Below are 56707 nucleotides of genomic sequence, written 5' to 3' on the forward strand. Positions count from 1 at the left end.
CGCGTTCGCGGATGCCAAATAAGCCGATTCCGGTGGCATCAGAAAATGGCAACGTCTTGGCTACGCCATTGTCCGTGACTGTCAAAATTGCATACTCTAAACTGACGATCAGACTAATGCTGACATTGGAAGCAGTAGCATGTTTGGCGATATTAGTCAGACATTCCTGAGTAATCCGAAATAAGGTCATGGCCGGAACTTCCGCCAACGATGAGCAATCGCCGCTTATGTCTAATTGAAAGCGAGTCTTGTCGCCACTACGCGCATTCCAGCCGGCAACCAGAGTATTGAGGCTGACAGCTAATCCTAATTCCTCAAATTCGGCCGGACGCAAACGCCCCAGCAAGCCGTGTACGTTCTCCAGCATGTGGGTAGTAATTCGACTAATGTGATCGGTTTCGGCGACCAGCGCCGGGCAGTGTTGTAATGCAGTTTGTTTGATTGAAGCAGCAACAGCATTGATGGCCGCCAGGCATTGGCCGAATTCATCATGCAGTTCCCTTACCAAATAGCGACGCTCGTCTTCCTGTATGTTGATTAACTTCAACACTAGCTTTTGGCGTTCGTTCAGCAATTGTTGCTGACTGTTCGCCAGTTGGTTGATAGCCGCAGCAATACGCTGCCATTCATTTAACTCAAACGCAGGTAAGCGGCAATCAATACGCCCGGATTCCATCTCTTTGACGCCTGCAACGATGGTTTTTGCCGGTTTTAAGACACGGCTGATGCTCCAATACACTAGCAGGCAGACAGCAAAGACTGTAACGCTGGATAAGGTCATCAAGCTCACCATCTTATCCCAAGCTTCGGCAATTTCGAGTTCTGCACTAGGCGTAATCGTCAGGGAACCGTAGACCCTACCATTTAGCGCAATCGGTCGTACCGTCGGCAAACCGGGATTAAAAATCTGCCTATAGCGTGTTTCAAAGAGAGTTGGCCATTTCGCCTGGCTTAGCTTACTTCCGTTACAAAGACTACGTGGCAATGAGCTATCGGCAGGGGTATAACTCACGCAGATACCAGGCTGATTACCGTACTGTTTCCAGTGCTCAAAATCCGGAAAAGCATTGTTTTGACCCAGGCCGGCATTGATCAACAACAACTGCGACTCCAATTGCTTGCCTAATGACTCGGCCAGTAGCCCGGTGGTTTGTTTGGAAACGCAATGACTTTGATACAACACAAAAGCTGCGATTACCAGCAAGCATGCTAAAGCCACCAATGCGATTCGGGTTAGCAATTGTCGTTGTAAATTCATGGCATGACTGCGTGGGAGAGTCTAGTGTTTCTGCATTCTACGAGCCTATATGAATACTGCAAAACGATCTCAGGATACACGGGCAAATTGCCCGATCTTGGTGGGCAAATATCGGCTTACGGTCAGTACAGCATTACATAAGCTATAGGCACCTGAACGACAACCGATCAGGGTAGCACTGTTTTTGTTATTCCCTTCAAGACGAGGATGACCCATGAGCGACTTTCTTTTCAACGATAGCCATATCGACTGGCAAACCCTGGCCAATTTCGAACATTTACAGTATTCGATTCTGGATATTGACACACAGCGTCACATCATAGATGTGTTGTTTAAATTTGCCGCTAACCAGCAAATTGTCTTACACAGGCACAAAGCCTTAAATAAAACCTTTGTCATCCAGGGCGAGCATCGCTTGTATCACGAGGATGGTAGTATCAAGGAAATTAGACCTGTTGGGCAATACACGTCTAGTCCAGCCAGCGATGTACCTCACCGGGAAGGCGGCGGTGAGGTTGATGTTATTGTGCTGTTCAGCATACGCGGTGGCGATGGGGTTTTGTATGAGATTCTCGACAATACACAGAATGTAATCGGCGAACTGACTTGGCAAGATTTTATCGATCTTTATGCCACCCAAACGCAAACTCAACAGGTATAGCAATGAAACAGCAGATCATTTCATTCATCGCTCTGACTCTCTTGTTAATCAGTCATCCTGGTGTAGCCAAACCGCGCATTGCAATATTAAATTTCGAACTTAATGACATTACTTCGCTGCCCAACACAATACAGGAACAACAACGAACGGCAAGTATTCAGCCCTTGTTAGAGCAAGCACTTTTGCTGACTGATAGATTTGATATCATCGAGATCAGTACCAATGCTGAAACTACCGCCAACGCCGGTTTCGGCTACTTATTTAGTCATCATGATTTAGCCGCAAAACTAGGTGAGCAGTTCGGCGCAGACTGGGTAATCGTGGGTCAACATAGCAAACCCAGCTTTCTTTATTCCTATTTGATAGCCGATTTGGTAGAAGTTAAATCTCAAAGACTGGTCTCGCGATTTAATATCGAGTTAAAGGGTAATCATGCAAAAGTCACTCAGCATAGTGTTGCTGCCCTTGCTGATAAGATTTCTAATAGACTTATTGGGCAATAGGTTATATCGATAGATCGATAATGCCATCGCTGTCTGCTATGTAACCTAATCTAAACCTACCTCACAACTAATATTTTCAGCTATTTGAATATCGCAAAGTGGCCTATCACGTTGAATCTCGAACAGATCAAAGCCAATACAAATTTCAAACTTTTTTTGCCCAATTAACGAAATCGCAATAATTATCGCGATTTCGAAAACGACCTCCCGAAAATTATCTTCACAATAATGACCATCCCAACCGGAGGTCATTATGGAACCCGTTGCCATCCCCCAATCGATCGACGATCCGATCCACATTTTATTGTGGAGCGCGGACGAGATCGTACCCTTCATGGTCAGCATGCTGACCGGCATATTGATCGATCAGTTCATTCCTGGCTTAGCGCTCGGGTTGATTGCAGTCAAGTTTTACCGGCGTTTCCGCGATAATCGGCCTGACGGCTATACCTTGCATGCGTTGTATTGGCTGGGCCTGTTGCCCAGTCGCGCGCAGACCATCCCCAATCCTTACATCCGCCGGTTCCTGCCATGAGATGGTCGGATTTTCTGCAGACCTGGGACGGGCACGAGACCGAGAACCGCTTTAGCCGAGTCGTCATCATAGGTTTGCTGGTCGTTTGCGTTATCACCTCGCTGGCTGCCTGGCGCACCGAACGCAGCATCATCCTGGTACCGCCGAGCTTGACGCAGGAAGTCGAGGTCACCCGCAGTCAGGCATCCAGCGAGTTCAAAGAGTCCTGGGGCTTGTTCCTGGCCGAATTGCTTGGCAACACCACGCCGGCCAATGCCGACTTTCTGAAAACCGCGGTCGAGCCGCTATTGGCGCCGGATATTTACCGCAGTGTCCTCGATGCCATGAGCGATCAAATCAAGGCCATCAAGATGGACCGGGTCGCGATCAGCTTCACCCCGCGTCACGTCGATTACGAAGCCGAGACCAACAAAGTCTTCGTCAGCGGCGAACTGAAAAGCCAGGGCCCCAGTTCCAAACCGGACGTTAAACCCCGTACCTACGAATTCATCATCGCCATCAAAAATTATCGGCCCCGGCTGGAATACATCGACGTGTATCCAGATTCCCCCAGAACCCTGGCCCGTTTGAAAGCCACCCAAGGCCAACCCCAAGAGGCTAAGCCATGAAACGATTGATGCACCCCTGGTTATTACTTTCGCTCGCCAACGGTGCTTGGGCCGCCGATGAGTTACCGGTGACGGTATTACCGCCGGTCACCACCGTGGCCGAAGAGTCATCCTCATCGCCATCACAGCCGGTTGCCTCGACGCAGCCGGATTTAGGCATCGAATTACCCCCGGTCGATGCCAGTGTATTGAAAGCCGCCAAACAACAAGCGGCGGCATCAAATTCGGAATCTGCCACGTCCATCGGCCCCCAACACATCGCGGTCAAACCCGGCATCAACGAACTGATGCCGATTGCGGTCGGTCACTTGAATCGTCTGGTCACGCCATTCGAACATCCGGTGGTCACGACTACCAGTCAGGCCACCACCAGTACCAAAGGCAAAATCGTTTACGTCGCCACTGCGGATGAAACGCCGGTGACCTTATACATCACGCCCGGCGACAACCAAGACATTGCGCTATCGCTCACCCTGATTCCCAAACGCATTCCGGCGAGGGAAATTCATCTCGATTTGGATAAGGACAGTTACCAATTGCTAAACCAATGGCAGCGCTCGGATGCCGGTAATCGAAATTCTGGCCAACAGGAACAAGCCTACATCAGCCAGCTGAAAACCTTGTTTCGGGATTTGGGTTTGCAAAAGACTCCAGCCGGTTATTCACTCCGCGAACCGAAGCCCCAGGAACAGATTCGCTGCCTGCAAGAGCGCGTAAAGATTAATACCGGTCAAGTCCTGGAGGGTCAGGATCGGCTGATTCTGGTGGGTCTTGCCAAAAATACCGGCGGCGACATGCTCGAGTTCGACGAACGCAGTTGCGCGACCACCCAACAGGACGTGCTGGCTATTTCAGTCTGGCCCAACGTGGTGTTGAAACCCCAGGAAGCCACCGAATTGTATGTCGTGGTCCGACAAGCGCCTGAGGCGTCAGTCAGTTTGCGTCCTTCATTACTGGGCGGAGGCCAACCCTAATGGCCAGCGTCGATAACTGGTGGACACGCTTGAGCCCGGCTGCCAAACGTAATTTAGCTGTCGGCAGCATCGGTACCGTGGCATTGGCCGTCATCATCGCGCTAGCCACTGTCACCCCGGACGTCAGTAAACCGTTGAGCAAGCAGGCCACCATCCAACATATATTGACCGATAGTGATCCACGTTCGCTGGGTATCGACGGCATTTCCGCACAATTGCGCGATCTGCTGCAAAAGAACGACGAACAAGCCCGCCGACTGGCAGCGATCGAAGATCAACAAAAGCGCGAACGGCTATCCGACGAAATTCGTTTCAAACAATGGACCACCGCGGAGCGCGAAGCCTATGAAGCCAAATTGCAAGCCGTCACCGGTGAAGTCGAGTCTCTGAAGAACAAAGCGGTCACACCCGCAGTCACCGGTAACTCAGGCGATGCCAGTCAAAACGCACTGGAGCCATCGAAACAAAGAAGACTGCCAACTCTCCGTCCAAACAGTGCGCCCTTCGACAACGGACAAGACGACCTCAACCGCGTCTTCGAGCAAGCGGCTGTGCCCGGACCGACACCCGGCAATCCCGGCACTTCAGGAGGACGAGCCAACAGTCAGACGCCGGCGGCGATGCAGATTCGCGTCATCCAGGAAGGCGCTGAGCAGTCTAATGGCAAAGACAAAGACAAAGACGCCGCGCCGACCAACACTCACGGCCAGTCGCAGCCAAGCCACGCTAACAGCGACGTTTTCATCCCGGCTGGCAGCATTTTAACCGGCGTATTGCTGAATGGTCTGGATGCGCCCACCGGCCGCAAAGCCAAGAAAGAACCGATGCCAGTACTGTTCCGGATCAAGAAGGAAGCTATTTTGCCCAACCGTTTCCACGCCGATGTCCGCGAGTGCTTTTTGTTGGCAGCCGGCTTTGGCGATTTGAGCGCTGAGCGCGCCTATTTTCGCGGCGAGACCTTTTCCTGCGTGCGCCAGGACGGTGGCGTGATCGAAGTGCCGATGAATGCCTACGCCACCGGCGAAGACGGCAAAAACGGGGTGCGTGGTCGCGTGGTCTCCAAACAAGGTGCGTTACTCGCCCAATCCATGATGGCAGGTTTCCTGCGCGGCTTTTCCGATGCCTTCGGTCGTAACCAGATTCCGGTGCTGATGACCGGCGGCATCGGTGCACTATCCGGTACCACACCGTTTCAAAGCGCCTTTTCCTCTCAGTCGATGGAAGGCGGTGCTTTGCGAGGCGCAGGTTTTGCCATGGAACGGCTGTCGCATTTTTACATGGACATGGCCGAAGAGATTTACCCGGTCATCGAAGTCGATGCCACCCGCCAGGTCAACTTCATCGTGCAAAAAGGCACGGCATTAAAGCTGAAGTCACCGAGCTGATTCATTAACTAAAACCCAAAGGTCGTTATGACGCTACGCCACATTTTTTTATTTCTAGTCTCACTATTCGGTACATCGATTGCCATGGCCGCCAATCCGCAAAAGCCTGCGGTCTCGGATATTGCCGCCGGTTTGCTCTCGATCAAAATCGACGGCATGCAGGACTTACCGATCTCAGGCCTGAAGATGGTTAAGTCCGGCGAGCAGACGGTGTTTATGTCCAGTAACGGTCGCTTTGCCTTTTACGGCGGCAAATTGATGGACATCTGGACCCAACAGGAAATCAAGGAATTGGCGGATATCGACAACATCGCCAACCGCATTGACCTGTCGCGGATGAAGCTCAAGGCTGACGACTTAGGCCCGGTCACGTTTGGCAAGGGAAAAGACCCTGTGTTGGTGTTCATCGACCCCCGGTGCCCGTATTGCGGCAAGGTGATGAAAGACCTGCAAGCCTTGCAGAATCAGTACACCTTCAACTTGGTGATGATTCCAATACTAGGCCCCGAGTCGCAAAACATCGTGGTGCAACTGGCCTGTCAATGGGGATCCAGCGAACCCAAAGCTAAAGAATCCGTCCGCGACCGCTTGTTGAAGCAGGATTACACGGGCTTGCCCAATGAAGCGACTCAGTCATGCAACAAAGAGCCACTGCAAAAAGCCATCGTCACTGCCAAGTTATTCGATTTGAAGGGCGTGCCGTTTCTGATCGCGCCTGACGGCCGCACCCACAGTGGCGCGCCGGAATCGTTAGCCGATTGGTTAGCGGACAAACCGAAACCGTCACCCAGTCTGGCAACGACGCCAGCTACAAAAGCCCAAAACGCAAACGCACCGGAGAATAAGCCATGAAACGTATTCATCAGTTTTCTAGGTATGGCCTCAGTATCCTGCTGATCACCACCATCACCATCGGCTGCGCCACCACCGAATACGGCTGCAAAGGCATGCCGGACGATCCCAGCTGTCTGTCGACGACACAGGCTTACCAAGTCACTAATACGGCGATAACGGAAGCACCTGCGGACAATAGCCCCAGTTCGGAGTCACCATCAACACCGGCACTCGTACCGCCGTTACAGCAACCCGTACCCAAGATCGAAGATCCCACGCCGATTCGGACGCCATCCCAGGTGATGCGCATCTGGATCGCGCCTTGGGAAGATACTGAGGGCGATTTGATGGTGTCCAACTACGTCTACACCGAACTGGAACCCAGGCGTTGGATGATCGGCAAGGCGGCACCCACCGCCAGTGCGTCGTTGATTCCCTTGCAAGTCGAGCAACGTCCACCGGAGAAACGATCCAGCGTCGATATCGCTGAAGACGAAAGTCCAGTGAATCGATTAGGTAAGCCTTTGCCTTGATGTGGCAACCCATTTAACCGCAGGTCCCACACCCCCTGCGAGACTGAGCGGGCAACCGCTTAAAACCTGCCGGACTAACCGTCCGAGATTCGACGGGCAACCGTCTTTTAACTTGAATGAGGATATTTTTGATGAAAACGTCATACCGAAGCGGGGTACTGGTAGCCCTGGCATCGTTATTGTTTATGTTGATGGCCAATGATGCCATGGCCGGTACCGCTGGTACCGAGTTCAGCACCGTCTGGAGCTTGCTGACCGGCTGGGTGGAAGGCTTGCTCGGCCGCATTATCGCTATCGTGTTCGTCATCGTCGGCCTGGTCGCCGGTGTCGTGCGCGGCAGCATCATGGGCTTTGTGCTGGGGATTGCCAGTGGTGTCGGCTTGTTTGCGGCACCAACCATTATCACCAACATCGTCACCGCCACAATTTAGGCCTCACCACGATGACCGGTTCAACGATTGATACCGAGACTGCGGCGGGCAACCGCCGCCTTGCTTCATTGGCACACGATAAGCGGACCGTTAGGGTTCAAGACGCCAACGGCCAGCCAATCAACCCCTGCCATCCGGCCAGAGCTAGGCAGTTGAAACGCAACCACCGCGTATCGCTGGTGTGCCGGCATCCCTTTACGATTCGTCTCGATCCGGAATGTCCAGTCGAAGTGCTGCTGCTGTTTTCCGAAGAGGATTTCCTGTTATGACCACCGCCCAACGCCCCCGTGCCGACCAACTGTTCCCGGTACTGGCTTATGAGTACGACCATCATCTGTTCTTGATGGCCGATAGCAGCCTTGGCTTTGGCTTTTTGTGCCGGCCGATGACCGGCGCCGATGCCAGCGTCTCCGCGCGGGCCAATGTCTTGCTGAACCAGGACTGGCCCCCCGACACGCTATTACAGGTTTCACTGTGGACCTCGCCGGATATCGAAGAGTCACTGGCCGTGATGCAAACCCGGCGATTGAAACAGCAAAAACCGACCTATAAAACCATGACCCAGGCTAGTATCGAGTTCTTGCGGCAAGGCACCACCAAGGCACCAGAAGCGATTTCAGGGGCACGCCTCCGGCGCAGCCATATTCTGGTCACGGTCAAATTGCCGATGGCCTATCCCAGACCCAGCGAACAAGACATCCGTCGAGCCAGTGAATTGCAAATGGCCACCCAGCAGTCACTGTCGACCATCGGCATGTATCCGGAACTATTGGGTGCCGATCAGTATGTGCGCATTCTGAACACGATTCTCAACTGGCAGCCCGATGCCGGCTGGAAAGATCGGGTGGTCCCCGAATGCGATCCGACCCAACTGATCCGCGATCAATTGCTGGATTACGACAACGCGCTCGAACTCGATGAAAAAGGTCTATGGCTGGGACATAAGCGCGTCAAGACCTTGTCCGCCAAACGCACCCCCGACCATTTTTACTTCGGCAGCGCCAAAAGCTATCTGGGCGACATTTTGTCCGGCACTCGCGGCATTCGCCAGAATGCTTTGCTCAGTCTGACCCTGCATTACCCAGATGCCGAATCAACCCGCACCCGTCAGGAAGGCGTGCGGCAATTCATCACCAATCAGGTCAATACGCCCATTGCCCGATTTTTGCCGGTGTTGGTGCAGCGTAAACACCATTTCGACGTGTTGTTCGATGCCTACCGGGACGGCGACCGGCCGATTAGAGCGTATTTCGGGGTGCTGTTGTTTTGCGACGAACAAGAAGAAGCGGCGGCGGTATCCAATGCCCGCGTCTATTTTCGAGAGCTGGGTTTTCAACTCCTGGAAGACAAGTATTTCTGCCTGCCGTTTTTCCTGAACTGTTTGCCGTTTGGCCCCGAGCGTTCGGCGATTGCTAATTTGAAACGTTATCGCACCTTGGCCACCCGGCACGCCATTCCACTGCTACCGTTATTCGGCGATTGGGCGGGCACTGGCACGCCGACATTGAACTTTGTTTCGCGTAACGGCGAACACATGGCGGTATCGCTGTTTGATACCACCGGCAACTACAACCTGTGTATTGCTGCTGAATCGGGCAAAGGCAAATCCTTTCTGACCAACGAGATTATCGTCAGCTACCTGACCGAAGGCGCGCAAATCTGGGCGATCGATGTGGGCCGCTCCTATGAAAACCTTTGCGAAGTGCTGGAAGGCGATTTCGTTAAATTCACCCACGGTTCCAACATCTGCATGAACCCGTTTGAGATCGTGCAAAACTTCGAGGAAGAAGCCGATATGTTAGCGGGATTGGTCAGCCAGATGGCGGCGCCCACTGAAAAACTGACCGATTTCCAAACCGCGGGTCTTAAGCGCATATTGAAGCAACTTTGGACTGAAAAATCGCAGGCTATGTCCGTGGACGACATTGCCAGACAACTCTGCGCAGAAACTGATCAACGCTTAAAAGATGTCGGCGAACAGTTGTTTCCCTTTACTACCCGCGGCGAATACGGTCGTTACTTCAATGGCAAGAACAACGCCAAGTTCACCCACGACTTTACCGTACTGGAACTGGAGGAACTCAAGGGCCGCAAACATCTGCAACAAGTCGTGTTGTTACAGCTGATCTACCAAATCCAGCAGGAAATGTATCTCGGTGAACGCAACCGACCGAAAATCGTCATCATCGACGAAGCATGGGATCTACTCACCGAAGGCGATGTCGCCAAGTTCATGGAACACGGCTACCGGCGCTTTCGAAAATACGGTGGCGCGGCGGTAACCATCACCCAGTCGGTGAACGATTTATACCGTAATGCTGCCGGCCGCGCCATTGTCGAGAACTCGGCCAATATGTATTTGCTCGGTCAGAAAGCTGAAGTTATTGAAGGTATGAAGCAGGATCGGCGTCTGCCACTATCGGATGGCGGCTATGAATTGCTCAAAACCGTGCATACCTTGCCCGGTGCGTATTCAGAAATCTTTTTCATTACCGAGATGGGTTCCGGTATTGGCCGACTGATTGTCGATCCTTACAAACGCATTCTGTTCTCCACCAAACCCGAAGACGTCAACGCCTTGAAGCAATTGCGTCGGCAAGGCTTGAGTTTGGGTGATGCCATTCAACAACTCATCGACAACCGCAGCAGCAAACCCAGGGAAAATAGTTATGGATCCTAAATCGCAATGGCTCAGCACCGTTTTCATAGCAGTTTGTCTGGGCGGCATCGGCGGCTGGCTGGCTGCACAACAGCAACTGCAACAACCACTGGCTCGCCTAAATCTGGTCACGCCGGTGTTCGTGCTTGATCGCGCCAAGCTGATTCAAAGCATTCCACCCAACGCCAACCAGGAACACATGGCCAAGATCGTCGATGACTGGCAGGCTCAGGCCAAGAAACTCAGTGATGCGGGGTATCTGGTCATTGATTCTACATCGGTGGTGGCTGCTCCGGAGGATGTCTATGTTCGACAAGCCGGACGCTAACGGTATGAAGAAGCCTCGGTTTCATTCGTCATCGTCACCCCGTGCCAATCGCCAACGATTAGGCCAGTTTCTACTCAAGGCGATACCAATTTTGTTGCTGGTGTTGGCCGTGGAGCGTTATATCGGTCAACGATTTTTAATCGGTGGCGATGATCAGGTCGACCGTTGTCTGCCGGACAAATGGATTTACCTAATCGACACCCACAACAAAGACATCTGGCGCGGTGATTTGATTGCCTTTCGCGCCGAGCGGATGGCGCCCTTTTTCAATGATGGGCAGATCATCGTCAAAATCGCCGCCGGTGTTACTGGCGACACCATACACGTCGATCCGCAGCACACCACGGTCAACGGTGAACGGGTTATCGATGGATTGCCACTCACGGAGAAACTGAACAAAGCCCCCTCCTCTTTCAAACGCCATGAAACCATTCCACCGGCCGCCTATTGGGTCACGGGGCAAACCGACAAAAGCTTCGATTCACGTTACTGGGGCTATGTCTACGATCATCAAGTGATTGGACGGGCCTATGCGTTGTTTTGATCGGACTCAACGTCCTTGGCATCTATCGGCAGTCTGTTTGTTTGGCTGGTTCAGTGCGCATACGGTTCAGGCAGAGGAAGCTTGGCTGCAACGCTCTCAAGCCATAATGCAAGCCTTGGAAGGCCAGTCTCGTCCCGACTGGTTGAACGGTCAATCTGAACAGTTGGACATGAAACGCCAGGCGCAACAAGTGTTGGAAGCCTCACAGGTGATCCAAACAGAGGCGCTATCGACACGATCGACAGCGGTAGCAAGCGGTCTGCCGACAACGCCTTCGGACAAACCACTAACACTATTGTTTGTGTCCTTCTCGCTGGGTGAGTCCGTACTGAAAGGCATCTTTGAAGAGGCCGCAGGCCGGAATGATGTATTGCTGGTGTTTCGAGGTCCCAAGCCCGGCCAAAAGCTACCGGCATTGATGGCCGACCTCAAACGAATACTGAAGGGCATCGAGCCGCTGCCCAACATCGTGATCGATCCCACCCGTTTTCAGCGTTGGTCAGTGACGTCAGTGCCGGACATCGTCGTCGAACAAGAAGGTAAAGCCCGGTTACAGATGCGAGGTGTCAGTAGCCTGTCCTGGCTGGACGAGCAACTCAAAGCCGGCAAACAGGGTGATTTGGGAGTTATGGGCGATCTTGGCGAAATTACCGAAATCGACTTGCTCGAAGAACTCAAACGCAGGATGGCGGCCATCGACTGGAAACAAAAGCAACAACAGGCCATCGCTCGGTTCTGGGAACAGCAAAAATTTGAAGTGCTACCAGTCGCGCAGGAAGATCGTGACCGGACAGTGGATCTGACTATCACTGCCCCGCGCGATCTGGCAGCGCCCAACGGACAGCTGGTCATCCGAGCCGGACAAACCGTCAATCCGTTGGACAAAATGCCGTTTGGCCTATGCCTGAAGGTGTTCGATGCCACGGTGCCGGCACAAGTTGAGCTAATTCAGCATCAGTCCTGCCAGGACAAACAGGCCCGCGTGATGTATCTAGCCACGTCGTTGCCGCGTCAGTCCGGGTGGGACAGCTTGCAGGGTTTGGAAACCACGCTGCAGGCACCGGTGTATTTACTGACGCCGGATGTGCGCAGTCGTTTTCAATTACAGCAAGTACCGGCTATCGTCGAACAATCGGGTAACCGTCTACTGGTTCGTGAACGCAAGCTGCCTGTTTCAACAGCGGGAGCTAAATCATGAAACGATTACAGCGGACGGCTATCATGGCCTTGGGTTTTTTATGGCTGTTGATCTCGAGTGTAACAGCGGCTGAAACCACCACCAATAGCGTCGACCCGTTGTGCTCGGACGCCGAATTGTGGTCCGGCAAGCTGATCACTGATATTTGCTGGAGCTGTCTGTTTCCGATTCGAGCAGCCGGGGCATCGCTGGGCGGTGGCAATGTGCCCAGTATTGCTACCGACGAGAAGTTTTGTTTTTGTACCGATAGCATGAACATTCCGGAACTCGGCATGACCATGGGCTTATGGAATCCGGCCCGGTTGATTGAGATCGTTCGCAATCCCTGGTGCTCGCCAGCACTGGGCGGGCATAAGTTCAGTGCTTCAAATGTGCGCTTGATTGCCACCACCGGCAAAGCCGACTTTGATGCCAGCGAGATGTCGTTTTTCAATTACCACTACTTCGCATTTCCGCTGACCATTTTGCTGGATCTGTTCTGGGATGGTCGCTGCAACAGTGACGGCTACCGGGATTTTGATTTGCTATATGTCTCGGAACTGGACCCGACCTGGAATAACGATTTGTTGGCGTTTTTTACCAGTCCGGAAACGGCGCTGTTCGCCAATCCGGTGGCCATTTCCGCCTGTGTTGCCGATGCCGTGGCGGCAGCCACCGGCAATCCTTTGGATGCGTTGTTCTGGTGTGCCGGTGCTTGGGGGCATATGTATCCCTTATCAGGGATTTCGCCGACGAGTTACGGCACCGATCCGCGCATCACCAGCTTGTTGGCCACGCGGGCGACGGCAGCTTTACATCGACGCGGGTTGGCCTGGAAAACGGCAGGTAACGATGCCTTGTGCGGCGGCTATATCTATCCCTTCATTCCCAAATCGCAATACCGGCTATCGATGTTTTATCCGGTCGCGGAAACCGACTCCAATCACGCCATTGGCGAAACTACTTTCAAATGGGGTGCGGGTCGCACTTATCCAGGACCGGGTGAAGATCATCTCTACCTCCTTTGGAGGTGGGTCGACTGTTGTTCCGGATATTAGTGTTTATGAAACAGATACTTAAGCATCAGTCACTATTCAATAAAATCCTGTCTGCCTTGTTGTGCGTAACCATGGCCTGGACACCGTATGGTGTCTCCTGGGCGGATGCGGTTCAGGCAGCTGGACGCGATGGCCAGCAACTGGGCGAGCAAGTCCTCGGCGGTTTTTCATTTCCGCTCGATACTGGCAATGGTTCACTGATCTTGAATCCGGGGACGGCTCAGGAGAGCGCCATGTCAATCGGTACGCTGTTTCCGGATACCCATAGCACCACGACTACGACCCAAGACTTTGCCGATCTTTATGGCAACAACCCCGGAACGATCACAGCCGGGTTGGACGCACAGACTGCATTGAACGGCGAAACCAGCTTCACCGGTGAAGCCTATCGCACCTTGATCGATAACGCTCACCAGTCGCACCCGGACTTACATGCCGATCCGCTCTGGCAAGCCGGCGATCAGGTGTTTGCCGATTTTACCCCATGGGCACAGTCGTTCTCGGACTGCACAACCACCACGACCCAAACCGACACCCTGCAATCGGTACGCGTGCCGGATTATCAGCTGTGTCTGCGGCAACCGACGGTACCGCAAACTTGTACGGCAACCCACGAGGTCAGGGTCGAGCCGTTATTGACGTTTGTGTCGGGCACTGGCGGTTTGTCGAGTTGCGGCCCTGGTTGTCTGGATGTGTACATTGGTCGGGTGGGCGACAATTATTGGTCCGCCGGTTGCGGGGTATTTACCTGGCAGGTGACCTACAACGTACTGCATCCCGAAGCCATTACCAGTGCGCGTCTGGAGCATGTGGTGTACGACGATCAAACCCGCTTGTTTTTCGGTGGCAATTTGATTTACACCGGTGCCAGCGGCTGGGGGGCTTGCGAGTTGGGGCAAAGTTGGGTGGAGTATCCCAATCGGGATGTGAGTCATGCCTTTACCAGTAGCGGACACAAAGTCTTCCAGCAAACCACCATCGTCGGGGGTATGGGCGAGGGTTATGCCCGAATTCGCTTGCGTTACGACCTGTCGAAACTGATCACCCAGGACGCATGGAGCTGGAACGGACCGAATTGCCAGAATCTGGCCAATGCGGTTAGCGATGGCATTTGCCGAGCTGGCAGCCAGTTGAGTTGCACGAACGATCCGGCCAATGCGTCGGGTTGTTACGTCGATCCTACGTCGCAAGTCATGGTCTGCGGCTCGGATTTGGCGCAAGCCCCGGTGGCCAGTTCGTCAGGGATTCGCAATACTTGCATGGCTATTCAGGCCTCAGGGCATTGCGATTTGAATCAGTACGGCCAATGTTGGACCGATACCGCCGGCACGCATTGCTTGCAGCCGCCGGCGAACGGCATACCCAATAAGACCTGTGAATCATTGGAAACCCAGGGCTGTGCCTTTATCAAAAGCCAATGTACCAGTGTACTGGCTTCAGGCACCTGCTGGGACAGCGTCGATACCTACGATTGCGGGCAAACGGTGGGCATTCCTGGCATTCAAAGCAACACCCAACAGCAATGCGCCGGACCGATCCTCTGTATGGGCGAAGAGTGCATCAGCGTGAATCGCACCCAAAGCCAGGATTTTAGCAAGGCGGTGGCTTTACTCAATAGCGCCCAGCAAATGGCGATGGACTTACAGTGTGACTATGCCAATGCCGATTTGCAGCAAAAGGATCCGACTACCTGTCAGGTATTTCAGGGTAAACCGGCCAGTTGCAAAATGGTCGGCGGCGCACTCAGTCTGGTGGATTGTTGCGAAACGCCCTCGGGTGCGATGGGGCTGGGACGTTACATTGATTTGCTGATCGCCACCAGTCAAATGGACAGCGCGGTGATGGCCATGGATAGCGCTTCGGCGATTCGAGGCGCATGGGAAACCATGCGCACCCCGTTTACTCTAGCCGGAGATGCCTGGAACAGTTTTCAGGCGGATTTTGCCTCGACGGTGAATGACTTGGTCGGCACCGACATGCTCAGTACCAGCGATATTGCTTCGCAAGGTTTACTGGATACACTGAAGGGCGAATTAATGAAGTCGGTAGCGGAATGGATAGGCCAGACCTTTGGCGAAGCCGCCGGTAATGCCTTGTTTAGCGCTGGCGGCCAGGCAGCCTTTGATGCTGCGGGCAATCTGACACCGGCGGCGCAATCGGGTGGTGTGCAATTAGGCGGCGGCGCGGCAGTTGCAGGGCAACTGCTCAGTACCTTGATGGCCGCTTATACGGCCGTGATGATCATCATCATGGTTATCCAAATGGTCTATTCCTGCGAGGAACCGGAATACGAACTCGCCGCCAAGAAACAACTGAAAGTCTGCAAGGATCTGGGTACCTATTGTGAAAGCAAGGTATTGGGTGTCTGCATGGTCCGCAAGGAAAGTTACTGCTGCTACAACTCGCCATTGGCCAAAATCCTCAACGAACAAATCAAACCGCAGTTGGGCATGGATTTTGGTACGCCGGAAAGTCCGAGTTGCACCGGTATCAGAGTTGCGGATCTGGACAGGGTGGATTGGACTCAGGTCAATCTGGATGAATGGTTGGCAATTCTGGCACAGACCGGGCATTTGCCGTCCGCCGCCAATGCGGCATCCATGCTGAATCTCGATCAACTCACCGGAACGGGCAGCAGACTCAATCCGCAAAAATACGGCGCGGCCTCCAGTGGTCGACAGGATACCTTAACTCGTACCCAAGGCCGGATGATCGATCTGGACGTCCCTACGGTCAAACGGCAGTCTGAACTGGAAGGCTGGGGAATGGGGCCGCAATGATGCGGCCCAAACCTTATTGAACCGCGTCTTTCAAGCCCTTGCCAGCTTTGAACGATGGCAATTTTGCTGCAGCAATGGTAATCGCTTCGCCTGTTTGCGGGTTGCGGCCGGCGCGCTCTGCACGTTCTTTCACTTCAAAGGTACCGAAGCCGACCAAAGCCACGGAATCACCAGCTTTCAGTGCAGTTTGGATGGATTGGGTAATACTATCCAATGCGCGGGTGGCATCGGCTTTGGTCAGGTTGGCGTGGCTGGCGATGGCGTCGATGAGGTCGGATTTGTTCATAGTAGGTGTAGGTTGAAGATAAAAAATTGATTTTTATAAGATATGTTACAACTTTAGCAACTGGGTAATCGGCTGCAGAAAGTAAGTTAACAATATTTGAATTTTGCTTAACTTCATATTCTAAGCGAAGGGTTATATTATTGACCTATTTCTAACAACAACAAATCAATTATCTTGGCAAATCAGATTTACCTAGACTACGCTGCAACCACCCCCATGGCGCTCGAGGCCGTTGAAGCCCTTTGTGACAGCCTCACATTACATGGAAACTTCGCAAATCCTGCATCGTTGCAACACAGCTTTGGTGAACGTGCTAGTGAGCTGGTTGAAAACGCCAGATCTAAAATCGCTGGCTATTTGAAGTGCAAGCCAAGTGATCTACTATTCACATCCGGTGCAACAGAGTCCAATAACCTAGCTATTAAAGGTATCGCACTCGGTTATCAGAGCAATGGAAAACATATCATTACCTCGGCAAGTGAACACAAGGCTGTATTAGACACATGCAAGTATCTTGAGTCGATCGGTTTTAGTGTTACCTACCTGCGGCCTGATATAGAAGGCAAAATCAGTCTTGATCAAGTCCTCTCAGCGATATCGACAGAGACCATTCTGGTTTCGCTCATGCATGTCAACAACGAAACAGGTTACATTCAGAATATTGACCAAATCGCAAAAGCGCTTGAGCAGCAAGATGTCTTTTTTCATGTCGATGCAGCACAGAGTGCCGGTAAGCTGCCAATTGATCTCGCCGAATCGCCAATCGACTTACTTTCGCTTTCTGGGCACAAATTTTACGGCCCAAAGGGTGTTGGTTGCCTGTATGTTAGAAATCGAAAAGGAACTCATCTCGCCCCACTGTTCCATGGAGGCGGTCAAGAACATGGACTACGACCTGGCACTCTGCCAACGCACCAAATCGCCGGCATAGCAACAGCATTTGAACTGGCCAACAATGTCCGTGATGCTGATTATGAACACACAACAGCGTTACAACAGGCGTTTACCGAACAACTAGGCAAACTAGACGGCGTATATTTCAACGGAAACCAAGCGTGCAAGTTGCCTAATATCATTAATGTCAGCTTTGAAAGCGTTAGCGCCGATTCGTTAATCATTGCGCTCAGAGACGAAGTGGCTATCGCATCCGGATCAGCCTGCAACAGCGGTGCAGTCGAAGCATCGCACGTTTTAAGATCGATGGGCATTGAAGGGGATAGGCTATATGGTGCAGTGCGAATCAGTTTTGGACGCTACACTTCCATCGAAGAAATCACATGGGCCGGACAACGCATTGGTGAGGAAGTCACGCGTTTAAGAAAACTGGCATTGGAATAAACGGTAATAAGGCGTAACCGCATGTTCGGTAAAAAAGTTCTAACCAATGTTTATTGGCACTATAGTCTCACGGAATCACAAGCTGCCGAGGTTCAAGAGACCATCAAGACCGCTGAAGCCTTAGCCGATTTAAAACCGAGCCATGATTACAATGTCATCAAATACGATGGCAAATCAAGTATGCTGTCTTTATTATGGTACCCGAATTTCTTCGAAGAGCCATTTCCTGCTTTAGAGACGAGTTTTCGAATCGATCTTACCCAGCAAAAAGTCGAAAAACGTAGTTATCAAACTTCGTTAAATCCGCCTATATTACATCGCAAGGAATTATTACTTGGCCGCGATACACCAAACATCGAACAATTCAAGCAATTAACCGAGACCGCCGAGCAGCTAGGCTTATTCGAAAATCCCATAAAAATCGGCTTCAAACAAGCCTGGGATGCATTAATACGCGACAAGGGCTTTCAAATCATCGATTACCAATTTGTCCCGATTGGCAACGATGAATCGACTGACAGCCTTACGTTTGAATCATATGAAAGCAAAAGTATCGCCCGGCATCTCACGGCTCTTTCTCGCAGTAATTTATCTGCGCCGATGCAATGCCTAGCACGTCACGGATTTTTAGACGGATCATTAACTGTGTTCGATTACGGTTGCGGCAAAGGCGACGACATACGCAATCTATCAGATAATGCTATTAAGGTATCCGGCTGGGACCCGCATTACGCTCCAGAGCAGCCAAAGCTACTCGCTGATATTGTTAATCTAGGATTTGTGATCAATGTCATCGAAAACTATCAGGAAAGACTGGATGCATTGATAGGGGCATATAACCTGGCTAAACATGTCTTAGTGGTTTCAGCCATGCTATTCAACCAGAATGCATTTAGAGGCCAGGCTTTTAACGATGGCGTCATTACACAGCGCAATACCTTCCAAAAATACTTTACCCAAAGCGAGCTTAAAGAATTTTTAACGGATACCTTGGAAACGGATGCTATCCCTGTCGCCCCCGGCATCTTCTTTGTATTTAAAAATCAAGATGCAGAACAGCGCTTTTTGCTTGGTCGGCAGCGTAGCCAGCGCAACGTTTTACGCCTATCGCATAGACCTATTTCGCCGTCTGAGCCAAAACTGTCTCGAAATGAGAAGAAGTATCTGGCGTACAAACACCTTATCGACCCGTTATGGCAGAAAACTCTGGAACTCGGCCGGCTACCCGACAAATCGGAAATCGATTCTCTGATTGAACTCACAGAAGCCTTTGGCAGTATCAGCAAAGCCATTCGCTTCACACTAGACAACAATGAAGAAGCGCTGTTTGAACAGGCTCGGCAAAGCAAAATCGAGGATTTAATTACCTATTTTGCGTTACAGACCTTTTCAAAACGTAAACCCTACAAACATTTAGAGGCGGGGCTGCAAAGAGACATTAAAACCTTTTTCGGCGATTATCAAAATGCCATTGAAACAGCCAGATCAATTTTATTCAAAATTAGTAATGCCGAGCTCATTGCAGAAGCCTGTCAACACGCGACAGAGCAAGGTCTAGGATTTCTGGATGAAGGCGAGGCTCTCCATCTGCACACCAGCATGGTTCAGGAACTGCCTGCTTTGCTGCGGATATACATTGGTTGCGCCACGATATTGTATGGTGATATCGAACAAACGGATTTAATCAAAATCCATATTCAGTCTGGTAAATTAAGCTTGATGCGCTATGACGACTTTGAAAATCAACCCATTCCACGCTTGATAGAACGGGTCAAAATCAATCTCCGTGAACAAACATTCGATCTATACGAATACGGCGAGGAATTTGAACCGACTAATCTCTATCTAAAATCAAGGTTCATCAACGAGGAATACCCGCGCTACGCTGAACAACTCAATTTTGATGAACAGTTGCAAGCGTTAAACCTATTTGATTTGAGCGGTTATGGACCAAAACCAGAGCAGTTCCGGCAAACCTTAGCAGGCGCTCGCAGGGAAGTTGATGGCTTTGAACTGGTTCGTAGTCGTTCAATACCTGATCTCGATGAGCTGTGTGGAAGCAATCTGACTTATCGGCAACTCATCGAATGCGGGGAAACTCAACAAGCTACGGGTATATCCAATCTCCCCAAACAAGCCGATAGCTATAATGCGCTATACGATCTGGCAATCAATATAATCGACCCCGTGATCGATTATTTTGGCATGGTCAGGCTGACCTACGGTTTTTGTTCGCATGAATTGGGTAAGCACATCAACAAACGAGTGGCGCCTAAACTTGATCAACATGCCGCGCACGAACTGAACAGCAAGAAAAACCATATTTGTCCGAGACTTGGCGCTGCGGTTGATTTCATTGTCGACGATGAAAACATGCGAGATGTCGCAGACTGGATTAGCGAAAATACGCCATATGATCGGCTGTACTTTTATGGCGAAAATCGCCCTATCCATGTCAGCTTCGGCCCCGAACAAAAAAGAGAATATGTGGATTTAGTCATAGCTGACTCAGGGCGGCAGGTTCCGCGAAAACGGCAGGTTGCAAAAAATGTGTAACCTCTCTGTTTTCAGACGATTTATTCATCTTCGGCAGACATTGATACTAGATCCATACCTTTTGCAGAGATTGCTTCTTGCCAGTCCATTAAATCACTATCACTCATTTCTTCCCAACGAACATCTAACGCAAACATATTAATGAAGGCCTCTTCCATTTCTTCTACGTCCGTGAAAAGCAACATATCTTCTTCGTTTTCACTTGTACCAAGAGAAAAGATACTCCTTGCCTTCACGTAACCTGCATCAGGTGGTGATAGCTTCTTTATAGGCCAATCTCCGCCACAAAACAAAAACATTCCTGGAACGGGATAAACGACTCCATCTTTTGTAGCGATTGTACATTCCATTCCCATGTCTAATGTCCCTGTCAAATCAATCACAACAGGTCTAATTGACTTTAATACTTTGAGCAGATGCGATCTGTTTAAATCAAGTTTTTTGTTCATGACTAAGCATCTTCATCCTTCGTTAAGTCGAAAAAACAGCAATACAGCAAGTTGAAAAATGCTAAGTGAGCATCCAGAAACTATTTCCTGATTTCACTTGGTAATCTAGGCAAAATTTCGGCAAGTAAATAATGGACACCTACTAAGTCAGTCGATCAGAAAGTATTTGAATCAATTGTCTTTGCATTGTCAAAGGCCACTTTTCTATTCTGCCTAGTATTTCATCCATACTAATTTGATCGATATGAGTAGTTAATTGCGCTTCAATTGATTGAAGCGACTGCTTTTCTTCTTTAGTTAATTCAACAGGGGGATTATTTAAAGCCTTTAGTAGCTGCTCTGTGTCGTACTTCGTAAGATTATCGATTTTTTCCAATGATTGAAATTGTTTTCGCCAAGCCTCAAACTTTGACAATCTAAGTGTTTCTGCTAGATCAGCGCAACGTTTCCTCACTGCTACCAAATAATTATCAACTTTACTTTGGTCTTCATTAGATAAATATCCGGGAGCCTCTATAAGTTCTTTTTCTAAATTGGCACATTGAACAAGATCTAACAAATTTAGTTCCTCTACCAACTGCATTCTTGACGACAACCAGTCTGACGAGCGTTTTCTAGCCCTATTAATTCGTTCAGTTACTAAAGAGTTATAGACTGCCTGTAAATCCCATGCTGGTTCGATTTCATTGGCATCTAACAAACTGCTTAACTCTTCGAGCTGCCGTTGTCCCTGTTGATTTAACAGTTCTCCTAATCTTTCCGGGTTTAGAGCGTTACTCTCTCCCCACGCAGCCAGGTTGTTCAGAATCCGTTCTAACACTGTAACCATATCGGAGATTTCGTTTTCATCTGAAGTGCCGACAAAAATATCTCTCAACCGATTTGCTTTAACTAAAGTTCTGCGTAAACCGTTGGGGACATCGTCAATGATTTGCAACAACAAGGTTACGCCGTGGAAACGCACAGCATCCGCCGCGACATGAAATCCTTGCTGGAAACGTATCCGCAGTTGGAATGTAACGACAACAGTCATGGCAACGGCGAAGCGAAATCAGGCTTGGCCCATGGCTATCGCTGGGTAGGCAAGGATGAGCACACGCAGGGCGGCATTACCTTGCCGGAAGCCTTGTCTCTGGTGATGGTTGAGCGCTATCTGAGCCAATCGTTGCCGGTGTTACTGAATCGTCCGTTGCAAGACATTTTCCTTAAAGCGCAGCAAACCCTGGAACTGCATAAGAAAAGCCAGATTACCCACTGGCCGGAAAAAATTTGCGTGATTCAACCAGCACAACCCTTCATTTCACCTGACATTGATCCTGATGTTTTAGTGGCCGTGCATGAAGCCTTATTAAATGAAAAACAACTTCGCGTGACATACCGAGCAACACAGAAAGTCGATGCGGAACCTAAAATATACCGATTACACCCTTTAGGATTGATTCAACGCGGCCCCATCACCTACTTGGCAGCCATGGCCAATGACTATGTTGATGTGTACTTATATGCGTTACATCGCATGCAGGCTTTAGAACTTTTAGCGGAGGATTGTCGACAGCAGCCAGCGTTTGATTTAAACCTATTCGCGGCAAGTCAGGGCCATTTTGGTTCAGCATCGCCCATTCATTTCGAAGCGAAGATCTGTGACCATTTGGCCTTAATACTGCAAGAGTCGCCGCTCAGTGACAGCCAAACCGTTTCCGAGGCTGACGGATCAGGATTCAGGCGGTTAGCTGCCGATGTTCTGGATACTTGGCAATTACGTTGGTGGATTATGGGGGAAGCTGATCGGGTTGAGGTGCTGTTACCGATCGAACTTCGGCAGGATATTCAAGGCATGCTGACCAGAGCGCATGCTCAGTATTTGTAAAATTCATGCGACATATTACGGCGAATGGCTAAACTGTTATAGGCTAAGTCAATGTCACGCATTTAGACTGGTATCGCTTGTTTACTGCCCGGTTTAAAATCCAGGCTGAGCAAATTCAGAAAAGTTAAATTGTCAGGTTGTTTTTATTTCATATTAGGGAACTTGCGAGACACTACCCTCCATGACGCATCAAAAATCCAATCGAATTGCGGTATTCGTTGACGCCGAAAATGTCACAAACTGGATTAAGCACGACGGCGTCAGATTGCTGATGGAAGAACTAAATCAGCTTGGCCAGATTATTATCCGCCGTGCGTATGGTGTTTGGAGTAAGCCCAATTTGGCGATGCACCAAGCCGCTATCAATCAAGCGGGGTTTGAACTCATCCATTGTTACCATCCGGTGACCGGCAAGAATACGGCGGATATTCAAATGACGGTAGATGTCATCGAATGCGCTTGGCAATTACCGAACATTTCCTGTTTTGTGCTGGTTACCGGCGACTCAGACTTTACGCCAGTGTTTCGCCGACTGCGGGAGATGGACAAGGATGTCATTGGCGTTGGCCAGCATTCGACATTGAGCGAATGCGTGAAGACCTCGTGCACTCGGTTCATTTATACCGACGATGTTATTAAAACATTGGCCAGTAATGACGTTCTGCCACAAGCGCCCCTGGCGCCACAGCCATTACCGAATTCCCAAGCAACGCTTACGCTGGCAAAGGCTGATGAATTAGTCATTGCCCACTTGAAGGCATCGCCCACACCGATCAATGCCTCGCAAATCAAGACCTTCCTCAAGCAGCATGCAGCCGACTTCGACGAAAAGCATTACGGCTTTAAAACGTTTACCGATTATCTAAACGCCAACGACGCCATTGCAGTCAGCAAAAGCGGAACAGTTAATTTCGCCAGTCTGGCAAAGCCGATCCAACCGACCGAAAAAACCGAAGTCGTTGCAAGCGCGGAGGGTTATAAAGCCCTGTTAAAAAAATACAATACGCTGCCAGACAATGCCGATAGGCTAAAATCAATTTACAAACACGCCGTGGCCTTAAAGGATGTTTATCCTGATCCGGCACAGTTTAGAACGGCCTTATTCGATCTGTGCCATAAGGCTGACCCGAACATTAGCAAAACGACCGTGAACAAAGCATTTGCGTATTTTATGGTCATGGGACTGGTTCATACCGAAAAGGCTAAAGGTGGTGTCGATGCCGTTCGCGTGAAAAAAATGACACTCAAGGATTTTTTATTGAAATCCGACAAACTGGTTATCGCAAAGCTACTGGAACTGGGTAAAACCCAGGCCTTGGATTTGAAAGCCAAGGAAATTAAAAAGCTGACCCTATCAACAATCAGTAAAGACAGTATCAAAAAATTGATTGGTGAATGATGCCTCAGGTTACCTCGGGTCTATTCCATGTACTTCCAGGTTTCTTCTGATCATTTGGGTCACGGCCTGCATGCGATTGGCCTCCTCGTCATCGGCAGCCTGACTACGAAAATCAGCAAATCCAGTTCGCTTTAGAAATTGCGCCAAATCCCAAGCCTCCTGTTCGGATAACGGCACCCTCAAGCATATTTCATTGGCATTAGCAGTCATTGATCGCCGACCTTTTCCGAACTCGGAGATAATTCATTGTCATCAACCATTGAATCCTCGTCTTCGGAGATTCGTTCCGGCTCAGCCAACAGTCCTGACTCTTGTCGAGCCAATCTTACCTCTTCACCATGGCCTTGTTCGTACGCTGCTTGATGCGCATGCCTTTCCATTGTCACAATTTTATTGGCTAGTCGCTGCAACCGTTGCTGCCACTGGTAACGGGCATCAATGCAGTGTTTGTTGGAGATGACCTGGCATAGCCACAAGGTGTCCATCACAATCATCAATTGATCCAGCAATCGAATTAACTCGACGAATTGCGCAATCTGCGGCGAGGCGATTTTCGCCACAAATTCCCTGGGGTGCGTGTATGTCGGTGTTTCGGTGATGCCGTTGTCGGCCTTGAGTTTTTCTAACCGTAGTTTTTCCTGCTGCAGTTGCTCCGCGCATTCGGCAATCATCTGACCGACGATACTTTCGATTTCATCAACGGTTTCTTCCCGACCGATAATGCGCAGGATCACGTCGATCGCATACAACGAAACCATCAACCGGTTGTAGCTGTTACGGATGACGCGAATTGCTTGTTCGCTGTTGATGTTAAATGTGCGCTCGAATATCGGCCGACTGATATGAGGTCGCTTGCTTTTTTCTCGTACCTGTATTTCTGCCATGCCAGTACCTATTTGCATGATTTCATCAGGGGCAGATGATACGGCGTCTTTATTTCTGTCCTGTTCGCGAAATCGCGCTAATTATTGCGATTTCACGAACGACCTTTCGAAAAAATCTGCTCCAATAGCAACACCTTTCATGATGTGATTTTTCACATCTGAATCCGGCTTTGGTCGGCGTTCCGTTTTTAAGCGGCGACGGTGGTTATCCATCGGCGTGTCAGGTGCGTCAAGCCTGATGTGATGGTTGTGTTTTAGATTTTCATCCTGTCTGGGAGTGCGTATTCCTAGCCGGGAATATGCCTGCCGGATGTGACCCATCGCCGCGCAGGTGGGTTTTATTTTCACTTGTCGGGCGCGGCCGATAGGAGGACATCATCATGGCCAATCGTGGTGTAAACAAAGTCATCTTGCTGGGACGTCTCGGCGCCGATCCGGATATTCGCTATTTACCGAATAACGGCGGCAAAGTCGTGGCGGTGCGTTTGGCAACCAGTGAGGTTTGGAAAGATGCAAAAAACGCCAAACAGGAACGAACTGAATGGCACCGGGTCGTGTTTTTTAAAAAACTGGCCGATACCGCCGGCGATCTTTTGAAGAAAGGCAGCAAGATCTATGTGGAAGGCGCTCTTCGCACCCAGCAATGGGATAAGAACGGCGAAAAGCGTTATCGCACGGAAGTGGTTGTGCATGAGTTGCAACTACTCGATCGCCCAACTGTGCCTGCATCGGCAAACGGTTCCTTATCGAACCCGGTATCAGACGATGCCGATTGGGATGACGAGTATGCCGATATGCCGCTCAACTAAACCCAGCTATTCATGAGCTGCCGCAAGCGCGGGTAAATTTTAACGGACTGCCGACCCGTTTTTGCGGTGACGGCTTTTCAACCCAAAGGGGACGACTATCCCCGTTGGGGCGATGGCGTTCCCTTTTTTATTGAAGGAGACCCACCATGAGCCAAAACAACCGCAACACCTTACCCAAAACCCGTGACTTGCCGATGCCAGCTGTTGTCCAGCAAAGCTACGGCCTCTCGGAGCAATCCTGGAAAGTGTTGACCGAAGTTACATTTCCGACCGCCAAAACCCCGGAAGCCATTTTGATGGCGCTGGATTATTGCAAGGCCCGCAAGCTCGACATCTTCAAAAAGCCGGTGCATATCGTTCCGATGTGGAGTGCCGCTTTAGGCCGCAATGTCGAAACCGTCTGGCCGTCCATCATGGAAATCCAGACTACCGCGTCCAGAACCGGTGTTTGGGCCGGCATGGATAGACCTGTCTGGGGTCCGGATATCACCAAAACCTTTACCGGCCGCTACAAGGACGACAACGAGCAATGGCAGGAATCCAGTGTCACCGTGACTTTCCCCGAATGGGTGGCGGTTACTGTGTACCGGATCGTCGGCGGCAAACGCTGCGCCTTTACCGAGGAAGTTTACTGGCTGGAGGCTTATAGCACGGCCGGCGGTAAAAACTCGCAAGTGCCGACCGCCATGTGGATCAAACGCCCCAAGGGGCAATTGGCCAAATGCGGTAAAGCGGCGTCCTTGCGCGCAGCCTTTCCTGAGGAATGCGGTTATGCCGCCGAGGAAATGGATGGCAAAACGCTCGATGATGTTGTCGACGGTTCGGTGATCGATGGCGAGGCGACGCATTGGGAAACCGATGTTGGCCAAGCGGGTGATTGGTTTTCCGGGTCATCCGAACAAACGCCGCACGTGATCGACGTATCGCAAATCCATCCCAAGGTGCAAAAAGCCGTCGCTGAGCTGGTAAGGCGTACAGCAGCAGCCGGTGCCTGGAAAGCGGCCTACGACTATGCCCACCAGAAGTTTAAAGGCATCGATCTGACCTTTGCCTTGGCCGAGTTGGATAAGGTATCGAAGGTTGATCCCAAGGCAACACCAGCCCTGGAACAAACCGAAAACACTGGCATGTCACCCTTGTCCGCGAAAGACATGGCCATGAATCAGGCCCGTCAAACCCTGGGACACGCGGCGTAGAAACGCTGCAATCCTAAATTCTTTAACCACCCACGAGGGCGTCATGATTCGCCCACTGGGTAGGACATGACGCTCTTTGTTTTTATCAGGAGAGGTCATGAATACAAACGATCAATCATTGAACCGCGTGCCCTGTCATACCGACTGGCAACGTTACGATTCACCCACGGTGTTACGCCGTCACGGCCGAGGTTTTCTGGAACGCCTTTGGCGACCCCAGAGCAACGAACCCAATCCGCAACCTTTGAGCCAGCCAGAACTAACGACACTGGCCGAGAGTTTTGGCGGTGTCTGTCTACCGGCGCAAGACGAAATGCTGTTGCTATTCGGTGATGGCCATTGGGCCCGGCGTTGCCAGACCCAGTTGCACAAGCTCGGTATCGAGACGGTGCGCTTTGGTTGCCAGGTGCAGTTGACCGGATTCTCGCGATGAAGGTCATTGACGTTTCGCAACGTTCCGACGCCTGGCGCCAATGGCGATTACAAGGCGTCAGTGCCAGCGAAGCCGCCATCGTCATGAATCGTTCGCCTTACAAAACCCCTTGGCGGCTCTGGGCAGAAAAGCTCGGCCTGGTGCTGGAAGCCAGCCTGGACAACAACCCGTTGATCCGCGCCGGCATCCAGCAAGAGCCCGAGGCTTTGCAACGCTTCGAGGATAAACACGAGCTGATGTTGTTGCCGCTGTGCGGCGAGTCGGAACAGTATCCCTTGATGCGGGCATCGTTCGACGGCTTGTCCGACGCGAATGAGCCCGTGGAAATCAAATGTCCGCACGAGACCACGTTTTTGGATGTGCTGTTGAATCGGGAAGCGTCCGAGGCCTATCAACTCTATTGGTGCCAAGTCCAGCAACAACTGCTGGTATCCGAAGCACAGCGCGGTTTTTTGTTTTTCTACCACCAAGGCCAGGACATCGAGTTTGAAATTCAGCGCGATGAGTCTTTTCTCACCCAGCTGGTCGATAAAGCGATGGATTTCTGGTCGGCGGTCAAATCGAAAAAGGAGCCGAGTAAGGATCCCGAACGTGATTTGTATTTACCCAAAGGTGATGCTGAGCCGCAATGGCAACAGCAGGCGGCGAGTTATCGCAATCGTGCCGTGAAAATCGCGGATTTGAAAGCGGAGCTAGCCACCTTGGAGGCTAGTCAGGCGGCCATTGAAAACACGTTGGTGTTGCTAATGGGTGATTACGTGGCCGCAGAGCATTCCGGATTGCGGATCAGCCGGTTTCAAAGCCAGGGTGCTATCGATTACAAGGCGGCACTGCACGCCTTGCAACCGGATGTTCAGGCTGCGGCACTGGAACGCTATCGTAAACCGTCTGCCACGCGCGTTCGCGTGACCTGCCGGGATGACGACGGTAAACATGCCGAAGTGCCGTTCGATGCTCAAGCCTTGAAGGACCTGGCAGGTGTGGACTTTTGGTTTTGAGGGGGCGCTTCAAGACATCCTGTAACCCTGGTGGTTACGGGATGTTCATTGGTTGACGACCGGCTAAGAGTGTTGACGTCGGACACCTGATGAAATCCTTCAGTTTAGGCCTGTCGGTTTTAGGCTGGGCTTTTAAAAAAGTCCAACCCAAAACCCGCATCGTTCAGGTATTCCCTTCGTGGAATCCCGAATCCGGTTTCGACCGGCGTTCCGTTATTAAGCGGCATGAGCGTTTGCCTCGTGTGCCAGGTGCGTCAAGCCTGGTGTGTTTAGTTTGTCCCGTTGGGGTTCATCACCCTCACGGGACTCGGTGACCCCTAATAATCATTGAAGGAGGTCATCATGAATCACGACTTTTGGAAAACCTTGCACGGCTGGTTGAACGTTGCGCATAGCGACGACATTCATGCCAAAAAGCGGTTGCTGCTGGAACTGCACGGTCAAATCTCGGACCCCGGTTTGAGAAGCGACATTCAGCGCATCCTGCGTTTGATGGATCGGGAGCTGTTGGCCCGCGCCGAATGGGCGATGTACTGCGTCATGCAGTTACGTTAATTTTCTATCTACCCTGGTTTGCCAGGGTTTAATCACCCGTTGGGGCTCATCACCCCTCGGGGCGGTGCGCCCCTTGTTTTTCTGAGGCTAGCCCTCGAGGAGCTCACCATGTACCAACACTATTCCATTGCCGACACGTTCGGCATTCAGGCCCCTGCTTCCATGAAAGTGGAAGGCTTTGCCCCCGGACAAAATACCTATGTACCGGCGCAAAAACCCTATGTGTTTCGCAAGGATCACTTACGCGATGTGTTGGCGTTTTTAGGCGCACACAATGGCGACGGCCTATACCTGACCGGCCCCACCGGTTCCGGTAAAACCTCGTTGTTGGAGCAAGTCGCGGCGCGTCTACATTGGGGCGTGCATTCGGTCACCGGTCACGGTCGGCTGGAACTCAACGATCTGTTGGGTCAGTACATGCTGGTCGACGGCGGCGCGATGAAGTGGATCGATGGTCCGTTGACCCTGGCAGTCCGCCTGGGTCATGTGTTGTTGATTAACGAAATCGATGCCATCGATCCTGCCGAGCTGATCGGCCTGAATGAAATTGTTGAAGGCAAACCGTTGACGATTCCGCAGACCGGCGATGTGATTACGCCGCACCCTAAATTCCGTTTGGTGGCCACCGGCAATAGTGCCGGATCGGGTGATCAGTCGGGCTTGTACCAAGGGGTGTTGCGGCAGAACCTATCGTTTTTAGATAGATTTCGACTGATGGAAGTCGGCTACCCCGAACCCGAAGACGAAATGAAACTGTTGGCCGATGTAGTGCCGAGTATGCCGGAAACGGTGCGCGAAAGCATGATCAAAGTCGCCAATCAGATTCGTAAAGTCTTTATCGGCGGTGCCGATGGCAGTGGCATGTTGTCAGTCACGTTATCGACGCGCGGCTTAGTGCGTTGGGCGTCACTGGTGGCCACCTTCAAAAGTGCGCCTAATGCCTTGGCGTATTCCTTGGACCGGGCCTTGACCTTCCGAGCCGAACCCGCCGAACGCGAAGCGATTCATCGCATCGCCAAAGATGTGTTTGGCGATGACTGGCAGATCTAGTCATGGCTGCCTGGAATCTCTATCGTCATCGTAATACTGACGGCAGCTCCAAGGACTGGGCGGTCAAGAGTAATTCGGATGGTTCGATCACCACCCGTTGGGGCAAAACGGCATCCAAATTACCGGGTGTCAGGCACCGACGCGGGATTAGGCAATTCGACATCGAAACTCAAAAACAGGCCAAGGGCTATGTGTTTGTGGCCGTGGTGGACATTGACGGTGACGGCAATGTGGTGTTTCCGGGTAAGACTTCGGCAACTCAATCACAAGTGCCAGAGCCTGATTCAAATCCAGAGCCCATGCTAACGCCGCCAGTTGAGTCGCTGTATTGGACCATTGATTGCCATGCCAAGCAGGCGGTTCGAGTGGACTTGGGTATCGAGGTCAGGCGACTGATCGGGATTATTCAATCCGTATCGGATCAGCACTCTAAGCCTGAAAAAGACTGGGATGGCTGGCAACAGTGGATTGATGCAACCCTCAATGCCGAAATCTTTGATCTGAGCGGCCAGATTAAATCAGCGCATGGCATTCTGCCTTGGTTGTTTTTACTGGCATTGAAAGCAAAAGGCTTTAAAGGCGTGGACATTGATATTGCCACCGAAACCGCCCGAGATCTCTCGGTTCGATCTGAAAGCTGAACAGGACGTGCTGGCATTTTTCGGCACTGATCTGGACAGCATTCGGGACACCGCAGAAGTCTTAGGTTTGCTCAAACCCCGATTAAATCTGGCAGCGGCCATGTCCGACACGGACGACTGCTGGTTTTAACCGGTTTGTTATTTTCATTTAACCCTACAGGGGCACATCGACCCCAGCGGGGATGGGTGTGCCTCTCATTTTAGGAGGTTCCCATGTCTCATGAAACGCAAATCATCTTAGACCGCGTGGTCTTGGTAAAAGTGGATGCCAATATTTATGGCGCTCGCAAGAAACTGAAAAAAGAAGACCTGGTGCTGGCCGATGGTAGCAAATTGCCGCCAGAGGATTTAGCCAGTTTAGGGTCTAAACGTTTGCTCGATCCCGATAAGCTGACGGTGTTCAACCGTCTGAAGAAGGAAGCCGAACGCATTTGTCTGCGCGTCGGTACCCGCTTTCTGGGTGGCTTTGCCGTGCCGGTTGAATCGGCCGCCAGTATTACCGCGGAACTTGAGCGTATCGGGCTGGATTTTGCTGCGGCTAAAACCGAGTTTATTGCCGGTTACGATGCGGCGGTGACGGACTGGGTGGTTCGCCATCCGGAATTTGCCGACATTATCGAGCAAGCGGTGGATTCGGTGGAGTTTGTCTCGACGCGGTTGTCGTTTGACTTTCTGGTGGTCAGTGTCGGGTTACCCGAAAGCTTGCCGCCGGCGGATGTCGCGCGTCTGGACAGCAAAATCGGTTCGCTCAGTGAGCAGATGTTTTACGAAATTTCTGTGGAAGCCAACCATCTCATCGAGCAGTCGTTGCTGGGCAAAGAACAAGTCACCCGCAGCGCGTTACGGCCGATTCGTCGTATGCGGGACAAGCTAGATGGGCTGGGTTTTCTGGACTATCGGGTGGCACCCGTCGTCAGCACCATTGACGATCTTCTGGCGAGAATCCCCACCAAAGGCGCTATTGAAGGCAGTATTTTGCAGGAGATTTTAGCCACCGCGATGCTGTTGTCTGATCCGGATAAAACCCGTCGGCACGGCGAAGGATTGTTGGTTAATCAAACACCTGTTGTTGAAGAGATGGACGCTGATGAAATTATCGATTATGCGGAGCCTGAGCCACCAACACCTATCATCTCTGAAACCGATTCAGACAGTCCCGATTTTACCGATCTGTTTGATGGCATCTTTGACGATGAACTTGAAGCGGAATCGGCTGCGGATATCTGGGCGATTGAGGTCTTGCTGGATAAAAGTCAGACCGATCTAAAAACCGGTAACGATAACGATGAATCCAACCAATCGGAGCATTCAGCAGAACCTGAAACGGTGACTGCAGGAAGCAATGACGAGGCGGATGATTCTGACCAGGATTATTGGTTCTGATCTGACGCCATTTAACACTTCACCCATTGGGGCAAATTCATGTCCCGCTGGGGCCGTGGTTTGCCCTGACTTTTGGAGCACACCATGAAAAATAAAACCTTACACCATGCATTCCCCATTGTTGCAGCGGCCATTGGCAATCGCTTTGGTATTAAAGTCAGTGTCGGCGGTAATCAAGCTTATACCGATGGAAAATCGATTCAATTGCCAGCTTACGAGGGTGACGATCCGAATTATCAGGATATTGCCTGGGGCCTGTTGGCCCACGAAGCCGCGCATATTCGTTATTCGGACTTCAGTTTGCGTTATGGCAATTCAGTCTTACGGAGACGGTTATGCAATGCGATTGAAGATGTCCGCATCGAGTACGAACTGGCGAAAGACTTTCCGGGTACTCGACTGACGATAGGCACGGTGATCGAAAAAATGATTGCCAAAGGCGACTTTGTGGCCGCCATTGAAAGCGATCATCCGGCCAACATTTTATATGGATTCGTGTTGAAAAGTTTGCGTGCACGGGTACTGGGTCAAACTGCCCTACAACCTTTGGTCGAGCAAACCGAACTGGCACTAAGAGCGAAGTTTCCGAAAGGTGGCGTAACGCGGTTGAAAGGCTTGTTGTCGGAAGTCCCTGAGGGCTTGCAATCGGAGAGTGATTGCTTGCAGTTGACTGATCGCATCCTGACCATGATTGAGCAGGAATTCGAGCAACAACGGCAGCAGAACCAAGCACAGCCATCGGCAGATGAGGAAAACACGCCTGATCCGTATCATACGGCTCAGGATGCTGAATCAACCGATTCGGACGATTCGAATGGCTCTGATTCCCGGGATGAAATGGAGCCTGATAAACAGTTACCCAACGACACTGACGGCGAATCCTCGGCAGAACCAGAAGGTAATATTACGTTGGATCCAGAAAATTCTGACGATGAATCGGCAACGCCATCCAACAGTTCGACAACCGATCCGCAAGGCGAAGATGAAGAAAACGCGGAGATTGCTGACCCGATGGGCGTCTTACAAACCCTGTTGTCCGCTGGTGACAGTGACATCGAGCAGGATGTGTTTGAATCGCTGAAATCGGCCTTGTCGTTGGCGTCAGAAAATGGTTCGGAATTGCTTATGCCCAGTGGCCTCGAGCCACCCATGGACGAGCGGGCCGGTGCGTTTTTACTGCGCAAGGTGCAAGGCGAATCGGGAAAAATCCGTGCTGCTTTGCAAGGCCTGGTGCAATCGCAAACCTTAAACCGGTCGCAACATGCGTGTCGTGGACGGCGGCTGGATGGCAAGCGTTTACACCGTTTGCCACTGGGCGAAACCAAGCTATTTCAGCGCAAGCAGACCAAAGCGTCACCCAATACGGCCATTCATCTGTTACTGGATAAATCCGAAAGCATGGGTTATCAGGTTTCGGATAGCCAGGGGAAACCCATCGGATCGCCTATGCCGATTGCGTTGGAAGCCACTTTGGCATTGGCCTTGGCCTTTGAAGGAATTCCGGGGGTTAATCCTGGTGTGACCGCGTTTCCAGGCCATCAAAATGATTCGGTGTTCCGATTACTGGATCATGGTCAACGCGTGAATGCTCGCACCGGTGCTTTTTCGCTGGCCGCCGCCGGCAGTACGCCGATGACTGAAGCGATTTGGTTTGGTGCGGCGTCACTGCTGCGTTGCCGGGAACCGCGTAAAGTGTTGATGGTGATGACCGATGGTCAGCCCAATGACACGTTGAGCACACTAGAACTGTTACAGCGTTGCCGCGATAGTGGTATTGAAACGGTCGGTGTAGGCTTGGGACTGGATGTCAGTCATCTGTTCCCGATTGCCATCACCATTAACGATCTTTCAGAGCTGAGAGCGCAATTGTTCGAACTTTCGAAAGCGGTGTTGTTGGCGGCGTAAGTATCGGCCAGTCAATTATCCGTAGCCCAATCCTTAGGTATTAACCTGGTGATTGTGGCTATGGGTAGCTGATTGCAACCGCAGTTTGTCGAATGCACTCACTTACCTGGAGCCCATTCGACAAACAGACATTTCATGCATTCTTTCCAGAATGCTGAATCCGGCCTTGGTCGGCGTTCCGCCATTAGGCGGCGAGCACGTTAAACCGTGATCGTGTCGGGTGCGTTAAGCCCGATGTAAATCGCAGTGGTACGACCCTCTGCAAATCCTAATCCCGCTTCGGGCGATCATCGCCCGGTCAGGGGCTGTTCATTCGAAGTGTTTTTTAAATTTTTAAAGGAGAACTTCAATGAACTTTATTTTTGGTGTCATCTTACTGGCTATGTTCATCCTCGCCTTGCGAGTAATTTGGGCAACGGCATTGCAACTGCTGGGTGCGTTGAAAAATGCGGCTCAAATGTTGCGCAGTTATCAAAGCAAGCGCCAAGCACGACATCGGCTACCGGTCATCATGCCACGTAGTCGCGATGACATGGATTGGTTGGCGATATCGGATTCGGTGCGTCAGGAAATTCAGACACGTAATCACGGTGTCAATCGTGAGGCTGTTCGACTGGAAGCACAATTACAGGCTAAGTTAAAAACCATCGAGATCTATGAGGCGGATATTCAAATCGCCAAGCTCGAACGGGAATTATTGAAGATCAAACCAGTGATCGAAAGTCCCGAGCCTGAAGTCAAAAAACCTCGGCGCTCGAAAAAGCAATCGGTTGCGGTTTCTGACTCAGCGGCCCAGAAAATTCCGCATCAGGTATCCCAATTACGGGCAGCACTAAAAGGCAATGGTTTATCCGTGCCGGTCAGTGAGTCTGTCCGCCATTGAAAACCGCAAGCGTCGCGCCGGTTTGTGTCATCACGGTGCGAACTGGTTTTGCCAAATCATTCTTGGGTTCGTTGAAACGAAAGCCGTCCGGCAGCAGCGATTGGAGATCCACAAAGGTTTCCCGTCGCAATTGTCGAATATTGCTCAACAACTCCCAAGCTCGCTTCGGATCATCGATGTTTTGCAAAACATCGGCTTCCGCGGCATCCAACTTGGACAAAATGGTTTTGCATAGATTTAACGCATTCAGTTTGGGATCAAGCGGTATTGCCATCGATTTTCGTACTGGTTGCGTGCTCTCGGTCTGCTTAGGACTGAGAAAATCAAAAATGCGCAAAATATCGTCAAACATGGCTGTTTCTCTGCTTTTAATGAGTTTTAGCCACCATATACCGATTTTTGTGTGAACTCAACCCCGCTGTATGAGCTAATTTCTGGCTTTGAGCAGCGTTTTTTACCTGCAGGAACACCATCCTGCCGGGTGGTCGTTCCTGCATTTTTTGGAGGAATTGACCATGTCATCGATAGTAGAAAATGGCATTAGCCATTCGCATACTCACAATAATGCCGTTCGCTATCTGAATCAGTACCGCTGCCCTTACTGCCAAACCGAATGGAAGGATGTTTGGGATTGCGGCTGTAACGATCGCTGTCCGGATTGCAACAAGGAAATCGAGCCTTATGAAAGCGCATTGATCGCGGGTGACTCGGCGGAAACCGAGTTGCCGTGCGATGGACTGTCCTTGGCCAATGCCATGCCGGAAGTCTTAGGAAAAACTGCGCTGGAAATTCATGCCTAAAAATGCACAGGAAGTAATGTGCGCAATATGTAAACGCCTAAGTTAGCCAAGTCACTCGATTCGGCGCTCAGTGTTATCCACCCACACGGGAATGTCCTATTCCCGCTGGGGAATCGTGATGTTTCCGTTTTTCATTGAGGACAACATCATGAATCAAATCTTTGAACACACCTTTAGCACGGGTCATTGCATCCAGTATCAGCGATTACCGTCCGGCACCTGTTACCACGCCGATACACCGGAACCGGTGGTTGAGTTGTTGGAACAGCTTCGCCATAGCCGACGCAAAATTCGGCTGTATTACGGCGATATCCAAACCGGGCAGTCCTGGCACGATGAACACGATGTCATCGGCTGGATCGGCCGCTCTATGGGATCCATCAAAGTGCCGCTGTTGATCGAACCGGGTGATGTTGGTGGTCCAGCGTTATTGGATCAGTGCATCGTTCGCATTGATAGTCCTCGCCAAGTGCTTTACCAACACGATGATTTTCGGGTTGGCGAGGTGGAATTGGTTAGAGGTGAGCTTAACCGCTTGCCGTGGGAAATCTGGATCGACGGGAGCGTGCATGCCCGGTTCAAAGTAAAAACCGAAGCCCGGCAGTATCAGGACTTCATTGAAGGCAAGCGGTTCGCGTTGATCTGACGCCCCGTTTTGATTTTGACACTCGGTTAAGCCGGGTTTTTCACACTACCCCTGCGGGATGATTTTATCCCGCCAGGGATACATCGGTCGTCAGGGGTCTTATCGGAGATCACCATGAAAGACAATCTTCAGTATTACCCAACGCCGGAAGCGTTAAGCATCAAGGCTTGGGAAACCTTCAAGAACAAGAATTTTGTGCGTGTATTGGAACCCTCTGCCGGGGAAGGTCATTTATTAAAACCCAGGCCATATAAACGGTGGCAGCAAATTCCAGTCGATTGCATTGAAATCGATATCAATAAACACCCGATCTTGCGTTCGCTTGGGTTTTCGGTAGTGGGTATGGATTTTATGCAGTTCAAAAGCGGCAGTCTGTATTCCCATGTGTTGATGAATCCCCCGTTTACCGACGGCGTACAGCATGTGCTGAAGGCGTGGGAGATTCTGTTCGACGGTGAAATCGTGGCCATTCTCAATGCTGAAACCTTGAAAAACCCGTTTTCCAAGGAACGAAAGCATTTGCTTCGATTGGTTGAACAGTTTGGCGAAGTGGAATACTTATCGGACATGTTTGCCAGCCAGGATGCCGAGCGCAAAACGGATGTGGACATCGCCCTGGTCTGGTTGAAGAAAACCTCAACCTTTGAAGAGGCGCTGTTAGGCAACATCCTCGACGACTTACGTCGCGATCAAGTGAGCGCCGAGGATTTGGCGGGCGATTGCCAGCCCATTCATGAACTGGCGTTAGCCAATGCCTATATCGACAATGCGGTGCTGATGTTCAATGCCGCCGTCGAAGCAGCCCGGCAATCGGTGTTTAGCGAGGCCCGTGCCATGCGCTATCGTAAGATGCTAGGACAAACGCTCGGTGAATTGAATGGCGATGCGGCAGTCAAATCCTCTGGCACCCCGCTGGATTGGGTAAAAACTCAGCTGTATACCGATTACAGCGTTCTAAAAGATCGTGCCTGGTCCGGTATTTTGCGATCCACGCAGGTCACCTCGCGGTTATCGTCGGCGGCGCAGAAACGCTTGGAGTCGGACTTTGAAGCGGTGAAGTCCTTGGAATTTACCGTGCCGAATATCTATGGCTTTCTGCAAGGCATCATCGATCAGCAAGGTGAAATTCAACTGAGCATGGTGTGCGATGTGTTTGATCTTATCACCCGCTATTACAGTGAAAATGCGGTGTTTTACATGGGCTGGAAAAGCAATGACAAACATCGCACCTTGGGCATGCGGATCAAGACCACTCGATTCGTTCTACCAGGGCACAAAGTCGAGTCCTATCATAATAGCCTGAACTGGGAGTCAGAACGTCTGCTAGCCGACTTCGACAAGGTGTTTGCCTTGCTCGATGGTAAGATCGAAGCGGACGTGAGTTTGGTGTCGGTGTTTCGACAGCATTTTCACGAACTTCGAGTTGGAAAACGGATCGGTGGCAGTTATTTTGACGTTCGCTATTATTCGGGCGTCGGCACCATCCACTTTTTTCCGAAGAGCAAAACCCTGATCGACCGGATGAACCGTTGGGTTGGCCGCCAGCGCCGCTGGTTGCCGCCCGTGGAAAGCCAAGCCGGACAAGGTTTCTGGCAGCAGTTCGAACAGGCCGAATCGTTCGACAGAGCGTTTCACACCGAAGTGAACAAGCAGTGTCCTCGCAGTAGACCGGCATGTCCATTTCGATCCCTTTTGGGCGATCAAGCACGGCGGCGAGTCGGAACTGGAAAAAGGTCATCGTCTGTTAACCCAGGCGATGAGCACGGTACTTGCCAGCCGGGGCATCGATCCTGATGCGGTATTGGAAAACGAACAATCCAGCTTGCTGGAATGGACAGGCGCATTACCCTCTTCTACAGACTTGGCTCTGACATCGTAATCCGGTGTTTGACTGGTCTTTAACTTAACCACTGGCCTAGCCAGTATCACCCACCTCGGGGAGATGATCCGTTCTCCCCGTCGGGGTTGGACTGTGTCGTGTCCTTGGGGCTTTTTTATTCGAGGAAACCCATTCCCAAACACCTGACGCAAGAGAGGCGTCAACTTAAGTTTTATTAGCGAAGGATGCTTCAGCGGACGGCCAACGTTTGCGGGCATCGCTGACAACGCTTTGCACATTTTTGACAACCCTTCCGGAGAAAGTCCACCCCGGAAGGGGACGGCTTTCTCCACATTTTAAGATTACCGGAGAAAGCCCATGTTATACATTCGAGGAACCAATAATCGTTACCGTATGGCCGATGAACAGGATGTCATCTTGGAGGCCATACAGATCTACAACCGCACGTTCAGTCGAGGCGAAGCCTTAACCAGTCCGGACAAGGCGAAGGACTGTATCAAATTGAAATTGGCGCCGTATGAGCACGAAGTATTTGTGTGTCTGTTCTTGGACAATCAACACCGGGTCATCGCGTGCGATGAATTATTCCGGGGGACGATTGATGGCGCTAGCGTGTATCCGCGCGAAGTTGTCAAGGCCTCCATGCACTACAATGCTGCGGCTATGACCATGGCGCATAACCACCCGTCGGGGATCAGCGATCCCAGTCAGGCCGATCGCGTGATTACAGCAAAACTTAAAGAAGCCTTGGCCTTGATTGACGTTCGCGTACTTGATCACTTCATCGTCGGCGAAACCGTGTTTTCCTTCGCGGAGCATGGTTTGTTGTGAAAAGTTATTGGTGCCGAAACGATTCATCGGTATCCAAGGCAAGCATATGTATGAACGAAGTTGAGCAATGGATTCGCCATTGGTAACCATGAGGCGGCATTGATGCGACTTCGTATAATGAAATAAAACCCACGTCTCTCCAGGATCAGAAGCTAAACATTGCTCTGGTTTCTGGGGAGACTAACTCGATTAACGGTCGGTCGTCATTTAGCTCAATCGACCTATTTTTGCCACTTGCGATTCTCCAAAGATACCAGTCTTTCGAAGCCAGATTCTGGCACTGGAGGGACTATAAAGCCGACGTTAGCGACCTCACACAATCGGCCAAAAGCAGGCAATGAATATCCTTAACGGAATGACCGGAATTTTACTCAAAGCTGAATTTCAACTCCATGAATTGATCTTTGGTTTACGCCCTTCCAATAAGTCGATTTCGTTAGTCAAAAATTCGACCATGCGATCTCGAAAGATACGAACTCGTGCGGTGGTACGTAAATCAACATGACTGAGAACCCATACGTCATAACCGGATTCGATATGCTCGACTGGGACACGGACCAACTCATCCGCTTCATCGGCCAGCGAACAAGGCAGCAAAGCCAAGCCCAAACCTTCCCGGCACATTTCAAACATGGCTACGCTGGAATTCGTCCGATATGCCCGTTTGAGTTTCGGAAAGTTTTTCGTTATCCAATTGGGTAAGGTGGCGCCATCACCTATCCAAGTGATGCAGGGCGGCATTTCAGTTGACAGGTTTTTCACTAATTCCGGGTGACCGTAGACAGAATAGGCAAGCCGACAGATGCGTTTGCCCACCACATTCGGCGGTGGCTCCATAATGGCGTGAATCGCAATGTCGGCCTCGCGGCCAGCTAGATTCAAGACTTCTTCGGCAGCAATCAACACGAAATCGACATCAGGATAGTCGCGTTTGAAATCGCGGATGACAGGGAATACGAATCGCTTGGCGCAAACATCGGAAACCGTCAATTTGATGACTCCCGAAACGTCTTCCGAATCGCTTTCTATTTTCCGATGAATGGCGTTGGCTTGGTTTGCCATTTCTTCGGCAAGCATAACGATCTTTTCCCCAACCGGTGTGATTAGCCAACCTTTGGCTGTTCGGTCGAACAAGGCTTTGCCTAATTGATTTTCCAGCTGAGCAATCCGGCGACTTACGGTTGATTGATTAACGCCGAGGCGTAAGCCTGCTTCGGTCACATTGCCCGAGCGGACCACTTCGATGAAATAGCGTAGATCGTCCCAATTCATGTTATGCATATTTGCAAAAGCCTTATGCTAAATTCGATATTTGCCATGCATTTTAATCGATAGCACATTACGATACAATTTATAGCTTATTTCAAAGCCATCCCAGTGATGCCGTTACTAAACATGCGGCATTCAATCATTGGTAAGGCTTTGGGTTGCAATAACATTCAGACTTAATATAGGGAATTGACTATGGCTGGTTATGTTGATGAGGTTGTCATACCGTATGACCGTGATCTTGGCCCGGTGCTGTTTGAGCATTACGGTGCCGATACCGCAAGACGCGTCGCCGAGCAAGCGCCGATGGATGTGTTGGAAATCGCCGCTGGCACCGGCATCGTGACGCGTCACTTGCGTAATTTATTGGCAAAAGAAGCACGCCTGACCGCCATCGATATTAGCGATTCGATGATGGATGTGGCGAGGCAAAAGTTTCAGCCTGGCGAACAGGTAATCTTCCAAAACGCCGATGCCACCGCGTTGCCGTTCGATGACGAAACCTTCGATGCCGTGGTCTGCCAATTCGGCATCATGTTTTTCAACCGGGACAAGGGCTTTCGCGAGGTTTACCGGACCTTGAAGCCGGGCGGCCGTTATCTGTTCCGCGTCTGGGATTCGGAACGCTATAACCCATTTGCCAGTTTGAGTTTCGAAGTTCTCAAGCAATATTTTCCGTCGGATACACCGCAGTTTCTATTCGATCCCATGTCCTGCCATCAAATCGATCCACTCAAAGAGCAGTTGATTCAGATCGGTTTCGATCCAGTCGTTATTTCCGTTCAGCGCCATGTCTATGACATTCTAGATGTGACGGCGTTTGCGCGCGCCCTGGTTTACACACCCGTTATTTTTGAAATCAAGGACCGGGGCGGCATCGATCCCGAGGACATAGTCAAGGAACTGGCTGAGGCGTTCAAAAAAGAATTCGGCTCTGGCCCGACGCGTTACCCGATGCAGGCGATTCTGTTCGAGACGGAAAAGCCCCCGCTTATAATTTAACTGGCCGCAATTTCACAACGATCAAAAGATTACTCGCAATGATCTTAACAACAGAAGGCATAAGAGATGGCAATACGTTTGACAGATATTAATGAGAACAAGCTGGAACAGTTGCAGGGAAAAGTGATGGGTGATGTGGCCGGTTCACTGGGCTTGCTGATAGCCTATATAGGCGACAAACTCGACCTGTATAGCGCCTTGGCCGAGATTACTCCCGCAACCAGCCAGGAACTGGCCGACAGCACCGGAATGGATGAACGCTATCTTCGAGAGTGGCTTTCTGCCAACGCGGCGGCGGGGTATGTGAATTACGATTCAGCAGCCGGCAGATTTTCATTATCGCCCGAACAAGCCGTCGTTTTTGCCGCCGAAGGGCATCCGGCTTGCATGCAAGGCTTCTTCCAGGCAGTCATGTCTGCCTATGTCGATGAACCCAAACTGACTGAAGTTTTCCGCTCCGGTAAGGGCTTGCCCTGGAGCGATCATAGTCCTTGTTTGTTCTGCGGCACCGAACGCTTCTTCCGGCCAATGTATGCGATGAACCTGATCGATTCATGGCTGCCCGCGCTTGATGGCGTGCGCGAAAAACTCGAGGCCGGCGCCAAAGTTGCCGATATTGGCTGCGGACATGGATCTTCGACGATCCTGATGGCCAAGGCATTCCCAAATTCGACCTTTCATGGCTTTGATTTTCACGAACCGTCGATCGAACACGCACGGGAGCGGGCTCGAGCCGAAGGCGTCGCCAGCAATACGATTTTCGAAGTCGTGACAGCGAAACACTATCCCGGGAAAAACTACGATCTTGTCACGATGTTCGATGCTCTGCACGATATGGGCGACCCTGTTGGCGCTGCACTGCATATTGCAAGCTCCTTGTCCGACAGCGGAACCTTTATGCTGGTCGAGCCCTTTGCTGGCGACAGTCTGGAAGAAAACCTGCATCCTCTGGGCCAGATTTATTATTCCTTTTCCACGATGGTCTGCGTACCCGCGTCCAAGTCTCAGGAAGTCGGTTTGGGCTTGGGCGCCCAGGCCGGTCAAAAAAAACTCACCGAAGTGCTCAATACAGGAGGCTTCAGCCGAGTAAGGCGGGCGGCAATGACACCGACCAATTTGGTGCTTGAGGCAAAAGTTTAGCTATTTGATCCCAGATCAAGATCGGAAAAATTATCGCAACCAGGTTGCTGGTTCTATTGCGTTAATTTAACAAAATTAAAAAATTCATTTTAAATGAGGGGATAGTATATGAAAGAGAACTTCCGGGTTCTAACGTCTTGTTCTGTGGGGCTGATGCTGATACTGGCGCACGGAGTTTCTAATGGGATGCCTGGCATGGATATGCCGTCCGGCGCAAGCGCCCAAGCGCCCTCGTTGGCAAAAAGCATAGGCGCTCCAATCAATTCGGATGCTGCTGAATTCGAAATGACCTACAGTGCCGACGGCAAAACCGTATTGTTCGTTTCCACACGACCGGGCGTAATCGAATCAAAAGGCAACCCTTATAGCTTCGACATCTGGATGGCGCACAACGTCAATGGCCAGTGGCAAACGCCGATTCATCTGGGACCGGGCATTGACCCTAAAGTAGGTCCGAACATCAATACCGAGGCCTGGGAACTGGAACCCAGCCTATCCGATGACGGTAACGCGATTTACTTTACACGCTATCAACCCGGTAATCTTTCGACTGGCGATCTGTATGTAGTACAGAAAATCGATGGCGTCTGGCAAACTGCCAAAACCTGGAACGAGGTGCCGGAACTGCCGCACCTTAACACGCCAACCGGTGAAGAACATTGCCCGATTATTGCCTCGGATAGTCTGATCTATTTCAGCTACCAGCAACCGGGCGTCACCCAAGATAGTGACATTTGGAAGGTCGAAAAGAAAAACGGTACCTGGCAGAAACCACAGAGCCTGGGTTCACGCGTCAACTCGCCGTACCGCGATCATTTACATTGGACTGGGCTATCGAAGGATGGCAAGAGCCTGATCATCACCAGTACCCGCACCGACATGGGTTCGCGCGGCGGACATGACGAATGGATTTCGCATCAGAATCCCAAGGGCGAGTGGCAAGAGCCGCTAAACCTTGGCGACACCGTCAATACCGCCGGTGAAGACATGTGCTGGTCGTTCACGCCGGATGGCAAGAAGTTCTTCGGCGGCTGGGGACCGCAAGGCTCCTATAACATGGACGTGCTATGGCTCAACAAAGACGATGTGCCGTTGTTGAAAAACTTCGATCCCATCGGTCCACCGCCAAATCTAATGGGCAAGACTAAGGCAAAAGCCAGCGAAATTAAGTAGTTTCGGCAGGCACCGCTATGGAAGCTTATTCTGGCTTGTCACAAGTCAGAATAAGTGCCTGGTCTTGGCAAATTTGCGACATTCAATTTGTACCAGTCAATGTCGGTTTTGGGTCGAGTCGAGCCAAAGGGGACTCATAGTTGCTTGCCGAAAAGCTGCCATTCGCCGAACTTAGGAATGAAAAATTTCGCAGGCATGCTTATCGCACGGATTTGGCCGATTTCGTATGCTTACGTACGATTAACTTTAAAAAGTTTTCATCACAAGCTGTTCAATGACAGGCTTTGGCCTGAAAACTGAAAATCTTCAAACCCGCCGGTATTTGGCAATGGTTGCGATGAAGCGTGTTTGAAAAAATTAATGACTTACGCTTTAGTCAAATTTAGATGCTGAGTTGATCGAGCGTTTGGCCGACATTTTAGATTTTTCATGATTGAACTGGCTGCGTTTCAATCAAACCGCGATATAGCGCATCCAATAATTCGAGATTTTCCTGGAATTGCTCAGGTGTACTCATCATATTTTCTGCTAACCGGTAAATTTTCTGATCGCCGGTCTCATGGGCCAGAATGTCCTTGATCAATTGTTTGCTATGGGGCGTTAAGATTTTGGCTATTTCCCGGCCCATTACTCTGGCTCCGACTTGCCTGTAGTCGATCTCTTCTTTCATAAGGTCATCGTGTTTTTCCCATAATAGCGATTGATGATCTGCATCGAGAAAGTTACGCAAAATAAAGGCGATATCCAAAGCATCTTTTAATGCTTGTGGATAACGCTCACTCCAGGCGATGATTTTTAATGCCATCAAACCAACCGGTGTCACCACATTAACGTCCAATGGTGGGTTTTCCCTGAAACGAATCACTTGGGTGTTGTTATAGGCTTCCTGAAACCCCGTCACAGTCATTTTTATATCGTATTCCGGCGGCCAGAGGATGCTGCCGTTTGCTTCAATATCCCCAAAGGGAACTATATCAATCGGGATTTCGCCACGGTAGCGCAACCTCTGACTCATCTTGTCACTGACCATTTCTCCGGTTTCAATCAACTGAGTTTTGAGCTGTTCAAAATCTTGCCAGGTTGCCACTTGTACTGCTAAGTCGATGTCTCTAGTCGCTCGAGGGGCTTTGATGCCATGCAGATGTTCAAAGATAATATCTCTGGCCGTAGCGCCAATGATGAAAAACGGCAAGTTGCTTTGTTGTGCAACATCAGCGATTAAAGCGTAGATAGCTAGAATCGGTTCGTTAATCTTCCCGGAAATGTTCTGCAAGTTCGCGCTCATATAGAATTTGTGCGGTTTCGATGTTTCGTGGGTCCCCACTAGCGATCAGGTCGGCGTAAACGAGTATCGGGTTGACGATATCCGCTTGATTGAATTCGCTTTCCACATCCCAAAAAGTCTTTAGGATTTCAATATCGCCGTCAGGGTCCTTACGAAGTCTGTTTGTTATTTTAAATTGGGTTGCCCTTTCTTCCATGACGTAAAGCGTAATGATTTGGGGTTTTAAATAATGTGTCAGCTTATCAGCGGCAACTTCAGACCCCCAGTAGGCTTGCGTATTCTGCAGATCGACTGTTTGCCACCAATTCGGGTCTGTTGCACGATATCTTCCGGTTTCAAGTTTGGGTCGAAGTTGTTCCGGATAGGCAATAAGCCAGCGCTCCAATAGAATTTTGCGGTTTTTTAAACGACGGCCGCGAGAGCCCATGTCGACGATAAAACCCCACTTGGTCAAATCTCTGAATACCAAGGCAACGGTCCCTAATGCTGCCGTAGTCGTTTGCGCCATTTCACGATAAGGGACATTGACCAATTTTGGCTGACATAATAATGCATAGACTATTTTTAAGCCGATAGGGGTAAAAGCCCGATTGGTCGGTTGTACTTTTTGAGTCTCAGAAGGCTTATTACCTTTTATATACACATAGACAGGCAGCGCGTTGATATAGGTATTACCGGCGGTATCAATAAACCAGATATCCAATCCCCTCAGACGCTCCGCCATCAGTGGATTGATATAGTGAGCAACCAGTAACCCATGTTCATTCATCTGAGTGAATTGATGTTTAAGTGCGGGAATGACACTATTGGTGACTGACCTTTTCATATCAATTGCGACCGGCAAACGGCTCGTACCGGTTTCTATAAAGCCGGTTGCATCAATGTCGGTTTCATTTATCTCGATAGTGAAGCCCGTATTCTGTTTGAGTTTTTCAATGGCTTTATCGAGTAGCTCGATTTCTGGTGATTTCACGGTGAGGTGACCTGTTAGTCAATGCGCTGTTCATTATTTTAGTCTGTTCATTAAAGATGTACAGGCAAAAATAATGAACACGTGTATGTATAGGCGCGAAAAAGAAACTTTCAGACGACATACAGGATGGGTTGAAACGGATTTACAATCTGGTGATAACGAATGAGACGGACGATTTTAGTGTGCGCAAAATGTGCTTTTTTCAATTGCACCTTCTCATAAAATCAGGCTTTGCAAGGCTCACAATGACGTAATTGGCAGAATGTAGAACATTGTTTTATATGATAAATGTTAAAAATATTTCGGTCTTTGAATCCGGTAATTCAAATATGAGCATCACATTCGCTAGCAGCATCGTCATCCACTTCAAAGGCGAGAAACGCAGCAACAGCTCTCATATATCACGCACCGTTCCCAATAGCAGCATCACTCGGACGACCTTTGGCATCCAGTAAACACCTTGTCGACAGTTGCCCGAGCGGCGTTGAAAATCGCATCCCACGTTGCATTCGCCTGTTCTGATTGATTCATGAACTCATGGCTGCGTCCATAGGCAAGTAAGCGACGACCAGCGTAATCGGTAAGCCCTCCGTGGTCATCCAGCATCGCAAGCGACCGAGTACGGTTCTCTTCTGAAAACGCGTCCCCTCCCCCACCCATCGATGTATAGTAGTCAGATGCACTCTGCATCACTGCTGAATAAGCGGCCAGCGTTCGACCTGTGGCTGCGTGATCACCAAGCAGCAATGTCAGGTAAATCCGCAGCTGAAGTTGGGCCACAAAGAGCGGCAAGCACTCAATCGGACCCGTTTGACCAGCCTCGACGAGCTTTTCCAACATTTGCGACATCTGTTTAAGCCGTATTAGATCCTCGCTCTGAACTGCGGGATAGAACTCGAAATCAAGCCAAGTTTCGCGTTCGCCAGGTTTGATCTCGGCACTACTTTCATCGATATGGCGTTTGACATCTTCGATGTTCGCTTCGAATTCGCCGGGAGACATGACCTTGAACACCTCAGCCAGTCCTTTGCGGACTTGCGCTGCCGTTAGAGATGGTGGACTGCCCTGCTTCGTCCAGATGGCTTTTCCCAGTCGTCCCATTAGCGCAGACTGAGTCGCTAGTTGCGTTTCTTTCTTGGCTATTGCGTCTTCGTCGAACACAACGGTCACCCGTTCGCGGCGTTGATCCGTGTTCAATTGATCGAGTTCCCAGAGCGCACTTTCAGTGAGCGATGACAGGTAGACAATGTAATGATCCATTCGCGGGATCAGCTCAAGCACACCTTGTTTCCAGTGCTGCGCATTGAGGTAAACCGCGGCCGGGCGTCGATTAATCCATTGAATCAGCGCGTCGAAGTCATCATAGAAACGCTCCGCAGTCACCGTATCCCAATCAACTTCTTTGGGGCTAAGCACTTTGAATATTCTGCGTTGCAGCAACGAGGGCAATTTGAGAGTGAAACCTTCGGTATCCATGGTCGAGATGCCTCCCGCTATTCCGTCGCTAATCGAGAAGGCCGCCTCGAAGTCATAGCCACGCAAGTAAAGCACGTGCTTTGCTTCGGACCGTTGCAGTAATTGCCAATTCGCGCTTTTGTGACACGAGAGGACGTACATGTACACACCGATAATTTCGATCAATAGATTGTAATCAAGCATCCGAATGTCAAACAGCATAGAGCGCCCGAGTGCTGTTGATCGGATCAGTCCTTCGCTAAGACCGTCTTGATATTGCTGGTGAAGTGCTGTTGTGATTGATGACAGGTAATTGTGGAACTTGCGGTAGACGTAGTATCCCAGTAACGTCTTCGCGGCCTCGTCGAGCAACAGAAAGTCAATAGGTTCATCTGTAGCCTGTTTGTTCATACGCGCTCCTCAAGCGGGAAAGATTAGCGACTATCGACACTGTCCATGATATTCCAATCGCTAAACGATGCGGTAAGTTCCCGCGATTCTCCAGTAAATTTGAGACGCTGATCAATGGCGTCATGGTTACCCCACACTACGTTATCCAAACCGCCAGTGGCTACTTGCGTTTCGATGTCTTTGCAGTAAAGCCCTTTATCGCGTTGCACATAAAATCCGTAAGTGCGGCATGCGATGGGTCGATAGTTATATACGCGGCAAGTGCCTGCTTGTTGATTCAACATCGGACAAACAATTGGGCGAGATTGCTGCTCAGTCAGTGCGATGACGTTTTGACGGATGCTGTGCTGTAATGCTTCAGGTAATTGCGAGAACCCTTCTCGAAGCAAAGCCCATTCCGCGGTCGTTAACTGCCGAATTTCAGCCAACCGGTGTCAAAAACCCTCGCAACCACTACGACAAAGCCATGCTGGATGTTCAGCACGAATAAGCTCTACGCGTCGATCGATGTCAGTATGCAGTTCGGCAAGTATTTTCATCTGGATCAACTTTGGTCAAATCATCACGAAGGTTGCGAGTAGAGTAACTATCCAGTGACATAATAAATACCAATGCCTAACCAAGTCATTATCAGTAATGCCCAAGGTAACCAATGTTGTTGGTAGATTATGATTTCGGGTATTTCAGATTCATCCTGCTCGATCTGCGTGGCTTTTTGTTTGGCCAATTTCTTACGTTGTTTGTTTAGCTCCCTGGCTTTTTCTTTTTGCTGTCGTTTGTAAAGATCAATGCCCTGCTGGATGCCTTGAGCGATCAACTTGGTTTGTTCTTTGGTTTGCGCTGGACGTTGAATGCTCTTGGCAAGGGTTAACGCTTCTTCTTGCGTTTGCGGGGATGGCTGTTGGTATGGGTTTTTGCTCATAATCGCGCGTTAACTAGTTAAATCACCCCCGGCAAAGCCGGGGGCTTATTACGGTTAGCCCCTCAAAGGGGCGGACTACGGGAATCGCCTAAAGGCGATCAACTTTTCCAAAGGCTCAACTGCTCGTAATGCTCATCTTCTCGTTCCTGCTCTCGGATGTAATTTCGGACCATCTCTTCGTCAAGACCCACTGTCGAGACAAAGTACCCTCTCGCCCAGAAATTTTCGCCCGTGAAGTTTTTGCTCTTGCCTCGAAACGTCCGGGCAATTGAAATTGCACTTTTCCCTTTGATAAAGCCTACAACATTCGATACCGCATATTTGGGCGGAATGCTCAGACACATATGAACGTGATCCGCCATCAAATGCCCTTCCACAATCTCGCAACCCTTTTGCTTCGCCAACTCATGGAATATCGTTCCCAAATGCTTACGCAATTGTCCAAACATCACTTTTCGTCTTCGCTTCGGGATAAATACAACGTGATATTTGCAATTCCATCTCGTGTGACTCAGACTCTGATATTCTCTCATTTCGGATTCTCCGTACTTTTGATCAAGTCTCAGAGAATCCAGCTGACTGTCTTATAGGTCAAACCTTTGGGAGTCCCCCGGCAGAGCCGGGGGTTTACCGTCATTAATTATTGTCACTTTGGATTTGCTGTTGAGTTCCAGTATGTCGAAATCGAAGGTCATTGTCATTCAATGCTGATCAATTCTTCACACTTCACCTATCTAATTAGTCTAAGCTAGGTTCCTCACTAAAAAGGGGGTTGAACATGAAAACGTTGATCTTGATTGCGCTTTCTCTTTGGATAGGGTTGGCTGAGGCGAAGGAATCCGTTGTCACAAAAAAAGGTGAAAAGACGCCAGCCAGTTCGCAGCTGGTGCCCTACGATACTCAACAAGCACTCGAATCCTTTTCCAAAACCGTGCACGGCGGCATTATGCATATCATTGCCAAATCTGTAGACAACACTCAGCAAGTCAAGCTGATACAAAGCTATTTACGACAAACTGCCGCAGAGTATAAAAAAGGTGATTTTTCATCGACCGAACGTTTTCACGGTTCGAATATGCCTGGCTTAGCCCAAATGAAGTCAGCAAAAGCTGATGATATCCGCTACGACTACAAAGCACTACCGAATGGTGGGCAAATCCATTTCTCAACCGAATATCCGCATTTACTTAATGCACTACACCAGTGGTTCGACGCGCAAATTCAGGAACATGGTAGCGCGACATTACCTGATCATGATGGGCATCATGGCTCTCCGGCCGAGTAGCGTGGACTGATTTCATTATTTTAGGATGGCTTGTGTTAGTTCCACCAAACACAAGCCACACTGTTGAAATGTCTAAGACAGTTTAGGTCGTTGATATTGAATACGTAGGATCAAAGAGTACGGCTTTGTTTAGTTAGCGTTGTCTGCGCCGTTATCTTGATATGAATTTCGTCAAGCGTTTTAAAACCCGCTACATTTTGCACCGGCATGCCATCAAGCCGAATGTCTGGCATGCTGTTATCGAACGGTTAGAACTATTGCACCGACTGAGCGCAGTAGAGAAGGCGCACCTGCGTTCACTGAGTACGTTGCTTCTTCACGAAAAGCGGTTTATTGGTGTCGGAATAATCATCACTGATGACATGCGGGTTACGGTTGCCGCGCAAGCCTGTTTGCCGATTCTATATCTAGGCTTGGATTTATTGTCAGCATGGACCGATATTGTGATTTACCCCACTGCTTTCTTCGTTAATCGAGACCAGGTTGATGAATATGGCATAGTTCACCCGCAGGAGCGTCTTTTGAGCGGCGAGGCCTGGTCGAGAGGGCCAGTGATTTTGTCATGGTCAGACATTGAACAGGATATACGCAAGTGTCATCAAGGCCATAACGTCATTATTCATGAAATAGCCCACAAACTCGATATGCTGGATGGCAGCAGTAATGGCATGCCGCCTTTGCATTTCAAGATGCCTATTCCTGAGTGGACTGCGGCGTTAAGCGAAGCCTATAGAACACTGCAGCAACATGTTCAGCACTATGAACGAACCTGTGGGAATCCTTACGCTGCCAGCAGCCCCGCTGAATTTTTTGCTGTTTTTAGTGAATACTTTTTCACGGCACCTGACGTACAGAGCAGGCATTTTCCTTTAGTCTATAAGCAACTGGCGCAATACTACCGGCAAGTACCATATGTTTGCCAATAGCATTGACATATTGCGACGTAAAATGGTCTAGCCTGGCAGGGTTGTTGATAATCACTTGGGAGGAAATAAAAGGCATGAAGCAAACTATCAGTTTTGTCACTTTAGGCGTATCTGATCTCGATAAAAGTCGTCGCTTTTACAAGGCATTGGGGTGGATTGAATCATCTGGTAGTAAAGCAGAAGTCGCTTTTTTCCATGTTGGCAGTATCGCCTTTGCCCTGTTCGGTCGCGATTCACTGGCTGATGATGCGAATGTGTCCCCTGAGGGTTCAGGCTTCCCTGGATTTTCATTGGCTCACAACGTGGCATCGGAAGTTGACGTTGACGCGACACTACTGGAAGCCGTGACTGCTGGGGGTAAATTGATACGCCACGCAGAAAAGACATCTTGGGGCGGATTGAGGGGCTACTTTGCCGATCCGGATGGTTTCCTGTGGGAAGTCTGTTACAACCCTTACTTTCCCTTAGATGAAGAGGGTTTCCTACATCTGCCGAAATAACCTGCGTTTTGTTTACGTTAGTTTTGAACTGACTGCCTACCGATTCAGAGCTGCGCAGTGTATGACAATCTTCACGGAATTTTCTCTGATAAAGGCTTATGCTTTTTACCAAAGCAAACGAATTGGAGGGTTGTGTCATGTATGCAGCGACTATAGATAGACATGCCTTAAATGGCCTATTCGACAACCAAAAAAAGTTGGATGACCTGTTTGATTCCATCTTTGACGATGACAATTACTTCATCAGCAGTACTATCACTTCGCAGCCCTACACAGTGCCCAAACCGACTCGGACATTTACACCCAAGCCAAGTCCAGTGAGGGATTCTCTGTTGAGGGTAAAAGAGCAAACCCCTTACTTTTTCTTACTACCCATCGTATTGGAAATTGCCGCTATTTATTTTGTGGTGGCCCATCTACTTTAGCCTATTGGCATTGTTTCGATATACGTTGGCGATAGGGAGTAATCATCACGGATGGCCGATCAGTCATTTCGCTGGCTTGGTAGCAATGCTAAAAAATATTTCACCAGAACTTAATCAGCTAATGCTTTGAGTTTTGGTCTTTTTCCTTTCTACACGCAACAGGTTGTTGCGGCGTATCGACTTGTTATTTCGGTAGAAACTGAAAAAATGCGCATTCGTCATCTATGTGGTTTTGAGGCAGGGCCAATATGAAAGTTTTACTGATTTTGTTAACGTCACTTTTTTCAATCGCCATTTTGCTGGTTGCTGGTTTTCAGTTCATCCGGCTTTTAGTGAATGAGCTAACTGAAATGGTTGTAGAGGCTTGGCGTAGTCCTGAAATGCCGCCGTCTCACTGAGTTCCCGCTGTTTGTTATTAAACAAGAAGACATTACTCGTATCCGATTTTGGCCATTCACGAAAGTCGATAGGCAATTCCATTAACGGTGCGGTGATACAAGACTTTAACGATCCATCCGTCGCAATGTAGAGTTGTTTGGACGACTTGAATTGCTGATTAGTAGTTATAGTATCCATTGCAGCCATGTTCGGTAATTGAATGTGTCACCACTTTAGTGGGGATTTCTTACAGTCGACTTAAGAAAATATCAAAGCGATTAGCCGCTTAGTTTAAAAACCTCGCCTAAACTGCGACTCACTGGAGTCTAGTACAAAAAGCAAGCCGCCTATACCGCACTATCGAATTTACTGACGAAACTGACTTGGAAGTTTTGCTGGGTAATGCCGGATGCAATACATTTGCTATGACGGATGTACGAGTCGTAAACACCTTGCCCGCCATGGGATTGCATATTCCGGTAGCCATCGTAGCCTTTAGGTGCCAAGAAGGCATGGTTGATCTGTTGGGTCAGGGTCATGTGCGGTTTAATCGATTGTTTTGGCATGGTGGTTTCCTGGCTTTTAAAAACTGAATTACATTACAACGTCTACATCAGGATATCTGTGATTCAGTGTTCGTTATTTAAACGATTGAAACTCGTAATCACTAGCTAAACCAAGTTAGAAGTCCCCTTAAAGAGCAGTAAATCAACAACATTGCCCCATCACCTCACCAATGTCGCCCGCTGTTCGTCGGTCATCAGGCGGGACGCTTGTTGGCGGGCTTGGGCGGCGTTGGGGTCTCCCAGGGCTTCCAGGGTTACCGCGTAATTCAGCCACAGGTTGCCGTGGGATGGAAATTTGCGTGTTCCCTGCTCCAGCACGTTTTGCGACTCCAGATCGCGGCCAACGCGATGCAGAAAAAAGCCGTAGCTCGATACCGCATCAGGATTGTCCGGCGCCAGTTCCACCCATTCTTTAAACGCCGGTTCGGCGCGCAGGTTGTCGTTAGCCATCGCCGCGGCCGTAGCCAAGGCCGCGGCGGCCATAGGCTGTTTCGGGAATTTTTCGTTGACGCCGATCGCGACTGCCAAAGCCTCGTCGTAACGGCGGCTTTCGATCAGTGCCCTGACATGTTTATAGGCTAAATACGGGTCGCCTGGTTCGCGTTCTGCCGCGCGGCGGGCCGGGTCGATGGCGCGTGCCGGCCGGCTGGTTACCGAGAAATAGCGCGCTAAGGCGCTCTCCAGCCCCGCGCTGGGCACGGGTTGCGAGGCAATGACACCGGTGATCAGCTTATCGGCACGCTCCTGCTCGCCGGCCATCCACATTAAGCGCGCCAAACTATACAAGGCCTCCGGCTCCGCCGGATGCCGCGCCAACACCGTTTCCCAGGCAGTCCGCGCCGCGCCGAATTCGCCCATTCGCTCCGAGATGCGCGCCAAATCGGAATATACCCTTTCCGGCGCACCGGCCTGGCTTCCCAAGCGCTTCAATAATTCCAAGGCCTGAGACAATTGGCCGCGCGCTTCAAATAATGCCGCCTGCAACTGCTCCGGCAGGATGTCGCCGGCCCGCAGACTGCGCGCCTTCTCAAGCGCCTGTTCCGCTTCAGCGAAATGGCCGGTGCGGACTGCGGCTTCGCTAAACATCATTTGAAAATCGAAATTGTTGCGGTAATTGGGCACAACAGCGGCGGCCAACTCGTAACCCTGGGTGAATTCGCCGCGTTTGACATGTTCGAAAGCCTTTGAACCCGCCGCTTCTATACCGCCGGCCTCGCGAACGATACGGTTGTTGCCGGCATTGCCAAGCCAGCCGGCCGCCAAACCGCATACCACGGCAAGAACAGGGAAAAAGCGCAGCGTGGCAGCCACCGGTTTAAAAGCCGGGGTATGCACCAAAGCGCCGGCTCGTTCCAGCGCAATGGCGCGTTGCTGGCAATAGGTCGGCCATTGCTCGGCCGGGATTTCTGTAGCGGTGCTTTCCCAACGGTAATCGAAGCGAACTTCGTGCCGGCGCGACTGGATATCGGCCTGATAGAGAAAGCCCGGCCCTTCGTGGCGGAAGGTGCCGGCTTTCTGTTTTTTCACCGCTTTACCGCGGACGACGACACTGTGGCAGACCCGCAGCGGATGGCGCAATTGGAAAGGCTGCGCGCGTTGCTGGTGCGGATCGATGGTTTCCACGGCTAAAAACAGGCCGTGGGCGCCGTAGCTGAAAAAGTCGGGCGGTTTGCGCTCGGCCTGCCCCCAGGTCGGCAAGCCGTGGCGGCTGCGTAATTCGATGCGGTTGCCGTCGCTTTCGTCGTTGATCTGTAGACTGTCCGGATTTGGTTGCAGTGCCAGAAAATTCTGCTGCAAGGCCTCGATTCGATGTTTAGCAAATTGGCGTTGGCCTTGGTTCAGGATTGCCGCCCTGATGTCGTCGGCCAGCCAGCCTGTGGCCTCCAGCAACTGCTCGACGGCACCGTTAACCCCTCGCCGGTCCAGGATGAATGTTTCGGTCAGGATCAGTTCGGCGAGGCCAGCTGGCGGCAATTCGAGCAAGCCATCCGTCGTCGGGTCGATCGCCAAACCGGCACCGAACGGCAGCGCGTTCAGATGCGCCAGATCGCCGCCCTGGCCGACGACGGTCGGATCGGCAAAATATCGTTGGCCGTCGAATTCGAAGCCGACGATCACATGGTTGAAACAGGCCGTGGATGGCATCAAGCGTTTGATGCCGTCACGCCAGCCGCTGGCGACCAATACCGGCCTCGCCGCGATGCCCAGCTCGCGCAGCATGGCCGCCAACAAGATCGACTTATCCTTGCAGTCGCCGAAGCGCCGCCTCAACACCGTGCCGGCGCCGTTCGGCAACATGCCGGCGCCGTGGCCGAAATCGACGCTCAAATAGCGGATATCGTTTTGCACAAAACGCAGCGCGGCGATTATGGATTCGGCGCGAGTTTTGCCGACGACCAGATGTCGCGCTTCGGCGGCGACGCTTGCCGAATCGTCTTGCGCGGCATCAGCCCACAATTCGGCGAAAAAGCGCGCGACCTGGCCCCAAGACTGCCAGGCGCTGGCTTCCAGCACCGGAAATGTCCAGTGCCCGCCCGGCACATTGCCCTCAGCCTGGAAGATGGGCGGCCGCTCGAAACACCAACTCACGCCATCCGTTTCAGCGGTCTCACTCGGCGCCGGCACGGCGTCCGGCGCATGCAAACGCCAGCGCAGATCATGGCCGGCAGATACGCGCAAGGCCAAACAGTAGTGCGCCACCGGTACGCTCCAGGCCAGGAAATGCAGGGCGGTGAACAGCAGACCCGGCAGCGGTTCGCGCGGCAATAGGGTCCAGGACAAATCAATCACGTCGCCAATCCTCACGTCTTCCAGCAAAGCCACCAGTGATACGTAACCTTTCAGCGTTTGCTGCTCGAACTGCTGCTCGCGCTGTCTGAGCAAAAAAGCCTCTTTGGCCACCGGCTCGCGCTTTTGCCAGGCACCGTCGGTGGCCATGCGCCAGATCGCTAATTCGTGGAGTTGTAAACGCTGGGCGGCCGGATCGAACTCGACCATCACTTGGCTTTGGGTCTGCACCGCAGACAGCGAAGCCAGCATCATAACAGTGCGTGCATAAAGCGCCTGGCTGGCGACATGGTGTTGTTCGTCGATCAGCAAATAACCGAAACCGTGGCCCTCTCCGGGCCGCCAGGCCCAATCCACAGAACGCTGTTGTACCCAGTAGGCCGGCGGCTGTACCAACCATTCGGCTTGTTCGATCGGCACGTGTTTGCGTATCGACATGAAAGTCCTCTTCTCGTTATTTTATCGAATGGGGGCGTATACCATGGCCGTATGGCGCAAGGTTCTGTTGCGTTAATTTTTAAAGGGTGATCAGCGTACTATGGCCACAATATTAAGCGGATAACGAATAGAATCGGTCTGCGACTGTCAGCTCTTCGCCATTGACAGCGCACATTTGTCCTTTTCGATCATATGCATCAGCTGGATGCCACAAAGGTCCGTCTGGCGGAATTAAAATTCATAAACCGAACATCGGTCGGATAATCAGCTTGATGACCCGGTGACCCTGTTCGACGATATTGTTCAAATATTTGATTTGGTGAATGTCGATGATTGAACCGGAATCTTCCTGAGTCTATTCCAGGGCTGCCTAGTTTGATCCGCTTTTGTCGGTCGTGACCTTTTCCGGCCGACCGTGTAGGCCTATCGCCTTAGTAAAGAAACGTAACGCCACCTTCCGGTCTCGACGTGCGGTCAACAAAAAATCAATGGTGTACCCTTCTTGGTCGACAGCCGGATATAAATACTTCCAGTCGCCATTTACCTTAATATTGGTTTCGTCCATGCGCCAAGTTCTGCCAACCGGGATTATGTACTTTGTCCGAAAAACGCCTCAAGCTTGGGTGCGAACTTTTGAATTCAACGGTAGATGATGCTGTGATCTACCGAAATGCAACGGTCGACCATCATCTGTGCGATATTTCGATAGCTCAAAGTTTACGCTAGATACCACCGGACGCAAATCAGAATGAATG

The 56707-nt window shown here is 50.7% G+C and carries 57 protein-coding genes and 1 pseudogene (2 of these 58 cut by a window edge); 41 read left to right on the forward strand and 17 right to left on the reverse strand.

The annotated features are described in order from the left end of the window. A protein-coding gene (locus ACH5Y9_RS10020) for a sensor histidine kinase (protein WP_445369497.1) crosses the window boundary here: on the reverse strand, positions 1-1258 show its 5' portion. Its footprint begins 104 nt before the window's first position; 1258 of the gene's 1362 nt are visible here — the first part of the coding sequence; it begins with the start codon at positions 1256-1258; its stop codon lies beyond the left edge, outside the window. Between the two features lie 214 nt (positions 1259-1472). On the opposite strand from ACH5Y9_RS10020, the gene ACH5Y9_RS10025 reads away from it, so the two are divergent. The 16 genes from ACH5Y9_RS10025 (at position 1473) to traN (ending at position 16268) form a co-directional block, all read left to right on the forward strand. Then, positions 1473-1919: a regulator gene (locus ACH5Y9_RS10025; RefSeq protein ID WP_445369498.1), complete on the forward strand. Its 447-nt coding sequence runs from the start codon at positions 1473-1475 to the stop codon at positions 1917-1919. Between the two features lie 2 nt (positions 1920-1921). Then, a complete protein-coding gene (locus ACH5Y9_RS10030) occupies positions 1922-2422 on the forward strand; it encodes a DUF2380 domain-containing protein (protein ID WP_445369499.1) in 501 nt (166 codons plus the stop codon). A 253-nt stretch (positions 2423-2675) separates the two neighbouring features. After that, a complete protein-coding gene (gene traL, locus ACH5Y9_RS10035) occupies positions 2676-2957 on the forward strand; it encodes a type IV conjugative transfer system protein TraL (protein WP_445369500.1) in 282 nt (93 codons plus the stop codon). Beyond that, complete coding sequence (locus tag ACH5Y9_RS10040; protein WP_064028650.1) at positions 2954-3565, forward strand: TraE/TraK family type IV conjugative transfer system protein; 612 nt, start codon at positions 2954-2956, stop codon at positions 3563-3565. The genes traL and ACH5Y9_RS10040 overlap by 4 nt, the downstream gene beginning before the upstream one ends. After that, on the forward strand, positions 3562-4539 hold the full coding sequence (locus tag ACH5Y9_RS10045; protein ID WP_445369501.1) for a TraK protein: 978 nt from the start codon (positions 3562-3564) through the stop codon (positions 4537-4539). The genes ACH5Y9_RS10040 and ACH5Y9_RS10045 overlap by 4 nt, the downstream gene beginning before the upstream one ends. Continuing rightward, positions 4539-5924 (forward strand): TraB/VirB10 family protein, encoded by a 1386-nt coding sequence (locus tag ACH5Y9_RS10050; protein WP_445369502.1) that lies wholly within the window; start codon positions 4539-4541, stop codon positions 5922-5924. The genes ACH5Y9_RS10045 and ACH5Y9_RS10050 overlap by 1 nt, the downstream gene beginning before the upstream one ends. Positions 5925-5951: 27 nt before the next feature. Beyond that, complete coding sequence (locus ACH5Y9_RS10055) at positions 5952-6776, forward strand: DsbC family protein (protein WP_445369503.1); 825 nt, start codon at positions 5952-5954, stop codon at positions 6774-6776. Continuing rightward, complete coding sequence (locus ACH5Y9_RS10060; RefSeq protein WP_445369504.1) at positions 6773-7291, forward strand: TraV family lipoprotein; 519 nt, start codon at positions 6773-6775, stop codon at positions 7289-7291. Before ACH5Y9_RS10055 ends, ACH5Y9_RS10060 begins: the two co-directional genes overlap by 4 nt. A 131-nt stretch (positions 7292-7422) precedes the next feature. After that, entirely contained in the window at positions 7423-7722 is a 300-nt protein-coding gene (gene traA, locus ACH5Y9_RS10065) for a TraA family conjugative transfer protein (RefSeq protein ID WP_445369505.1), read from the forward strand. 11 nt (positions 7723-7733) lie between these two features. Beyond that, on the forward strand, positions 7734-7991 hold the full coding sequence (locus ACH5Y9_RS10070) for an RRXRR domain-containing protein (RefSeq protein WP_445369506.1): 258 nt from the start codon (positions 7734-7736) through the stop codon (positions 7989-7991). Then, on the forward strand, positions 7988-10402 hold the full coding sequence (gene traC / locus ACH5Y9_RS10075) for a type IV secretion system protein TraC (RefSeq protein WP_445369507.1): 2415 nt from the start codon (positions 7988-7990) through the stop codon (positions 10400-10402). Before ACH5Y9_RS10070 ends, traC begins: the two co-directional genes overlap by 4 nt. Beyond that, a complete protein-coding gene (locus ACH5Y9_RS10080) occupies positions 10392-10709 on the forward strand; it encodes a hypothetical protein (protein WP_445369508.1) in 318 nt (105 codons plus the stop codon). The genes traC and ACH5Y9_RS10080 overlap by 11 nt, the downstream gene beginning before the upstream one ends. Beyond that, positions 10687-11253, forward strand: coding sequence for a signal peptidase I (gene lepB / locus ACH5Y9_RS10085; protein WP_445369509.1), 567 nt, complete (start codon positions 10687-10689; stop codon positions 11251-11253). The genes ACH5Y9_RS10080 and lepB overlap by 23 nt, the downstream gene beginning before the upstream one ends. After that, entirely contained in the window at positions 11240-12451 is a 1212-nt protein-coding gene (locus ACH5Y9_RS10090) for a TrbC family F-type conjugative pilus assembly protein (RefSeq protein WP_445369510.1), read from the forward strand. The genes lepB and ACH5Y9_RS10090 overlap by 14 nt, the downstream gene beginning before the upstream one ends. 23 nt (positions 12452-12474) lie before the next feature. Next, the gene (locus ACH5Y9_RS10095) at positions 12475-13488 is read left to right on the forward strand and encodes a TraU family protein (RefSeq protein ID WP_445369882.1); all 1014 of its coding nucleotides are present in this window, start codon (positions 12475-12477) and stop codon (positions 13486-13488) included. 5 nt (positions 13489-13493) lie between these two features. Further along, positions 13494-16268 carry a conjugal transfer mating pair stabilization protein TraN gene (gene traN, locus ACH5Y9_RS10100; protein ID WP_445369511.1) on the forward strand — a complete coding sequence of 925 codons (2775 nt, stop codon included), beginning with the start codon at positions 13494-13496 and terminating at the stop codon, positions 16266-16268. Positions 16269-16281: 13 nt separating this feature from the next. Here traN and ACH5Y9_RS10105 read toward each other — a convergent pair whose 3' ends face one another. Beyond that, positions 16282-16581, reverse strand: coding sequence for an HU family DNA-binding protein (locus tag ACH5Y9_RS10105; RefSeq protein ID WP_445369883.1), 300 nt, complete (start codon positions 16579-16581; stop codon positions 16282-16284). A gap of 147 nt (positions 16582-16728) precedes the next feature. Between ACH5Y9_RS10105 and ACH5Y9_RS10110 the strand changes: the two genes are divergently transcribed. Together ACH5Y9_RS10110 and ACH5Y9_RS10115 are read left to right on the forward strand one after the other, a co-directional pair. After that, positions 16729-17892 (forward strand): cysteine desulfurase family protein, encoded by a 1164-nt coding sequence (locus ACH5Y9_RS10110; protein ID WP_445369512.1) that lies wholly within the window; start codon positions 16729-16731, stop codon positions 17890-17892. 21 nt (positions 17893-17913) lie between these two features. Beyond that, a complete protein-coding gene (locus tag ACH5Y9_RS10115; RefSeq protein WP_445369513.1) occupies positions 17914-20448 on the forward strand; it encodes a DNA phosphorothioation-associated putative methyltransferase in 2535 nt (844 codons plus the stop codon). Between the two features lie 20 nt (positions 20449-20468). Here ACH5Y9_RS10115 and ACH5Y9_RS10120 read toward each other — a convergent pair whose 3' ends face one another. Continuing rightward, positions 20469-20897: a hypothetical protein gene (locus tag ACH5Y9_RS10120; RefSeq protein ID WP_445369514.1), complete on the reverse strand. Its 429-nt coding sequence runs from the start codon at positions 20895-20897 to the stop codon at positions 20469-20471. Positions 20898-21039: 142 nt separating this feature from the next. After that, the gene (locus ACH5Y9_RS10125) at positions 21040-21861 is read right to left on the reverse strand and encodes a hypothetical protein (protein ID WP_445369515.1); all 822 of its coding nucleotides are present in this window, start codon (positions 21859-21861) and stop codon (positions 21040-21042) included. Between ACH5Y9_RS10125 and ACH5Y9_RS10130 the strand changes: the two genes are divergently transcribed. Continuing rightward, positions 21850-22764 (forward strand): helix-turn-helix transcriptional regulator, encoded by a 915-nt coding sequence (locus tag ACH5Y9_RS10130; RefSeq protein ID WP_445369516.1) that lies wholly within the window; start codon positions 21850-21852, stop codon positions 22762-22764. The two genes, ACH5Y9_RS10125 and ACH5Y9_RS10130, sit on opposite strands and share 12 nt — an antisense overlap. A gap of 181 nt (positions 22765-22945) precedes the next feature. Beyond that, positions 22946-24163, forward strand: coding sequence for an NYN domain-containing protein (locus ACH5Y9_RS10135; protein WP_445369517.1), 1218 nt, complete (start codon positions 22946-22948; stop codon positions 24161-24163). 9 nt (positions 24164-24172) lie between these two features. Here the strand turns inward: ACH5Y9_RS10135 and ACH5Y9_RS10140 are convergent, their stop codons facing one another. Next, entirely contained in the window at positions 24173-24373 is a 201-nt protein-coding gene (locus tag ACH5Y9_RS10140) for a DUF7706 family protein (protein ID WP_445369518.1), read from the reverse strand. After that, positions 24370-25047 carry a hypothetical protein gene (locus ACH5Y9_RS10145; protein WP_192394970.1) on the reverse strand — a complete coding sequence of 226 codons (678 nt, stop codon included), beginning with the start codon at positions 25045-25047 and terminating at the stop codon, positions 24370-24372. Before ACH5Y9_RS10145 ends, ACH5Y9_RS10140 begins: the two co-directional genes overlap by 4 nt. 380 nt (positions 25048-25427) lie before the next feature. Between ACH5Y9_RS10145 and ssb the strand changes: the two genes are divergently transcribed. The 10 genes from ssb (at position 25428) to ACH5Y9_RS10195 (ending at position 34900) form a co-directional block, all read left to right on the forward strand. Continuing rightward, the gene (gene ssb / locus ACH5Y9_RS10150; protein WP_445369519.1) at positions 25428-25856 is read left to right on the forward strand and encodes a single-stranded DNA-binding protein; all 429 of its coding nucleotides are present in this window, start codon (positions 25428-25430) and stop codon (positions 25854-25856) included. A 146-nt stretch (positions 25857-26002) separates the two neighbouring features. Then, entirely contained in the window at positions 26003-27052 is a 1050-nt protein-coding gene (gene bet, locus ACH5Y9_RS10155; protein ID WP_445369520.1) for a phage recombination protein Bet, read from the forward strand. Between the two features lie 97 nt (positions 27053-27149). Next, entirely contained in the window at positions 27150-27485 is a 336-nt protein-coding gene (locus ACH5Y9_RS10160; protein ID WP_313730894.1) for a hypothetical protein, read from the forward strand. Further along, complete coding sequence (locus tag ACH5Y9_RS10165) at positions 27482-28483, forward strand: YqaJ viral recombinase family nuclease (protein WP_445369521.1); 1002 nt, start codon at positions 27482-27484, stop codon at positions 28481-28483. Before ACH5Y9_RS10160 ends, ACH5Y9_RS10165 begins: the two co-directional genes overlap by 4 nt. Before the next feature lie 342 nt (positions 28484-28825). Then, on the forward strand, positions 28826-29038 hold the full coding sequence (locus tag ACH5Y9_RS10170; protein ID WP_445369522.1) for a hypothetical protein: 213 nt from the start codon (positions 28826-28828) through the stop codon (positions 29036-29038). A 108-nt stretch (positions 29039-29146) separates the two neighbouring features. Then, positions 29147-30088: an AAA family ATPase gene (locus ACH5Y9_RS10175; RefSeq protein WP_445369523.1), complete on the forward strand. Its 942-nt coding sequence runs from the start codon at positions 29147-29149 to the stop codon at positions 30086-30088. Positions 30089-30090: 2 nt separating this feature from the next. Continuing rightward, entirely contained in the window at positions 30091-30729 is a 639-nt protein-coding gene (locus ACH5Y9_RS10180) for a hypothetical protein (RefSeq protein ID WP_445369524.1), read from the forward strand. 213 nt (positions 30730-30942) lie between these two features. Continuing rightward, the gene (locus tag ACH5Y9_RS10185; RefSeq protein WP_445369525.1) at positions 30943-32112 is read left to right on the forward strand and encodes a DUF3150 domain-containing protein; all 1170 of its coding nucleotides are present in this window, start codon (positions 30943-30945) and stop codon (positions 32110-32112) included. An 84-nt stretch (positions 32113-32196) separates the two neighbouring features. Next, a complete protein-coding gene (locus tag ACH5Y9_RS10190; protein WP_445369526.1) occupies positions 32197-34017 on the forward strand; it encodes a VWA domain-containing protein in 1821 nt (606 codons plus the stop codon). A 349-nt stretch (positions 34018-34366) separates the two neighbouring features. Next, positions 34367-34900, forward strand: coding sequence for a hypothetical protein (locus ACH5Y9_RS10195; protein WP_445369527.1), 534 nt, complete (start codon positions 34367-34369; stop codon positions 34898-34900). Here the strand turns inward: ACH5Y9_RS10195 and ACH5Y9_RS10200 are convergent. Continuing rightward, positions 34878-35252 (reverse strand): hypothetical protein, encoded by a 375-nt coding sequence (locus tag ACH5Y9_RS10200; protein WP_445369528.1) that lies wholly within the window; start codon positions 35250-35252, stop codon positions 34878-34880. The two genes, ACH5Y9_RS10195 and ACH5Y9_RS10200, sit on opposite strands and share 23 nt — an antisense overlap. 163 nt (positions 35253-35415) lie before the next feature. Between ACH5Y9_RS10200 and ACH5Y9_RS10205 the strand changes: the two genes are divergently transcribed. The 4 genes from ACH5Y9_RS10205 (at position 35416) to ACH5Y9_RS10220 (ending at position 39017) form a co-directional block, all read left to right on the forward strand. After that, positions 35416-35700: a hypothetical protein gene (locus tag ACH5Y9_RS10205; RefSeq protein WP_445369529.1), complete on the forward strand. Its 285-nt coding sequence runs from the start codon at positions 35416-35418 to the stop codon at positions 35698-35700. A gap of 148 nt (positions 35701-35848) precedes the next feature. After that, positions 35849-36346 (forward strand): hypothetical protein, encoded by a 498-nt coding sequence (locus ACH5Y9_RS10210; protein WP_445369530.1) that lies wholly within the window; start codon positions 35849-35851, stop codon positions 36344-36346. Between the two features lie 114 nt (positions 36347-36460). After that, complete coding sequence (locus ACH5Y9_RS10215; protein ID WP_445369531.1) at positions 36461-38140, forward strand: DUF4942 domain-containing protein; 1680 nt, start codon at positions 36461-36463, stop codon at positions 38138-38140. A 403-nt stretch (positions 38141-38543) separates the two neighbouring features. Then, on the forward strand, positions 38544-39017 hold the full coding sequence (locus ACH5Y9_RS10220; protein ID WP_445369532.1) for a JAB domain-containing protein: 474 nt from the start codon (positions 38544-38546) through the stop codon (positions 39015-39017). A gap of 384 nt (positions 39018-39401) precedes the next feature. Here the strand turns inward: ACH5Y9_RS10220 and ACH5Y9_RS10225 are convergent, their stop codons facing one another. Further along, positions 39402-40298 (reverse strand): LysR family transcriptional regulator, encoded by an 897-nt coding sequence (locus tag ACH5Y9_RS10225; RefSeq protein WP_255188820.1) that lies wholly within the window; start codon positions 40296-40298, stop codon positions 39402-39404. 183 nt (positions 40299-40481) lie between these two features. Here ACH5Y9_RS10225 and ACH5Y9_RS10230 point away from each other — a divergent pair, with 183 nt between their 5' ends. The 3 genes from ACH5Y9_RS10230 (at position 40482) to ACH5Y9_RS10240 (ending at position 43601) form a co-directional block, all read left to right on the forward strand. Then, positions 40482-41288, forward strand: a complete 807-nt coding sequence (locus tag ACH5Y9_RS10230) for a class I SAM-dependent methyltransferase (protein ID WP_255188819.1) — start codon at positions 40482-40484, stop codon at positions 41286-41288. A gap of 78 nt (positions 41289-41366) precedes the next feature. Beyond that, entirely contained in the window at positions 41367-42428 is a 1062-nt protein-coding gene (locus ACH5Y9_RS10235) for a class I SAM-dependent methyltransferase (RefSeq protein ID WP_269021861.1), read from the forward strand. Between the two features lie 108 nt (positions 42429-42536). Beyond that, positions 42537-43601, forward strand: coding sequence for a TolB family protein (locus tag ACH5Y9_RS10240; protein WP_427551198.1), 1065 nt, complete (start codon positions 42537-42539; stop codon positions 43599-43601). Between the two features lie 427 nt (positions 43602-44028). On the opposite strand, the gene ACH5Y9_RS10245 is transcribed toward ACH5Y9_RS10240, so the two are convergent. The 6 genes from ACH5Y9_RS10245 to tnpA form a co-directional block, all read right to left on the reverse strand. Next, positions 44029-44874, reverse strand: coding sequence for a nucleotidyl transferase AbiEii/AbiGii toxin family protein (locus tag ACH5Y9_RS10245; RefSeq protein ID WP_445369533.1), 846 nt, complete (start codon positions 44872-44874; stop codon positions 44029-44031). Next, positions 44849-45859, reverse strand: coding sequence for a type IV toxin-antitoxin system AbiEi family antitoxin (locus ACH5Y9_RS10250; RefSeq protein WP_445369534.1), 1011 nt, complete (start codon positions 45857-45859; stop codon positions 44849-44851). The genes ACH5Y9_RS10245 and ACH5Y9_RS10250 overlap by 26 nt, the downstream gene beginning before the upstream one ends. A 426-nt stretch (positions 45860-46285) precedes the next feature. Next, positions 46286-47725: a hypothetical protein gene (locus ACH5Y9_RS10255; protein WP_445369535.1), complete on the reverse strand. Its 1440-nt coding sequence runs from the start codon at positions 47723-47725 to the stop codon at positions 46286-46288. Between the two features lie 23 nt (positions 47726-47748). Continuing rightward, positions 47749-47934 carry a hypothetical protein gene (locus ACH5Y9_RS10260; RefSeq protein WP_445369536.1) on the reverse strand — a complete coding sequence of 62 codons (186 nt, stop codon included), beginning with the start codon at positions 47932-47934 and terminating at the stop codon, positions 47749-47751. A 377-nt stretch (positions 47935-48311) separates the two neighbouring features. Continuing rightward, positions 48312-48647 (reverse strand): DUF2956 domain-containing protein, encoded by a 336-nt coding sequence (locus ACH5Y9_RS10265; protein WP_445369537.1) that lies wholly within the window; start codon positions 48645-48647, stop codon positions 48312-48314. A 98-nt stretch (positions 48648-48745) separates the two neighbouring features. After that, complete coding sequence (gene tnpA / locus ACH5Y9_RS10270) at positions 48746-49180, reverse strand: IS200/IS605 family transposase (protein WP_445369538.1); 435 nt, start codon at positions 49178-49180, stop codon at positions 48746-48748. 245 nt (positions 49181-49425) lie between these two features. Here tnpA and ACH5Y9_RS10275 point away from each other — a divergent pair, with 245 nt between their 5' ends. The 4 genes from ACH5Y9_RS10275 (at position 49426) to ACH5Y9_RS10290 (ending at position 52181) form a co-directional block, all read left to right on the forward strand. Beyond that, the gene (locus ACH5Y9_RS10275) at positions 49426-49932 is read left to right on the forward strand and encodes an aspartate carbamoyltransferase (RefSeq protein WP_445369539.1); all 507 of its coding nucleotides are present in this window, start codon (positions 49426-49428) and stop codon (positions 49930-49932) included. A 161-nt stretch (positions 49933-50093) separates the two neighbouring features. Next, positions 50094-50858: a M90 family metallopeptidase gene (locus tag ACH5Y9_RS10280; RefSeq protein ID WP_445369540.1), complete on the forward strand. Its 765-nt coding sequence runs from the start codon at positions 50094-50096 to the stop codon at positions 50856-50858. Positions 50859-50932: 74 nt separating this feature from the next. Next, complete coding sequence (locus ACH5Y9_RS10285) at positions 50933-51358, forward strand: VOC family protein (RefSeq protein WP_445369541.1); 426 nt, start codon at positions 50933-50935, stop codon at positions 51356-51358. A gap of 673 nt (positions 51359-52031) precedes the next feature. Further along, complete coding sequence (locus ACH5Y9_RS10290; RefSeq protein ID WP_445369542.1) at positions 52032-52181, forward strand: hypothetical protein; 150 nt, start codon at positions 52032-52034, stop codon at positions 52179-52181. Positions 52182-52508: 327 nt separating this feature from the next. Here ACH5Y9_RS10290 and ACH5Y9_RS10295 read toward each other — a convergent pair whose 3' ends face one another. The 3 genes and pseudogenes from ACH5Y9_RS10295 to ACH5Y9_RS10305 all read right to left on the reverse strand — a co-directional run. Next, entirely contained in the window at positions 52509-52727 is a 219-nt protein-coding gene (locus ACH5Y9_RS10295; protein WP_445369543.1) for a hypothetical protein, read from the reverse strand. Between the two features lie 159 nt (positions 52728-52886). Then, entirely contained in the window at positions 52887-55952 is a 3066-nt protein-coding gene (locus ACH5Y9_RS10300; RefSeq protein WP_445369544.1) for a DUF3857 domain-containing protein, read from the reverse strand. 112 nt (positions 55953-56064) lie between these two features. After that, positions 56065-56707 (reverse strand): annotated as a pseudogene (locus ACH5Y9_RS10305) (IS6 family transposase) (it continues 34 nt past the right edge of the window).

This window comes from Methylomonas sp. BW4-1 (assembly GCF_052474385.1).

Bases quoted from the DNA above. Each gene is read 5' to 3' on its own strand.
- ACH5Y9_RS10050 (WP_445369502.1), top strand. From the start codon at position 4,539: ATGGCCAGCGTCGATAACTGGTGGACACGCTTGAGCCCGGCTGCCAAA.
- ACH5Y9_RS10230 (WP_255188819.1), top strand. From the start codon at position 40,482: ATGGCTGGTTATGTTGATGAGGTTGTCATACCGTATGACCGTGATCTT.
- ACH5Y9_RS10095 (WP_445369882.1), top strand. From the start codon at position 12,475: ATGGCCTTGGGTTTTTTATGGCTGTTGATCTCGAGTGTAACAGCGGCT.
- traL (WP_445369500.1), top strand. From the start codon at position 2,676: ATGGAACCCGTTGCCATCCCCCAATCGATCGACGATCCGATCCACATT.
- ACH5Y9_RS10060 (WP_445369504.1), top strand. From the start codon at position 6,773: ATGAAACGTATTCATCAGTTTTCTAGGTATGGCCTCAGTATCCTGCTG.
- ACH5Y9_RS10090 (WP_445369510.1), top strand. From the start codon at position 11,240: ATGCGTTGTTTTGATCGGACTCAACGTCCTTGGCATCTATCGGCAGTC.
- ACH5Y9_RS10160 (WP_313730894.1), top strand. From the start codon at position 27,150: ATGAATACAAACGATCAATCATTGAACCGCGTGCCCTGTCATACCGAC.
- traN (WP_445369511.1), top strand. From the start codon at position 13,494: ATGAAACAGATACTTAAGCATCAGTCACTATTCAATAAAATCCTGTCT.
- ssb (WP_445369519.1), top strand. From the start codon at position 25,428: ATGGCCAATCGTGGTGTAAACAAAGTCATCTTGCTGGGACGTCTCGGC.
- ACH5Y9_RS10210 (WP_445369530.1), top strand. From the start codon at position 35,849: ATGAATCAAATCTTTGAACACACCTTTAGCACGGGTCATTGCATCCAG.
- ACH5Y9_RS10285 (WP_445369541.1), top strand. From the start codon at position 50,933: ATGAAGCAAACTATCAGTTTTGTCACTTTAGGCGTATCTGATCTCGAT.
- ACH5Y9_RS10115 (WP_445369513.1), top strand. From the start codon at position 17,914: ATGTTCGGTAAAAAAGTTCTAACCAATGTTTATTGGCACTATAGTCTC.
- ACH5Y9_RS10040 (WP_064028650.1), top strand. From the start codon at position 2,954: ATGAGATGGTCGGATTTTCTGCAGACCTGGGACGGGCACGAGACCGAG.
- lepB (WP_445369509.1), top strand. From the start codon at position 10,687: ATGTTCGACAAGCCGGACGCTAACGGTATGAAGAAGCCTCGGTTTCAT.
- bet (WP_445369520.1), top strand. From the start codon at position 26,003: ATGAGCCAAAACAACCGCAACACCTTACCCAAAACCCGTGACTTGCCG.
- ACH5Y9_RS10255 (WP_445369535.1), bottom strand. From the start codon at position 47,725: ATGAACAAACAGGCTACAGATGAACCTATTGACTTTCTGTTGCTCGAC.
- ACH5Y9_RS10195 (WP_445369527.1), top strand. From the start codon at position 34,367: ATGAACTTTATTTTTGGTGTCATCTTACTGGCTATGTTCATCCTCGCC.
- ACH5Y9_RS10120 (WP_445369514.1), bottom strand. From the start codon at position 20,897: ATGAACAAAAAACTTGATTTAAACAGATCGCATCTGCTCAAAGTATTA.
- ACH5Y9_RS10185 (WP_445369525.1), top strand. From the start codon at position 30,943: ATGTCTCATGAAACGCAAATCATCTTAGACCGCGTGGTCTTGGTAAAA.
- ACH5Y9_RS10205 (WP_445369529.1), top strand. From the start codon at position 35,416: ATGTCATCGATAGTAGAAAATGGCATTAGCCATTCGCATACTCACAAT.
- ACH5Y9_RS10030 (WP_445369499.1), top strand. From the start codon at position 1,922: ATGAAACAGCAGATCATTTCATTCATCGCTCTGACTCTCTTGTTAATC.
- ACH5Y9_RS10200 (WP_445369528.1), bottom strand. From the start codon at position 35,252: ATGTTTGACGATATTTTGCGCATTTTTGATTTTCTCAGTCCTAAGCAG.
- ACH5Y9_RS10275 (WP_445369539.1), top strand. From the start codon at position 49,426: ATGAAAACGTTGATCTTGATTGCGCTTTCTCTTTGGATAGGGTTGGCT.
- traC (WP_445369507.1), top strand. From the start codon at position 7,988: ATGACCACCGCCCAACGCCCCCGTGCCGACCAACTGTTCCCGGTACTG.
- ACH5Y9_RS10045 (WP_445369501.1), top strand. From the start codon at position 3,562: ATGAAACGATTGATGCACCCCTGGTTATTACTTTCGCTCGCCAACGGT.
- ACH5Y9_RS10170 (WP_445369522.1), top strand. From the start codon at position 28,826: ATGAATCACGACTTTTGGAAAACCTTGCACGGCTGGTTGAACGTTGCG.
- ACH5Y9_RS10290 (WP_445369542.1), top strand. From the start codon at position 52,032: ATGAAAGTTTTACTGATTTTGTTAACGTCACTTTTTTCAATCGCCATT.
- ACH5Y9_RS10175 (WP_445369523.1), top strand. From the start codon at position 29,147: ATGTACCAACACTATTCCATTGCCGACACGTTCGGCATTCAGGCCCCT.
- ACH5Y9_RS10295 (WP_445369543.1), bottom strand. From the start codon at position 52,727: ATGCCAAAACAATCGATTAAACCGCACATGACCCTGACCCAACAGATC.
- ACH5Y9_RS10280 (WP_445369540.1), top strand. From the start codon at position 50,094: ATGAATTTCGTCAAGCGTTTTAAAACCCGCTACATTTTGCACCGGCAT.
- ACH5Y9_RS10215 (WP_445369531.1), top strand. From the start codon at position 36,461: ATGAAAGACAATCTTCAGTATTACCCAACGCCGGAAGCGTTAAGCATC.
- tnpA (WP_445369538.1), bottom strand. From the start codon at position 49,180: ATGAGAGAATATCAGAGTCTGAGTCACACGAGATGGAATTGCAAATAT.
- ACH5Y9_RS10220 (WP_445369532.1), top strand. From the start codon at position 38,544: ATGTTATACATTCGAGGAACCAATAATCGTTACCGTATGGCCGATGAA.
- ACH5Y9_RS10165 (WP_445369521.1), top strand. From the start codon at position 27,482: ATGAAGGTCATTGACGTTTCGCAACGTTCCGACGCCTGGCGCCAATGG.
- ACH5Y9_RS10070 (WP_445369506.1), top strand. From the start codon at position 7,734: ATGACCGGTTCAACGATTGATACCGAGACTGCGGCGGGCAACCGCCGC.
- ACH5Y9_RS10025 (WP_445369498.1), top strand. From the start codon at position 1,473: ATGAGCGACTTTCTTTTCAACGATAGCCATATCGACTGGCAAACCCTG.
- ACH5Y9_RS10240 (WP_427551198.1), top strand. From the start codon at position 42,537: ATGAAAGAGAACTTCCGGGTTCTAACGTCTTGTTCTGTGGGGCTGATG.
- ACH5Y9_RS10300 (WP_445369544.1), bottom strand. From the start codon at position 55,952: ATGTCGATACGCAAACACGTGCCGATCGAACAAGCCGAATGGTTGGTA.
- ACH5Y9_RS10135 (WP_445369517.1), top strand. From the start codon at position 22,946: ATGACGCATCAAAAATCCAATCGAATTGCGGTATTCGTTGACGCCGAA.
- ACH5Y9_RS10140 (WP_445369518.1), bottom strand. From the start codon at position 24,373: ATGACTGCTAATGCCAATGAAATATGCTTGAGGGTGCCGTTATCCGAA.
- ACH5Y9_RS10190 (WP_445369526.1), top strand. From the start codon at position 32,197: ATGAAAAATAAAACCTTACACCATGCATTCCCCATTGTTGCAGCGGCC.
- ACH5Y9_RS10265 (WP_445369537.1), bottom strand. From the start codon at position 48,647: ATGAGCAAAAACCCATACCAACAGCCATCCCCGCAAACGCAAGAAGAA.
- ACH5Y9_RS10180 (WP_445369524.1), top strand. From the start codon at position 30,091: ATGGCTGCCTGGAATCTCTATCGTCATCGTAATACTGACGGCAGCTCC.
- ACH5Y9_RS10080 (WP_445369508.1), top strand. From the start codon at position 10,392: ATGGATCCTAAATCGCAATGGCTCAGCACCGTTTTCATAGCAGTTTGT.
- traA (WP_445369505.1), top strand. From the start codon at position 7,423: ATGAAAACGTCATACCGAAGCGGGGTACTGGTAGCCCTGGCATCGTTA.
- ACH5Y9_RS10225 (WP_255188820.1), bottom strand. From the start codon at position 40,298: ATGCATAACATGAATTGGGACGATCTACGCTATTTCATCGAAGTGGTC.
- ACH5Y9_RS10145 (WP_192394970.1), bottom strand. From the start codon at position 25,047: ATGGCAGAAATACAGGTACGAGAAAAAAGCAAGCGACCTCATATCAGT.
- ACH5Y9_RS10055 (WP_445369503.1), top strand. From the start codon at position 5,952: ATGACGCTACGCCACATTTTTTTATTTCTAGTCTCACTATTCGGTACA.